Source organism: Chloroflexota bacterium, assembly GCA_018825785.1.
Classification (GTDB): domain Bacteria; phylum Chloroflexota; class Dehalococcoidia; order JACVQG01; family JAHKAY01; genus JAHKAY01.
In genome coordinates, this window is the sequence record JAHKAY010000007.1 from 1 (window position 1) to 57,671 (window position 57,671).

Here is a 57,671-nt window from a genome sequence, read left to right on the forward strand (position 1 = left end):
AATGGCGTCCCGGCTCAGCCACGCCCTCACCTCATCATCCGTCCGGTAGGGCAGGCCCCAGGCAGCGTCCACGCCTGCCTTGGCCCCGGCGAAACCAGAATGGTCATACCATCGCCAAGTCATGACCTCAAGATGGCTGGGACCCTCAAGGGCCCTGGCCCTGTCCCCCAGCTCCTTACCCTTGAAGTAGACATCGGCTACACTGTTCCCATCCGCCACAACACCCGGCAGACCAAGACCCACGCCGTAGTCAGCCAGGTAGGGCGACGGAGCCAGCGAGGCGATGGGGTTGCCCATGCCCGTGAAGTTGTTCTCGGTCACGAATATCACGGGGAGCTTGTAGTTGACGGAGCTGCGGACCGTGTTGAACCAGTGCCGCGAGTTGTTAGCGCCATCGCCGATGTAGGACACGGCAATCTGGCCGGACTTCCGGACCTTGGCGCTCCACGCCGCACCAGCAGCCAGGGGGGGGTTGGCACCCACGACAGGGTTCGCCCCCAGGAAGCCCAGGTCCACGAAGCAAAGGTGCATGGTCCCACCGTAGCCCTTGTTAGCCCCCGTCTTCCTCATGAAGAACTCGGCCGTCATCCGCTTGGCATCGGCACCCCTGCCCGCCATGTCATGGTGAGCAGCATGGGTGCCTACGGCGTAATCGTCAGCCCTCATAACTAGGGTCCCGATAGCACAGGCCTCGGCCTCCTGGCCGACCCTCATGTGCCCACCGCCATAGACGCCCGGCGCGAGCTTCTGGGCTGTCCCTGTTGCCCCTAGCGGGTAGCCCCCAAGGCTGGTGTCCTTCATCGTGGTTTCAAAGACCCGGCTTCTGCACATCCGTGTGAAGCATTCAATTTGCTGGGCCTTGGGCACCTTGGCCAGCGCATCCGACGCGGCATTGTCCAGGTACTTCGCCGGTGGCAGCCACTTAACGGTGTCGCCATACTTCCAGGTGAGCATGGCCCCGCCGTAACCGGGGGCGGCCCGCACCAGGGACTTGGGGTGTATCCAGGCCGGCCCGGTAACAGTCGGGGGACCTACCGGGGCCGCCGCTGTTGGAGCTGGGGCCGCTACAGGAGCGCACGCAGCAACGGTGACCGTGGCCCCCGCCGCCAGCATGCCCTTGATGAAGCTACGTCTGTCCAGAACATTGCGTTCTGAGACTTTCAATTCGACCTCCTCTTTTTTGTCTCTTGGGGTCTAAATTTCCCTATCACTCTAGTATGCTGTAAGACCCTTTCCTCGCGCGGCACCACCTCCTTTTTCCAGGGCCTGGAAACCGAGAGAAAACGTCACAGATAGCGCAGCCCCAGGCACCTATTATAACGACTATAGGATATACGATTTTTTTCGTCTTGTCAAGTGGGCCAGATTAGAGAGTCTATGGGGATGTTTCAGCCTCCACCCGCTCCCGGTAAGAGGCCAGGAGCCTCAGGCTCAGCTCACCGGCCTCCCCCGAGCCCACAGGCCTCCCCCCCACCCTGGTGAGGGGCATCACCTCCAGCAGGGAGCTGGTGAGGAAGGCCTCTCTGGCTTCTGCCAGTTCCTCGGGGCGGACCGCCCGCTCCCGACAGGGGATACCCCACCCCCGGGCCAGTTCCAACGCCACCCCCCGGGTTATACCCAGGAGGGGACCACTCCCCTCCTCCGGGGTAACCAGGCCCTCCCCCACCACCAGGAAGAGGTTGGCATTGCTGGCCTCCACCAGGAAGCCCTTTTCGTTAAGGAGGAGGGCCTCCTGGGCATCCGCCTGGCGCGCAAACCGCCGGGCCAGGAGGAAGGGGATATAGTTGGTGGACTTGACCCCGCTGAGAGCGGAGCGGGAGGGCACGGGAAAGGGGAACAAAACGGCGGAGTAGCCCCTCTGGTAGGCCTGGGGCGGGGGTGGGGTGAAGGGCTGGGCGGTGATGACCACGGGAGGGGAGGAGGGGAGGGGCTCGGGGGCCGCCTCCCCCTCGCCGGCGGAAACGGTGAGCCGGACCCGGGCATCCTCGAGGCCGTTGGCTTTCAGGGTCCGGTGGAGGGCGGCGGCCAGCTCCTCCCGGGGGAGGGCCAGGGCTATCCCCAGGCGCTCCAGGGAGCGGAAAAGGCGGTCCAGGTGGCTATCCAGGCGAAAGAAGCGCCCCCGGTAGCTGCGCAGGGTCTCAAAGGCTCCGTGCCCGTAGAGGAAGCCGTGGTCCAGGGCAGAGACCCGGGCCCGGGGGCGTGGCACCAGCCTGCCGTTGATGTAGATGAGCTCCACCATCCCCTCATCCCTCCGGTGGGACCAGCCCCAGGGCCAGGAAGAGGGCCCGGGCCTTGTCCAGGGTCTCCCGGTATTCGGCTTCCGGCATCGAGTCATAGACCACCGCCCCCCCCACCTGGAAGTAGGCCCGGCCCTCCTTGACCACGAAGGTGCGGATAGCCATATTGAGCTCCATATCCCCGTGAAAGGAGATATAGCCGATAGCCCCGGTGTACACGCCCCGGCGGGTGGGCTCCAGCCCATCAATGACCTCCATGGCCCTCACCTTGGGCGCCCCGGTCACCGAGCCGCCGGGGAAGGCGGCCCGGAGGAGGTCCACCACCCCTAGCCCAGGGCGGAGCCGGCCTGCCACCGTGGAGGTCAGTTGCCAGACGGTAGCGTATTTCTCCAGGGTATAGAGCCGGGGCACCCGGACGGTGCCGAAGCGGCACACCCGGCCGATGTCGTTGCGCATCAGGTCCACTATCATTACATTCTCCGCCCGGTCCTTGATGCTCCCCCGTAGGTCCCGGGCCAGGGCCCGGTCCTGCCCCGGTTCCGCTCCCCGGGGGCGGGTGCCCTTCATAGGCCTGGTCCTCACCCTGTCCCCTTCCAGCCGGAGGAAGAGCTCCGGGGAGGCGCTCACCACCTGGACACCGGGGAAGTTGAGATAGGCGGCGAAGGGCGCCGGGTTGCACTGGCGCAGTCTCCGGTAGAGCTGGTAGGGAGGGAAGGGTAAGGGCACCTCAAAGCGCTGGGAAAGGTTCACCTGAAATATGTCCCCTGCGGCGATATACTCCCGGGCCCGCTCTACTGCTCCCAAGTAGCCCTCCCGGCTGAAGTTCGCCCGGACGTCACCGACAGGGGGGCAGGGGCTCTCCTCCTGCGGTAACGCCGGCTGCTGGAGCCTGGCCAGAAGCTCCCGCAGGCGCCTTTGCGCACGGAGCTGCCTGGCTTCCGGGTCCACTTCTGGAAGCCCGGTGGAGACCAGGTAAGCCCTGCCCCGGCGGTGGTCGAAAGCCACCAGGGCATCGTAGAAGCCCAGATAGGCTTCGGGCAGCTCCAGGTCATCCCGGGCCTCAGCGGGCAGATGCTCTATGAAGTGGCACAGGTCGTATCCGAAGTAGCCAACAGCTCCCCCCACCAGGGGCAGGTCCGCCAGGCGAGCTACCCGGTAACACTCCAAGAATCCCCGCAGGACCTCAAAGGGGTCGCCCACCACTACCTCCTGCTTGCCATCCTCCCAAAGCAATAGCACCTGATTGCCTCGGCTACGGAGCACGAGGAAGGGTTTGCTTCCCATAACGGAGAACCGTCCCAGCCCGCCGGCGAGGAGGGCGCTGTCCAGGAAGAAGCCGTAAGGTTCGCTCTGTAACCGTTGAAACGCCTGGAGCGGGGTAAGGCCGGTGAACACGGGCTCCACCAGCGGAACAAACGCCCCAGGCAACCGCACCAGTCCCCCTGTCTCAGTCAATACACCCAATTATATTCTCCAGGAACAGCGGAACTCAAAGGGCCAAAATTCAAGGGGCTGTCTCGCTTGAGACAGCCCCTTGAATATTCTGCCTTACTGCTTAAATCTTCTTCCGTCCCAGTATTGGCTCATCTTCGGTCTGAGCCTTGGCCAGAGGCACGCGGAGGCTGACGACGAACAGGACTGCCCCTGTCAGGATAAACAGAATATAGGTTAGACACATATAGAGCTTTAGACTGCTCAGGGCAGAGTTGACCGCATCGCCGAGCTTGACATCGCTAAGGCTCTTGACCGTGTCCCTATAGTCTATTGCTCCCTGGTCCATGTCTGCCTTGGCCGCAACCAGGGAAGGGCTCAGGTCTGTTACCAGTTTGGTCACCGTCGCCTTTGAGGCCCCCAGGTCCCTGGAGGTAGTGCCGAGGCTGGTGGTAAGGCCTGCCAACTGGGTATTGGTTGTATTCAGGAAAGTAGTCGCCTGGCCTACCACATTGGTCACCGCCCCCTTGGTCGCCCTCACACTTCCCGCCGCTGCCGTAAGGCTGGTGTTAAGGGTGCCCAGACTTCCGGCGGTATCGTTCAGGGCACTGGTCACCTGCCCAACTACACCTGTCACCGCTGCCTTGCTCGCCTTCAAATCGTTGGCTGCCTTAGTCAGGCTCGCACCCAGGGTGCCCAGGTCTTTCCCGGTGGCATCAAGGGAGGTCCCAACCTGCCCCACCATACCCCCAACCGTGGCACTGATCGCCCTCACACTACCGGCGGCGGTCTTGAGGCTCGCATCGAGGGCACTCACCTGCTTACCTGTGTCGCCCAGTACCACCCTTATCTGCTGGACCTGGCTGTCCACCAGGCCTATATTCTGGTCCACTTGCGCTATGGTGGCGGCAGTACCCAGGTCCAACGCATAGCCCAGACTCCTATAGGCGGTCCCCTGGGCCACCAGCAGGGAAGCGTCAATCCCAAAGGTGCTCTGGACGTACTGACCGATGGCTATCAGGTCATCGCCCGTAATCCGGTTCAAAGGTATGGGTACGGCAATCCCCGGCAACTGTATGGCGCTTTGCTTCGCCGCTGCCTGGATGGTCGCTCTCAACCCACCCGTCGCCTGTTGCAGGCTGGCGACGCTTTGGTCAGCGGCCACCAGGGCCCCACCGACCGCAGCCACCGCCCCAGAGGCTGAATCCAGGCTGGCGGCTGCGCCGTTCACTATCTGAGCCACCTGCGTCTGGACCCCGGGCAGGCTGGCAGTCACCGACCCCAGCCCCGCTGCCACCTGTGTCACAGACGCGCCGGCCGCATCCAGGCTGGCAGCCGCGCTATCAACTATCTGAAGCACCTGCGTCTGTAGTGCCGGCAGGCTGGCAGTCACCGACCCCAGCCCAGTTGCCACCTGTGTCACAGACGCGGCGGCCGCATCCAGGCTGGCAGCCGCGTTATCCATTATCTGGCCCACCTGGATCTGGGCCGTGGGGAGGCTGGCACCCAGCCCGCTCAGGCCTTTCCCTACCTCGGTCAGGGACCTAGAAGCCGTGTCCAGGGTAGCAGTCGCGTCATCTATGATGAGGGATGCCTGCTTCTGGACATCGGGCAAGTCAGCATTCAACCCGCCCAGGAGAGCTGACATGTCCTCCCACGATGCGGCCTCACGGTTGAAGGAGGTGACAATGTCGGCCACCGCCTTGTCAGCATTCTCCGCCTGGGGCCCCACTGCACCAAAGGCCACCAGCGACGCCACTAACCCTACAATGCCCAGGACCATCATAACGATAGAGACTACCTTTACCAAAATCTTCATAACTTGACCTCCTGCCTTTTAGGATTGGACCCTTCCGGGGGCAAGCGTTTTCGACCTAGCCACCCTAGCATTCGCAATTCAGGCCTAATTCTAGGCCCATGTCATAAAGGTTGTCAATAGGGGAACTGAAATCTAGTTAAATTCTTCACACAGCTACGCCGGCACTGTGAGACGGCCCCGCCTGGTCCGGGCCCGGCCCTCTTGTTGAAAGCCTCAGGACGTTGTAGTACAATAGTAATAGTTCCGCGCTGAATGGGGGTGGAGGGCAAGTATGACCAAGATAATGGTTTCCACTTTTTCCAGCAGTTATCTTTTTCCAGCAACTAAAGGAGGAGTCCTATGAAGCAAGCTTCTGTTCTTGACCGCCGTTCCTTTGTAAAAGCCTTGCTGGCAGCGGGGGCTACCAGCGTTGTGGCTTCTTGCCGTTCTGCTCCTGCAGGGGACACACCGTCTGCCCCGGCCGGGGGCAAAATAGACGCGCCATCGTGGATCCATCCTGCTTCCCTCATCCGGCCTCTTCCGGGGCCGGGGGGCAACCTGGCCTGGAAAGCGGGCGACACCCTGAAGTGGCTGACCCCCGAGAAGATAGCCCCGGGGAAGCCCGCCGACCTGCTGGCCAGCCTGCCCAAGGAAAAGCTGGCCGATATGTACCACAAGCTGTGGGTCATCCGCCTCTGGGAGACCGCCGTCAAGGACCTTTCCGTCACCGGCAAGGATGGGCTCTATGGGGTGGTCCACCTCTATGTGGGCCAGGAGGCCATGGCGGTGGGGTCCATTGCGGCCCTGAACCCCGATGACTATATCACCTCCACCCACCGGGGCCATGGCCACGTGATTGCCAGGGGTACCGACATCAACAAAATGATGGCCGAGATGTTCATGAAGGCGACGGGTTCAAATAAGGCCTACGGCGGGTCCATGCACATCTGTGATGAGAGCAAGGGGGTCCTCAGCGCCAACCCCATCGTTGGTGCCGGGGCCTACATCGGCGCCGGTGCCGCCTACAATATGAAGGTCCGGGGCTCCAAACAGGTGGTGATGACTTTCCTGGGCGATGGGGCCACCAACAGCCCCTACTACTTCAGCGCCCTCCGGCAGGCCACCATGTATAAGTGCCCCCTGGTGGTGGTGGTGGAGAACAACTTCCAGAACATGTGGATATCTATGGCAACGGTCAGCCCTACCCCCTGGTGTGCCGACCTGACGGTGGGCCTGGGTATCCCCTCCGTGGTAGTGGACGGCAACGACATCGCAGCCATGTACGCGGCCACCAAAGAGGCGGCGGAGCGGGCCCGGGCGGGCGAGGGGCCCAGCGTGGTGGAGGGCATCACCTATCGCTGGCTTGACCATGACGGGTTCGCCGGGGCCAAGGAACGGGTGGACGGCGCCTTCAACCTCCCCTACCGCACAGACGACGAGGTCCGGCAGTGGATAGCCCGGGACCCCATCAAGCGGTTCCACTCCTTCCTGGTGGAGAAAAAGCTGTTCACCGACGCCGACCTGAAGGCGGCGGAGGCAGGTGCGCGCAAGGCGGTGGATGACTCTATTGACTTCGCCCGCAAGAGCCCGCTGCCTGCCCCGGAGGACGGGGTGAAGAATGTGTGGTCCCTCGGCCCGCTCCCGGCCACCCAGTTCGGAAAGGGATAGAGAGGAGGCAAGGCATGCCAAGAAAGTCTCGCATTCTTGCTCAGCTAGAGGCCGTCCAGTACTGGATGCACAAGGACCCCACCATGCAGATCTTCTGGGAATACAGCAGCCTGGCAGGAATAACCCCGGAGGGCCGGAGCATCAATCTGTCTGCCGAGTTCCCCAGACTGACCACCTGGCGGACCCCGGGCCCATGGGGTGAGCCCATAGATGAGACGTGGATCGCTAATGCCTCTATAGGTGCCGCCACCACCGGCGCCCGCGCCCTTGCCCGACTGCCGTCTATGGCTATCACCTATGCCCTGGAGTTCATCTTCAACCAGGCGGCCAAGTGGCGCCAGGGCAGCGGCGGGCAGTCAGGTCTGAGGTTTGTGGCCTGGCTCGATTTTGCCGGCCGGCGGGCGGGGATGGGTTCCCAGCACGCTGATGCGGGGCAGGAGACCTTTTACGCCAATATGCCCGGCCTCATCGTGGTAGTGCCGGGCACCGCCTACGATGCCAAGGGCCTGATGAACGCTGCCCTCGCGGGCGAGGACCCGGTGGCCTACTGCGACTACCTGGTCCTGGCCGCCCTCCCCATTGAGGACGTCCCCGATGACTACTACACCGTGCCCATCGGGAAAGCGGCTGTCCGGCAGGAGGGGAAAGACCTGACCCTGGCCTACTGGGGGGAAGTCACCCTGGATGTGGTGAGGGCCCTCCCTCTGCTCAAGTCGGCGGGGATCAGCGTGGAGGCCATTGACATCCGGACGCTGAAGCCCTTTGACGAGAAGACTGTCGTCGATTCGGTAACGAAGACAAAGCGCCTCCTGGTGGTGACCCACGGGCACTTCACCGCCGACTTTGCCTCCCATGTGGTGGCTATCGCCGCCCTGAACGTGTCGGGGGCCAAGTTTGACATCATGGCCTTCCCCGACGCACCATCCCCAGCCTCCTATGATATGATGACCTGGATGACACCAGATGCGCAAAAGATCGTGGAGCGGGTCAAGAAGCTGGTGGGCTAAGCGGCATCGGGTTCTGGTGCCTGGCTTGAGGGGCCCCGAGGGCTCGGGGCCCCTCGGCTATCCGATAGGTTTCAGGAGGACGGAAAATGGGTGTTGAGGGAGTGGGACCAGGGCCAGGGGAGCACCCGGAAGTGGAGCCGTATCAGTTCGTTGAGGAGCCGGAGGCAAAGGAGGTCCCGCTCGAGGTCTCCTGTCCGCGCTGTGGCGGGCCTACCAGGGTAGATATGGTAAGGAGCGACATCTGGCAGGGGGACCATCTGATTGTGGTGGAGGACATCCCCGCCCTTGTGTGCGATAGATGTGTAGAACAGTTCTATTCCGAGCCGGTGACCGACGCCCTGCGGAGGCTGGTGCAAGAGGGGCTGGAGTCGGCTAAGCCGAAGAGGGAGATGGTTGTCCGAGTCTATTCCCTGGCCGGGCGGGTAAAGGTGCCACAACCGCCACCTGAAATGGGCTACTGGTCCAGGGTGCCCCCGGAGGGGGCATAGAGCACCGACCAGCGCCAGGGGGTTGCTTTCCAGGCCTGCTTGCCCTCAGGGCCGGTGCCCTGCTATAATAGACCCCAAAATTAAGACTAATGTTACGGCGAGGTATTGCTATTCTAATGAGTACCGGTATTCTGTTGGGGGCGGCCTGCAGACCTGCTGCCAAGCCAACACCAGCTCCCATCCCGACACCTACTCCCCTCCCAACGCCCTCTTCAACACCAACGCCTGGCAGCCTGGCCGGGTTTTTCCCGCCGGGCCCGGGGCGGGAGGAGGTTATTTTCTACTGTGGGAACTGTCATAGCCTATCCCTTCCTCTGGTAGCGCGGAAGGCTCCAGAAGCCTGGGTGGACTTCATTAAGAGCCACCCGGGGGCAGAGTTCCTGCCCGAGGAGACACTGAAACCCCTGCTGGAATATCTCACCGCCAACTTCGGACCCGATGACCCGGTCCCGGAGATTCCCCCTGGACTATAAGAAGGAGGCGACAATCTCGCGGCGACGGGTTCTAGTCCTGGCGCTCTCCGGAGGGCTTCTGCTGGCGGCCTGCGGCCCAAAAGCCACTCCCCAACCTGCACCCACTCCCACTCCTACGCCTAGAATAACTCCTGCCCTCACTCCCACACCTACACCCGCACTCACCCTGACGCCTACACCCAACCCGACACCTGCCTCTACCCCAACGCCTACTCCCGTTCGTACCCCCACGGCTACACCTACCCCCACGCCTCCCGCAACACCCACACCAGCGCCTGCCCCCTGGTCTCCGCCTGCCGGCAGCCTCAACCTAAACGATTACCTCCCACCGGGTCCAGGAAAAGATGCAGTCATCAATGAATGCGCCAACTGTCACAATATAATACGTATCCTAATCAGCCGGAGGTCTCCAGTAGGGTGGGAGAACTTCCTCAGAGACCACCCGAACGTGGTCATCAGTGAGCAGACAATCAGACTCCTGACAGAATATCTCGCTGCCAGCTTCGGCCCCGATGACCCGATCCCTCACATACCCCCGGAGCTGTCCGCCGGAGATGGCGGCGCAGGTGAGGTCTAAACGCTATTTAGGGAGGTGTCATCGTTACTGCGAAGCCCATGGCTATGGTGAGCGCAGACGGACCTCTGGCGGCATGGCCTGGTCCGTCCAAGCGAGGAGCAGTTGAAGCCCATCTTAGAGTATGCTAGCATGTGCTTCGGTCTCGGGGCTCCGGTCCCGGATATGCTTATGGAACCGAGAGACCGGTTAGGCTGTTTGAGGAGGCGCCAATGCTACGGGGGATTTTGATACCCTTGACGCTCATTGTACTGCTGGTGGCGGCCTGTGGCCCGAAAGCCACCCCCCAGCCAACAGCTACCCCCACGCCCACCCAGGTGCCCCACCCGGGGCCTGACCCCACCCCACCCCCCGGCGCCCAGGTTGCCTCGTTCTTTGCAGACGGTCCGGGGAGGGACCTGGTCTTGGAGTGGTGCGGGACCTGCCACAGCCTGACCCGTATCCTGACCACGCGGAAGGACCCGGCGGGATGGGCCACCTACATGAAGAATCGCCGGGCCGATATAGCCTTCCTGGGGGACGAGGAAGTGAAAACCATAACAGACTATCTCGTTGCCAACTTCACCCCCGATAAGCCCATTCCGCAACTCCCCCCGGCGCTGACCCGGTGATGAGGCTATTCAAAAGATGAGACTACTTAAGGAGGTGTCAATGCTACGGCGATGGGTCCTCATCCTGGTACTCGCCAGCGCGTTGCTGCTGGCAGCCTGCACCTGTGGCGGGGGGGCCAAAACCCCAACCCCCACACCTACCCGGACTCCAACTGCCACCCTGGCGCCGACTGCCACGCCTGCGCGAACGCCTACACCTACACCAACATCTACAGCCACCCTGACACCTGCTTCCACCTCAACACCTACTCGCACCCCCACCCCTACCCCTACAGCGACGCCTACACCTGCACCTACTCCCACACTTACTCCCACACCTACCCCTACACCTACACCTACACCTACACCTACACCTACACCTACATCTACCCCTACGCCTACACCTACTCCTACTCCTACACCTACACCTACATCTACCCCTACGCCTACACCTACACCTACTCCTACTCCTACTCCTACATCAACACCCACGACTACCCCGGCTCCCACGGCAACGCCAGCATGGACGCCACCTGCCAACCCTACCAGCCTGGCCGACTTCCTCGCGCCTGGTCCAGGAAGGGCCGTGTTTCTCAATAACTGCTCGGGCTGTCATAGCGTGGCCACTACCCTGATCTCGCGGAAGGCCCCGGACGGCTGGGAGAGCTTTATTCACGACCACCGAGTCAACACCGGTATGAACGATGCCGATGCGAAGACCCTCACAGACTATGTCATTGCCAACTTCAACACCAATGTGCCTGATTTCGATATCCCCCCGCAGCTGCTTGCTGGTGAAGTTATTACACCCTTCTAGGGAGATGTCAGCGCTGTGGCCATGAGCTCTTGTCCTGGTGGTAGGCAGTCTTGGGGGGTAGGCGGCGCGCCAAGAAGGGCGCCGCCTACCCCCCGCCCCGCCCCACCCCCCAAAGCTAGCCCCGGCGGGAAAGCTTAACCTTGACCAGACCTTTCCCCAAGCTCGGGGGAGACCTGGTCATTATATATTGTGATGCCTGTCACGGTGTCCATCCGGACGTCGTCGCGGGGCCGGCAGGCACGACGCCGGAGTAGAGAGGAGGGATAGTGCGTGCCAAATATACTAACGAAGGGGCGGTAGAAGTGGGGCCTACAGGTCCAGACCGGCAGGGGCAGGGCCTGATGGCGGCAAAGGAGTAGCATGCTTCACAACTTGCTTCCCAACACCCTTCCTTTTCTGGGCTTCTTCACCGGGCTGGTTATCGTCTACTATCTGATTCCTCACAGGTTCCGCTGGCTTCTCCTGCTATTGGGCAGCCTCTTCTTCTACGGGACCTTCAACGTGGGTTATGTGGCGTTGCTGGCCGGGTTCACCCTGTTCATCTACCTGATGAGCCTGGTGACAGCGGCCCGTCAAGGTGGCCTGCGGCGGGTCCTCCTGGTGGTGGGGTTGGTGGGAGGGGTGATACCGCTGTTAGTGTTCAAGTACTACGATAACTTCTTCCTGCGCTACCTCTTGACCGCCCCCTCCATTCCACGGCTCAATTGGCTGTTGCCGGCGGGACTTTCCTTCTACACCTTCTCGTGTTTGAGTTACCTGGTGGATATATACCGAGGAAAACTCCCCGTGGAGAAGCACCTGGGGCGGATGGCGCTCTATGTGGCCTTCTTCCCGAAGCTGCTGGCAGGGCCTATTGACCGGGCCACGACCTTTCTGCCACAGCTTTTGAAGCCGGCGCGGTTCAATCGGGAGGAGGTCGCCCTGGGGCTCCAGATGGTGCTGTGGGGGCTGGTGAAAAAGGTAGTGATAGCGGACCGGCTGGCGGTCTTTGTCAACCAGGTGTACCAGTCGCCGGGGACGGCTTCACCGGTTGACCTGGTGCTGGCCTCGTATTTCTTCGCCTTCCAGATTTACTGCGACTTTTCGGGCTACACGGACATGGCCATCGGGATGGGACGGGTGCTGGGGATTAATCTCATGGAGAACTTCCGGCGGCCATACTTCTCTACCTCAATAAATGAGTTCTGGACGCAAAGGTGGCACATCTCACTCACCCGCTGGTTCCGAGACTACATGTTCATCCCGCTGGGTGGGAGCCGGGTGGCGAAGTGGAGGTTTTACCTCAACCTGATAGTCGTGTTCGCGGTCAGCGGCCTGTGGCACGGGTCCAACTTGGTCTTCTTAATCTGGGGGACGTTGCAGGGGGTATGGCAGGTGCTGGCGCTGATGACGGCCCCCGCCAGGAACTGGATAGCAAAGCTGCTACGGGTGCCGGGGAAGGTGGGGACGGTTATCAGTGCGCTAGCGGTGTTCCACATGGTGCTGACGGGCTGGGTTTTCTTCGCGGTGGGGTATGTGAGGGGCACAGCGGCCACATTGAATGACGCGCTGACAGTGTTTAGACAGGTGGGGAAGGACTTCACTGACCTGCCCAGCCAGTTCGCACATAAGTCATACAGCCCGGAACTGCTCCTCTCCTTCGGGCTGCTGGGATTTCTGATCCTGATGGAGGTCATGGAAGAAAGGTGGAACCTGTGGGCGAAGATGAGGGTGCGGCCGGTGTACCTGCGCTGGGCGGTGTACTACGCCCTCATCCTCGGCCTGTTGGCCTTTGGGGTCTGGCAGCAGACCAGATTCGTCTACATGGCATTCTGAGATGGACAAAGGGAGAGAGACAATGCAGAGTGGACAGAAGGTTCCAGAAAAAGGCCAGGGCGGCCAGCCGCCCAAGCTCCCGAAGGCAATGGGGGCCGGGGGGTTCCTGTGGCGGGGCCTCATCTTCCTGCTGGTGGGGCTGGTGCTGTACAGCGGAGTGTATGCGTGGTCCGAGAACCTCGTACACAGTAACACCGAGCTTAACCGCTTCTACAAGATAAAGACCGCCGAGAACAGCCCCTACGACTGGGTGTTCTTCGGGGCCTCCCACGCTCTGGTGATGGACCTTCAAGATATGAACGCCCAGCTTGAGGAGATCACCGGGTCCAAGATATTGAACCTCGGCGAGATGGGAGGGGGCCCTGCCGTCAGCGGGGTATTGCTCGACTACTTCCTTGCGAAGCACGAGACGCGCGGGGCGGTGTACTTCGTAGACTCATTCGTCTTCTATTCCGACTTCTGGAATGAGGGGCGTCTGGCAGACGTGGGGCTGTACCAGCGGGCGCCTTTTGACCCGGCACTGGCTAAGGTTCTGCTCCAGAACTCCGCGACGCGGTGGAAGGGGCTGGACTACCTCTTCGGATTCTCCAAGAACAACTTCTGGGTGACCGGGAAAATCAATAGCTTGCGGGAGTTCAATGAGACTACATTCAGAAGCTCGCAGGAGTTCAAGGAGGCTACTACCAAACTGGACAACAAGGCAGACTGGCCACGCATCTTCCCAGGCATCGCAGCCTGGAGGGACAACTCGCAGGCGTTCAAGTCCGATATCTCCGGCTTCCCGCAGGCGGCCTCTTTCACCAAGAGATGGGGTGGGGTGCCCCAGCTTGATAGGCAGCGGATGGACTACCTCTACGGCGTGGTCACCGGCACGCACAGGGGCGTGGCCGACGCCGTCTCGCTCACAGACACTACCAAGGACTTCTCCAACCCCAACTTGGGTGTGAAAGTCGGCGGTACACTCACCAACATCACCGACGGGTCGTCCACAACGATTACGGCCATCACCACGACCACGGAGCCCAACGACACGCTTGTGGGAGTTCTCTCCGGCGGTGCGGAGAATGACTGGGACGAGGGCGATGTCTACGTGTATGGCAATATGGAAGTGGACATGGTCTTCTACGAGCGCTACATGACGGACTTCGAAAACCAGATTGAACGCCTGAAAGAGAAGAACGCCCGCGTAGTCCTCATCCGGTCGCCGCTCCCGAACTGGGTGCGCAACATGACGCCCTCAGATGCCTGGAAGAAGATACTCTCTAACAAAGAGAACTGGTTTGACGAGCAGATAAGAGGTGTGGCGGAGAAGCACGGCGTGGAACTGTATGACTTCTCGAAGAGTGTTCCCTCACAGAGCCAGTACTGGATGGACACTGACCACTTGAACCAGGCCGGCATGCTGTACTTCGCACAGCAGGCGAAGGCCGCATCCGGGGAGCTATTTAAGGATATCCTGAAGCCCTAGCCAAACTGCACGCTTCGCGATGTCAGGAGCCTCCCTCCCCGGCCGGGGAGGGAGGCTCCCTTTGTCGCAGTCCCCACAAGCCCCTGGGCCTGTGTGTAGCCTCTTTCAATTGACACCACTTGGATGGTGGGCTATAATCCCCTGAAGAATGCCGAAGAGAACTTATCAGCCCAAACGGCTCCGCCGTAGCCGCGTCCACGGCTTCCGGGCGCGAAACAGCACCCGGACAGGTAGGCTAGTGCTCAAGAGGAGAAGGCTGAAGGGCCGCCAGCGGTTGACAGCCACCGCATAGAGAGCCCCTAGTTGCATGGAAAGGCTCAGGAAGAGGGAAGAGTTCTCGGCCCTCCTGCGCCGGGGCAAGACCTTCCGCCACCCGCTGCTCACCCTAAAGGTCCTGCCCAACGGGCTCCTCTTCAGCCGGGCTGGCTTTCTCATAAGCCGGAAGGTGGGCAAGGCCGTGGTCAGGAACACCATTCGCCGCCGCCTCCGGGAGGTCCTCAGACTTGTACCCCTGGCCGAGGAACGGGACTTATTGATTATCGCCTCCCCCGAGGCGGGGGCCGCCGGCTTCCAGGAACTGAAAGGGGCGCTAATGGAGGTCCTCTCCCGAGCCGGTCTATTGAAGGAGAAAAGGTGAAGGCCTTTGCCCTTGGACTTATCTGTCTTTATCAGCGCACCTGGTCCCGGGTGACGCCCCCTTCCTGCCGTTTTGTCCCCTCCTGCTCCCATTACGGCCATGATGCCATAGAGAAGTTCGGGCTCCTCAAGGGGGGCTGGCTCACCCTGATGAGGCTGGCCCGCTGCCACCCCTTCTCCCAGGGCGGATATGACCCGGTGCCCTGAGGGCGGAGAGGGAGTCAAGCTGTGACTTCCCGTCTCTTTCCCTTTCTCTTTTTGGCGCTGTTGCTTCTGTCCTGTACCTCGGCCCCGGCGAGGGGCGGTTCCGGGGTGGCGGTAGCCGGGGAGAGGGTGCTGGTGGCCTCGGCCAAGGGCAAGGTCTTTGCCCTGGATGTCGGTGCCCGCTCCAGAGGCCTGCCCTTCCCGGCACCCGGGGAATGGGCCTTCCCGGAGAAGGGCAGCGCAGGGGCCATCTATGCCGCCCCCCTGGCCGAGGGGGAGAGGGTCTATGTGGCCAGCTATCAGGGCCAGCTCTCCGCCCTGGACGGGGTGACGGGGAAGGCCCTGGGGGACAAGGCCCTCTTCAAAGGGGGGTCAGTAGTGGGGGCACCCGTCCTGGAGGGAGGGGTCCTTTACCTCGCCTCCGGGTCAAAGCTCTTCGCCCTCAACCCCCTCACCGGCCAGCCCCTGTGGCCGAAGCCCTTCCAGGCCGGGAACCGCATCTGGGGCTCCCCGGTGGTGGCAGGGGAAACCATCTACCTGGGCAGCCTGGACCACCATGTCTATGCCCTGAGGACAAAGGATGGCTCCGTCATCTGGGAATACAAGGCCGGTGGGGCCATCGCCTCCAGCCCCACCCTGGGGGATGGGGGGCTTTTCTTCTCGGCCTTTGACGGCCTCTATTCTCTGGAGGCGGAAACGGGGTCCCTCCGATGGCACTTTCCTTCCCGCTCCTGGTTCTGGGGCCGTCCCCTCCTCTGGCAGGGGAAGGTCTTCGCCGGCTCCCAGGAGGGGAGATTCTACGGTCTGGATGCCAGGACGGGAAAGCAACTGTGGGAGCCCGTGCCTACCGGCGGCACCTTCAATTTTGCCCCCGCCCTGAGGGAAGGGGTGCTGCTGATAGGCTCAGACAGGGTCTATGCCCTGGACCCGGAGGGGGGCCAGCTTCTCGGGACCTGGGAACTGCCGGCACCGGTGGCGGGGGACCTGGTGGTGGCAGAGGGGGTGGCCTATGTTCAGGCCAAGAACCAGACCCTTTTTGCCCTGGGGTCGAAGTGGGGGGAAGTGCTGTGGAGCTTTTCCCTGGACCGGTGAGGCGTTATGGGTGAGCTGTGGAACTTGGTCTTCCGGCCCATGCTCAATGGGCTTATCATCCTGTACAGCCTCCTCTTCCAGAATTTCGGCCTCACTATCATCGTCTTCACCGTCCTCATCCGCCTGATACTGCTGCCCCTCACCCTGCAGCAACTTCGGTCCACCAGGGCCATGACTGCTGTCCAGTCCAAAGTCCTGGAACTGCAGAAGAAGTATGCCCGGGACAAGAAGCGTCTGGCCGAAGAGCAGATGAAGCTCTACAAAGAGGCGGGGATAAGCCCCACGGGGTGCCTCTGGCCCATGCTTATCCAGATACCCATCTGGATAGCCCTCTACCAGTCCATCCTCAAGGGCCTGGCTGCCACCCCGGAGGAGCTCCAAAGCCTCTCCGCTTACCTCTACTCCTCCTCCCTTATCCAGGGGATAGTGCCTCTCAGGGGAGAGTTCCTCTGGCTGAACCTCGCCCAGCCCGACCCGACCCTTGTCCTGCCCCTCCTGGTGGGGGTGAGCATGTGGGTGCAGCAGAAGATGGTCACCACCACCGCCGGTGACCCCCGCCAGCAAAGCATGAACCGCTTTATGCTCTGGATGATGCCCATGATGTTCGCCCTGTTCACCTTCCAGTTTGCCAGCGGGCTGGCAATCTACTGGGCCGCATCCAACATCATCGGCATTGTGATTCAGTATTTTGTCACCGGATGGGGCGGGCTCCGCCGCCAAGCCACCCCTCCGGCGGGAAAGAAGGCATCCTATGGAACGGCAGGAATTCCGAGGCAAGACAGTGGAAGGAGCGATAGAGACCGCCCTGGAAAAGCTGGGGCTCAAGAGGGAAGAGGTAGAGGTAACCGTCCTCTCAAGGGGACGCCCGGGGCTCCTGGGGATAGGGACGCAGGAGGCCCGGGTGCTGGTGAGTCCCCGCCCCGGCCCTGACCCCGCTTCCTACGGAAAAGAGGTCCTGGAGGAGCTCCTGGACATAATGAAAATACCGGCCTCCATCCGCATTTCCCAGCCCCCGCCAGGGCTGGGCCCCCCACCCCCCGTAGCCCTGGATATAAAGGGGCAGGACCTTGGCATCCTCATCGGCCGCCAGGGCCAGACCCTGGCCTCCCTTCAGTACCTGGTCAATGTTATCGTGGCCCTGAAACTCAAGTCCCAGGCCCCCATCTGGGTGGATGTGGAGGGCTACAAGAAAAGGCGCTATGAGAACCTGCGCACCCTGGCCAACAGGATAGCCGAGCAGGTGGAGAAGACCGGCCAGCCGGTGACCCTGGAACCCATGCCGGCTCACGAACGGCGCATTGTGCACCTGGCCCTGGCCGACCACCCCGATATCACCACCCAGAGCACCGGCGAAGGGCCAGCCCGGAAGGTGGTCATCGCCAAGAGGCCACTGAGAGAGGGAAGGGAGGAGTAGAGAAAGCCCCCTTTCAGGGGCATAGTATCTACCCACCATGTTTGAACCGGTTTCCAGCAGGGTCTCTTTTCCAGAGATGGAGGAGAAGGTCCTCCGCTTCTGGAAGGAGAAGCGCATCTTTGAGAAGAGTGTAGAACAGCACCAGGGCTCCGAGCATCGCTTCATCCTCTACGAAGGCCCCCCCACCGCCAACGGCAACCCCGGCCTCCACCATGTCCTGGCCCGGGTCTTCAAGGACCTCTTCCCCCGCTATAAGACCATGCAGGGATTCTATGCCCCCCGCAATGCGGGCTGGGACTGCCACGGGCTCCCTGTAGAGCTGGAGGTGGAGAAGGAGCTGGGGCTCTCCTCCAAGACCCAGATCGAAGAATACGGAATAGAGGCGTTCAACGCCCGCTGCCGGAAGAGCGTCTTCCGCTACCTCAAGGACTGGGAGGCCCTCACCGAGAGGATAGGCTACTGGCTGGATATGGAGCACCCCTATATCACCCTGGACCGGGACTACATCGAGTCCTGCTGGTGGATAATAAAGAAGCTGTGGGATAAGGGCCTCATCTACCAGGGCCACCGGGTAACCCCCCACTGCCCCCGCTGCGTCACCTCCCTCTCCTCCCACGAGGTGGCCCTGGGCTACAACGAAAACGCCGAGGACCCATCGGTTTATGTCAAGTTCCGCCTCACCTACCATGCCAGGGGAGCACCCAGCCCCAAGGCCCTTCCCAACCTGGTGAGGTTCGGGCGCCCCGTCTATCTCCTGGCCTGGACCACCACCCCCTGGACCCTCCCCGCCAACACGGCCCTGGCAGTAGCCCCCGAGGCGGAATACTCCCTGGTGGAGCACCAGGGGGAGGGGCTGCTCCTGGCCACGGCCCTCCTGGGGGCCTCGGGCCTGGGGGAGGGGAAGGTCCTGCGCAGCTTCAAGGGCCGGGACCTGGTGGGGCTCTCCTATGAACCCCTCTACAACCCCCACCGCTACGCCATAGAACGGACCCGCTATACCGGGCAGGGGCTCCAGCCCCAGCACCCTGATGAAGACCTCACCTACCCCGTTATCGGGGCCGGTTTTGTCTCTCTGGATGAGGGGACGGGCATTGTCCACATTGCCCCGGCCTATGGGGAAGTGGACTATGAGGCGGGGGAGAAGGAGGGGCTAGACTTCCTCCACACCGTGGACCTCCAGGGTAAGGTCCTGGGGAAATACCCCTTCTCCGGCCTCTTCGTCAAGGACGCCGACTCCCTCATCATGGATGACCTGAAAGGGAGAGGGCTTCTCCTCAAGGCGGGCCGGATAACCCATACCTACCCCTTCTGCTGGCGCTGCAATGCCCCCCTTCTCTACTATGCCAAGAAGACCTGGTTCATCCGCACCACCGCCATGAAAGAGAAGCTCCTGGAAGGGAACCAGGAGATAAACTGGGTTCCCGGATACATCAAGGAAGGCCGCTTTGGCGACTGGCTCAGGAACAATGTTGACTGGGCCCTCTCCCGGGAGCGCTACTGGGGGACACCCCTCCCCATCTGGGTGTGTGACTCCGGGCATTATCAGGGCATCGGCAGCCTGGGGGAGCTGAAAGAGAAGGCCCACCGGGAGAAGATGGAAGAGTCGGGCTACTCCCTGGAGGAGGCCCTGAAGGACCCCCACCGCCCCTTCATTGACCGCGTCATCCTCAGGTGCCCGGAATGCCAGAGCCCCATGCATCGGGTGCCCGAGGTGATAGACTGCTGGTTCGACTCCGGGGCAATGCCCGTAGCCCAGGTCCACTACCCCTTTGAGAATGCTCAGCTTATAGATAAAGACCTCAATTTCCCCGCCGACTATATCTGCGAGGCGGTGGACCAGACCCGGGGCTGGTTCTACACCCTGCATGCCCTCTCCACCCTCCTGTTCCAGAGGCCCTGCTTCAAGAATGTCATCTGCTTGGGGCTCATCCTGGACGCCAAGGGGGAGAAGATGAGCAAGGCCCGGGGGAATGTGGTGGACCCCTGGGCGGTGATTAAGGCCTATGGAGCCGACGCCCTTCGCTGGTATATGTTCACCGCCTGCCCCCCCGGGAATGTGCGCCGCTTTGACCCGGAGCAGGTGAAAGAGGTCATGCGCCAGCCCTTCATGACCCTGTGGAACACCTACTCCTTCTTTGTGACATATGCCAACATAGACCGCTTCGACCCAAACACCCCCGCACCCCCCGTTACATCAGAGCTGGACCGCTGGATAATATCCGAGCTGAACGGGCTTATTGCCCAGGTGACCCAGCATCTGGACAGCTATGAGCCGGTGGAGGCGGGCAGGGAAATAGAGAAGTTCATAGAATCCCTCTCCAACTGGTATGTCCGCCGCAGCCGCCGCCGCTTCTGGAAAGGCGAAAACGACCAGGAGAAGCGCTCCGCCTATCACACCCTGTATAACTGCCTGGTCACCCTGGCCAAGCTTATGGCGCCCTTTGCCCCCTTTGTTGCGGAGGAGCTATACCAGAACCTGGTGAGGACCCAGGACCCCGCCGCCCCCGAGAGCGTGCACCTTTCCCGCTTCCCGGTGGCTGTTCCCTCCCTTGTCGACCAGGAGCTGATGGCCGCCACGCGCCTGGCCCAGACAATCTCCAGCCTGGGCCGGGCGGCCCGGGCCCGGGCGGGCATCAAGGTCCGCCAGCCCCTCTCTTTGGCCTATGTAGGCATTGAATCTTCCGGTAATCTGAAACTGTGGAATAGGGTGATTGACCAAGTCAGAGAAGAGATGAACGTTAAGGAGCTAAAGATAGCCATGGATGAGAATTTGGGCTATCCAGACTTTTTCAGTAAACCTGACGCCTACGCTGCTGAAATGATGCAGGCTACTGGCTACTTTGTAGCTATTGACAAGAGGATTCCTCCCGGGCTTAAGAAGGAGGGCCACGCCCGGGAAATCGTCCACCGCCTGCAGAGCATGCGCAAGGCGGCAGGCTTTGATATCGCCGACCACATCGCCACCTACTACCAGGCTGAAGGGGAGCTAGAAGAGGTGATGCGGGAATTTGCCCCCTATATCCAGCAGGAGACCCTCTCCCGGCAACTCGTAGCAGGCCCCCCACCCGACGGGGCACATCAGGAGACCCACAGTGTAGACAGAGAAAAGATAGCCCTGGCGGTGAAGAAACTCTAAGATGGGAAATCTCGGACTGGAACAGGTCATGGCAAACTCGGAAAGGAGGAAAACATGGCTGTAGCGCGCACACCGAAGGGTGTACTGCTGGACGGAGCCCAGATGACCCTTATGTCATTGCTGGCAGGCACTGCGGGGTTTCTGAAGGAGAGAGACATCTCAATTGCAGAGTGGGTCTCCTATATTGGGGAGACTTTTGCAGACTCCTGGAGTGCTCTGGAGGGCGAGGGGGCCGATGAAGTCATGAAGCACCTTCTCGCTTTGCAGCTCCTGCCACTCGGGGTGGAGGTGCTCTCCAGTGAACTCAAACCCGATAAGGCTGAAGTGGTCTTAACCGCTTTGCCCGGCAAGGCTGTCCTGGAGAAGTTTGGCACCACCACCCGGGACCTCCTCAGGGGCTTTGGCGTGGACTCGCAGGAGGTCGCCCTGATATACGGCATGTTTGAGCCCGCCGCCAAAGCCATAGGCATGCGGTGGACTCACCAGCTCAAGGGAGGCAAACAGACCCTCCGGCTGGAGTCCAAGGCCGCCAGCAGAAAGACAGGAGCTCGCCGCCCGGCAAAGAAGTCCTGATACCTGCTGTTCATCCCCCCGAGCGAGCGAGGAGCGGGCCCTATCTTTGATGGCCCCGGGCCATGGCTGACATGGCCCAACCTGTGGATTTTCCGGTCCCGGTCGGGACCGGCCTAGCGGCGGCCCTGGAGGAGCCCTACCATTTCCAGCTCCAGGTTTCGCAGTCGCGAAGCGGTGATGCTGGCGATGTCCTGCATTATCAGGAGGCCCATCCTGGGGTCTGACCGCATCAGTGCCAGAAGGGCTTCTCGCTCAACGGCACGGACCCGGGTCGGGGACAACGCCACCACAGTGGCGGTGAACTGGTAGGGCCGCACGAGGGCTGACCAGCCGAAGGCTCCACCCGCAGATACAGAGGTAATAGGGACGCGTTTCCCATTTTGGAGCTCGCACTCCACGGCTACCTGCCCCTCCTCCACCAGGTATAGCCTGTGGGCCTCAGCGCCCTGCTTGCAGATTATGGCGCCCGCCTCGTAAGTCTCGGTGCGCTCCAGGCTTTCTACCCGCTGCCTTTGCTCCTCGGTGAGGCTACCGAAGATATACACCGTGGGCAGGGCTTCCATAACAGGCACCGCTCTGGACCGGGCTTGTTGGGGCGTCCCTGCCAGTGCCTTCAGGGTGGCCCCCACAAGCAACGGGTCTATGTTCCCCTCCCCACCGCACTCAGGATGATAACAGGTGACGTTGTTGAAGAGACAGGCCTGCTGGCAGCCGGGGCAGCGCTCAGGGGGGCTGGCCGCTTGAAGGTGATAGCCGCAGTTCGTACACATCCAGTGGGCCACAGGACACCTCCTCACCGGGATTATGGAGTCAGGGATAGAATACTATAGCCAGAACCGCTAATCAACACGGCGAAGGGCTTCATCAAGGTGTTACTTCGTCATCCTGTATAATAACGGCAAGGGGGCCTGAGGCCTTGTCCCTATCCCCCTAGCCTGTTAAAATTGATGATTATGCCTCTGCCCGAATTGGCAAAGGAGAGCGGTGGCCACGGGTAAGCGGGTGGTGGTAACCGGCATGGGGGCAGTCTGCCCCCTCGGCCTCAGCCTTTTGGAGATGTGGGAAGGCCTCATCTCCGGCCGGTCGGGGGTGGGGCCCATCACCCACTTTGACCCGTCACCCTTTCGCACCCACTTTGCCGCCGAGGTGAAGGACTTTGACCCCCTGGGCTATATGGACAGGAAGCAGGCCCGGCATATGGACCGCTTCTCCCAGTTTGCTGTCGCCGCTGCCCTCCAGGCGGTGGGGATGGCCAGGCTGAAGATAGATGACGCCAACCGGCATGATATCGGTGTCATCATCGGCAGTGGCATCGGCGGCCTCACCACCCTCATTGAACAGCACCATGTCCTCCTGGAGAAGGGGGCCGAGCGCGTGAGCCCCTTTCTCGCCCCCATGATGATAGCAGATATAGCGGCGGGGGAGGTCTCCATCCTCCTGGGGGCGAGGGGGCCCAACTTCTGCACCACCTCCTCCTGCGCCTCGGGGGCCGATGCCATAGGGGTTGCCTACGAGACCGTCCGCCGGGGGGATGCCCGGGCCATGCTGGCTGGGGCGAGCGAGGCCACCATCAATACCCTGGGCTTCGCCGCCTTCAACGCCGCCCGGGCCCTCTCTACCCGGAATGATAACCCCCAGGGAGCCTCTCGCCCCTTTGATGCCCTTAGAGATGGTATGGTCATGGGGGAGGGCTCCGCTGTCCTGGTCCTGGAGGACCTGGAGTTTGCCCTGAGGCGGGAGGCCCCCATCCTGGGGGAGCTGCTGGCCTACATCGGCACCGCCGATGCCTACCATGTCACCCAGCCCGCCCCTGCCTGCGAGGGGGGGGCCAGGGCCATGGCCCTGGCCATCAAGAAGGGCGGGCTGAGGCCGGAGGACATAGACTATATCAATGCCCACGGCACCTCTACACCTATCAATGACGGGCACGAGACCGCCGCCATCAAGACGGTCTTCGGCCAGCATGCCTATAAGGTCCCCATCAGTTCCACCAAGTCCATGATGGGGCACCTTCTGGGGGCGGCGGGGGCCGTTGAGGCGGCCATCTGCCTCCTGGTATTGGAGCGGGGGGTCATCCCCCCCACCATCAACCTCAACCACCCGGACCCGGAATGCGACCTGGACTATGTCCCCAACACGGCCAGGAAGGCTGCCGTGAAGACGGCCATGTCCAACGCCTTTGGTTTTGGGGGCCACAACTCTGTCCTCATCTTCCGCCGCTACGAAAGATGAAACAGCAAAGCTGGAATCTCCTTCCCCCGGCCCCCCGGGACTTCCTTGAAGCGGAGAAACTCCCGCCCCTTATCCTTCAGGTCCTCTACAACCGGGCACTCCGGGACCCGGCCTGCTGGGAGGCCTTCCTGACTGCCGATGAGAGGCTGGGCCATGACCCCTTCCTCCTCCCAGAGATGGAGAAAGGGGTGGAGCGCCTGCGCCAGGCCATTCATAGCGGTGAGAAGGTTGGTATCTACGGCGACTATGATGCCGATGGGATTACCGCCACCGTCTTGCTCGTCCAGGGGCTTGAGGCCCTGGGGGCCCAGACCGTCCCCTTCATCCCTACCCGCCTCCACGGCCACGGCCTCCACTCCCCCGCCCTGGAGAGCCTCTTCCAGCAGGGGGTCTCCCTGGTCCTCACCGTTGACAGCGGGACCAACGGCTATGATGAGGTAGCCCAGGCCCAAAGGCGTGGGCAGGATATAATCATCACCGACCACCATGTCTGTCCCCCCCTCCTCCCCCCAGCGGTGGCCGTTGTAAACCCCAAAAGGCCCGATTCCCTTTACCCTTTCCCCGACCTGACGGGTGTGGGGGTAGCCTACAAGCTCCTCCAGGCCCTGCTGGGGGACGTCGCCCCCGGCCTGGATCTGGTGGCGCTGGGGACGGTGGCCGATGTAGCCCCCCTGCTGGGGGAGAACCGCTACCTGGTGAAGGAGGGGCTGAGGCTCCTCAACGCCCCCCGCCGCCCCGGCATCAGGGAGATGCTCCGCTTCTCCGGCCTGGCGAGAGTGGATGCGGAGAGCATCGCCTGGGTCCTGGGCCCCCGCCTCAATGCTGCCGCCCGCCTGGAACATCCCCTTGTCAGCTACCACCTCCTCCTCACCCCTTCCACCGAGGAGGCCCAGCGCCTGGCAGAGGAACTGGAGGGGATGAATGCCGAAAGACAGAGGCTCACCGGGGAGGCCCTGGTCTGGGCCCGGGAGCAGGCCCTGGCCCAGGGCGACAACCGTTTCCTTCTGGTCCAGTGCAGAGATGTCCCCCTGGGGGTGGCCGGCCTGGTAGCCAACCGGCTGGTGGAGGAGTTCTGCCGCCCGGCGCTGGTGGTGAGACTGGGCCCAGAAACCTCCAGCGGCTCGGGGCGCAGCATCGCCCAGTTCAACCTCTTCTCCGCCCTCCAGGAAAATGAAGACCTACTGCTCCGCTACGGCGGCCACCCCAGGGCCGCCGGCTTCACCATCGCCAGCGAGAACATCCCCCGCCTCCAGGAGAAACTGGTGGAGAGGGCCAACCGGGAGCTAAAGGGGCTGGACCTGAGGCCCGAGATAGTGATGGATGCCCGGATATCCCTGGCCGAACCTGATGGCCAGTTCCTCCAGTTCCTCCCCAGGCTGGCCCCCTTCGGCTTCGGCAATCCCAACCCGGTCTTCCTGAGCCAGGGGGTGAAGGTGGTGGAGGCCCACCAGGTAGGGGACAAAGGGGACCACCTAAGGCTCAAACTCAGGGCCGGGCCGGTGACCTGGGATGCTATCGCCTTTGACTGCGGGGGGGAGGAGAGAAAGCTGTCACCCTATCTGGATATAGTCTATTCCTTCAGCACCGACTGCTGGGGGCCAAGAGAGACCTTGAAGCTGGAACTCCACGACTTCAGGACATCAGTCTAATGGGCATGCAATCCATCCCGGCGAGGCAAGGGTCGGATGCCTATCTCGACATTGAGACCACGGGCCTATCCTGGCTGGACTCTAAGATAACAGTAGTTGGCTTATATCTGGTTGATGGCAGTGACAGCCGACTGGTGCAGATGGTGGGCAAAGAGATAACCAGGGACAGCCTGCTGGAAGCGCTCAGGATGGTAAAGACGATTTTCACCTACAATGGCAGCCGCTTTGACCTCCCCTTCATCAATGCTGCCCTGGGTATAGACCTCTCCGGCCTGTTCGTCCACTGCGACCTTATGTATGACTGCTGGCAGAGCAATCTATACGGCGGCTTCAAGGCGGTAGAAGCGCAGCTAGGCATTCGCCGGCAGTTGAAGGGCATCAAGGGGTGGGATGCAATAGTGCTGTGGCAGAAATACTCGCACTATGGTGACCAGAATGCTCTGGCCCTATTACTACAATACAACAAAGAAGACGTGATAAACCTGAAAGCCTTGAGGGAAAGGCTCATCCTGGCACGCAACAGGCCGGTGTAACTACCTGGAAACGGCCCTCACCCGCGGCAGAATGGCTTCCTTGCTGGAGAAGGCCCCCACAGTGATGCTCCGCACCACACCCTCCCGGTCCAGGATAAAGGTGGTGGGGAGAGTGCTGATATTGTACAGCGTTGCCACATCCCCCGTCTGATTCATGACCACAGGAATGGTGATGCCCCTTTCTTTCATGAACTGGGCCACCATCTCCGGGCCCTCCTCCCCAATATCAACAATTAGGAACGCCACACCCTCGTCCTGGACCTCCTCCCAGGCCGCCTGGAGGAAGGGCATCTCCGCCCGGCAGGCAGGGCACCAGCTGGCAAAGAAGTTCAGCAGCACCACCTTCCCCCGGAACTGGGCCAGGGAAACAGGGGACCCATCCGCCAGGGAGGGAAGGGTAAAGGCAGGGGCCGGCCGGCCGAGCTGAACTGACGTAGACCCCCGGCAGGCCCCCAGAAGGAGAAGGCCCAGGACAAAGGCCAGGAAAATCAGCCTAGAGCGCATACGAGACCTCCTGATAGACAATATATACCCCAGCCACAATCAGGACAAGGCCGGTTATCCACCTCATCCAGGGCAGCAGAGAGCGCAGGCGCCGGATGATGGCTTCTTTGGCCAGGGCGCTGGCGAGGCTGACCACCACTATCACCGACCCCATCCCCAGCCCGTAGCTTATGAACTCCCTCAGTCCCCCCACCGCTCCCTGGGAAGAGAAGGCCCAGCCCACCAGTACCAGGAAAATGGGCAGGGAGCAGCCCAGGGAGACCACCCCGTACACCAGGCCAAAGAGGAAGAAGGCCAGAGGCCCCCTCCCTTTGGGGAGCTGGAGGGGGGAGGTGAAGCCCAACAGCTTCCCCCGGAGGTGCCAAATCCCCACCCCTATAAGTCCCACCCCCGCCACCACCCCCAGCCAGGGGAAGGCCTGCGTGAGCGACTGGCCCGCGTAGTGCAGTACTATCCCCGCCACCGAGAAGAGGACGGCAAAGCCCAGCGTGGCCAGGAGGCCCAGGCCCAGGGCCCTCAGGAGCCGCCTCTCACCCCCTTCCAGATAGTAGCCCACATAGGCCACCAGCAGGGGAAATCCGCAGACGCTGACCGAAGCCAGGACCCCCGCCCCAAAAGCATACCCCACGGGCAGGTTCTGGACAAAGGTCTGCAGGAGGCCCCTCAGCGGGGAGGAAAGGTCCAAGGCTCAGCTGCCCAACGCCTCCTTCTTAACCCAGTGGGCCCGGGCCACCAGCCAGGGCACCGCCACCAGGAGGATGAGCAAGGCAATAAGCTGGGCCTGGACCAGCCCGAAAAGCCAGGGATTGTTCACCCGGGTGAAGGTGATGAAAAAACGCCCCACGGAATAGAGGGCCAGGTATAAGACAAATAGGGAGCCATCGGGCCGGAGCCTCCCCCTCAGCCGGAGGACAATCGCCAGCACAATCAGGTCCCAGACAATCTCATAGACAGGGGAGGGATGAGTGGGGACCCCCTGGGGGGCATAGGTATCGGGATTGGTATAGGTGAAGGCCCAGGGCAGGTCTGTAGGCTTGCCGGTGGCATCCCCGTTGACGATATTGGCCAGGCGGCCTATGGCCTGGGCTATGATAAGCCCCGGGGCAAACAGGTCGGCAAACTTGCGGAAGGGAATACGGTGGACCCGGGAGCCTATCCAGGCGGCCAGGGCCCCCCCCAGGATGGCCCCGTAGATGGCCTGCCCCTCCCCGCCGATGATTTTCCCCGGGTTCTCCAGGTAGTAGCTCAGCTGGTCTATAACATGGACCAGCTTGGAGCCGATTATCCCCCCCGGGATGCCCCAGAGGGCCAGGTTGGTAACGTCATCAGGTTTGAGCCCCAGCCTCTTGGCCTCCCTCCAGGAAAAATATAAGGCCGCCAGCACCGCTACGATGATAATCGAGCTGTACCAGCGCAGGCTGAAACCCCCCACCCTGAAGATGGTCGGGTCTATGTTTATCACGATACCGGCCATTTTTCTCCTTTCAGACCCTCCAGCACAAGGTCTGCCGCCACCCTCCCCAGGCGGATGCTGTAGTTCATCCCCCGGTCCTGGGGGTAAATCTGGGACGTGTTGGCCAGATACAGCCCCCGGATGGGGGTGCGGTGGGGCGGCAACCTCTGGGAATATCCAACGGTGATAACAGGCTGGGCATAGGCTTCCTTAAAGAGATGATACTCCACCACCCAGTCAGGTGTAAACCCCGGCGCTATCCTCTTGAGGGCCGGCAGGTAGTAGTCCAGCAGGGCCTCCTTCCCCAGGGCATAGATGGGGCTGGAGACAGGCAGGTAGTTGCTGAGGTAGGCTATCCTCCTCCCGCCATATTCCTCGGGGGGGACAAGATTGGTGTGCTCAACCAGGGCCACGAAAGGGACCTGGGGGTCGGCAATATTGAGCCAGTATACAGAGGTGAGAGGCCGGTCCAGCACCAGCACCAGGCACATGGCCCCCAGGTAGGATATGCCACCCCCGAAGTCAGCCGGCAGCTCCGGCGCCAGCCTCCGCAGGACCTCCAGGGAGCTGGTAACGATAGCGGCATCACAGGGCTGGGATTTACCCCCCGCCTCCACCGCCTCCACCCCGCCCCCAGCCAGTCTTATCCTGTCCACTGGGGCGGCGGTGTGGATTTCCCCCCCCTTTCCTTCAATGCTCTCCTTCAGGACGTCAACCACCCGGCCGAAACTGCCGTTGAGATACCCCAGGAACTCCCGCTGCATTGCCCTGCCCCGGGAGCCAAAGCGGAGCCTCATCTTGGACCAGAGCCAGACCATACCTATCTCCGGAGCCCTCTCCCCAAACTTACCCCGGAGCAGAGGCTCCCAGACTACCCGGTAGACCCTCTCGCCGGCGTGGCTCCTCAGCCACTCCTGGGCGGTAAGGTCCTCAAACCCCTCCCCTGAAGCGACGCGCTGGAGGCGGAGGGAGAAGAGGCCCAGGCGCAGGCGGTCGCAAATAGCCAGAGGCGAAAAACGGAGGAGGTCCAATGGTGTGCCGAAGGGATAGACCCTCCCATCATAGAAGAACCCCACCCTGGATGGTATCCAGCCCAGGTCTGCCCCCAACCCCAGCTCATGGATAAGGTCAATGATATCGACATCGCTGCGGAAGATATGGTGGTAGAAGCCCTCCAGCCTCTTCCCCTCCACGCTGAAGGTACGGACCTGCCCCCCCAGGTCCCTATCCTTTTCCCAGAGATGGACCTGCGCCCCGGCCCTCAAGAGCCGCCAGGCGGCGCTGAGGCCGGCCATCCCCCCTCCCACCACCCCCACCCTCAAGGGGTCCCCCCGGGGAACGGACGGAACGAGCCACGATACCACCAGATAAGGGCCAGGCCTATAACGGTGCTGGGGACCAGCAGGACCAGGTGGACAACCCCAATATAGGCCGTGGCCACAGCCCCTTCCACCCCAAAGAGGACAATGGTCTGCCTGCCGAAATACTCGTAGGGGCCGACACCCCCGGGGAGGGAGGGAAGGGTGATAGCCAGGTTGGCAATAGTGGAGGCCAGGAGGAGGACGTTGAAGGGGAGCTTCAGCTGGAATGCCAGGGCCATGAAGTAAAATACCCCCGCCTCCGCAAACCACACCAATAGAGAGAAGAAGATGACGAGCGCCAGGGTCCCCGGACTACGGATAGCCTTTACCCCGGAGAGGGCCAGCTCCAGATACCTCTCGCCTTTCTCCTTCCAGCGCGAGCGCAGAAAGGGCCGGGCCAGCCGGCGGGGAATTTGGGGGGAGGAGATGGCGATGAAGAAGAGGAGCAGGAAGGCCCCGTAGAGGGTCAGGGCCAGGGTGGCTATGTGGCGGGCCCATCCGGTGAGGGGGAAGAAGAGGCTGAGGCCCACAAGCAGTAGCATCAGGGCCAGCCCGTCAAAGACCTGGTCCAGTACTACCGTGGCCCCCATGGCTACATTGCTTATGCCCTCCCTCTGCCCTGCCATATAGGTCCTGGCCACCAGTCCCACCTTGCCCGGCAGGATGTTGTTGAGGGCAAAGCTTATCACCATGGGAACGAAAAGGCGCTGGGGGCTCACCCGGGCAAGGGGCAAAAGAATATACCTCCAGCGTACCGCCCGGAACCACAGCCCCCCCAGATAGGCCAGCACCGCCGGGATAGCCCAGAGGTAGTTGACCCGGCTCAGGCTTGCCACTACCTGCCTCATATCTACCCGGTAGAAAAACAGATAGAGGAAAACCAGGGCCAGAATAAGACCTATCCAGAACCGCCTTCGGAACACCTTTGGGGGGTATTATAACCCCCCTATCCCCTTGCCTACAACCGCGGCAAGAGGGCTACTCCCTCGCTGCTCCAGTAGGGGAGGACATCGCGCCGGGAGAAGTAGCCCCACCACCACCTGGCCGCCTGGGGCAGGTCCCGCAGTCCCCACCCCTTGTAGTCCTCCCGGAACCACACCAGGAGAGTGAATCTCTCCGCCCGGTAGTCATCCTTAGAGAGCTTGAGGGAGTCCGCCTGGGCGGGCCGGGCCAGGACGGCGTCACCGGGGGCGACGCCAGAGATGGAATAGAGGACGTCCTTGTTGTTCCTAAGATACCATGTCCAGGGCCAGCTCACTTCAGTCTCCACCCGCAACCTGAAATCTTGCTGGCGGGAAAGGACGTCCAGTTCCTCCTTCACCCTCACGATGTCCCAGGAGCCCTGTGCATAGACCAGCATCTGAGCCGGCTCGTCGCTACGGTTGAAGCTGGCCTGGAAGGAGGCCCTGGCCCAAAAGACGAACAGGAAAAGGAAGGCTATGGCCCCCACGGCCAGGGGGAAACCCTTTACCCTGCCCAGAAGCTCCCCCCCAAACCTCCCCGCCAGCAGTATAAGGGGCAGGGCGATGTGCAGGACCAGCCAGGGGGCCTTCTCCCCAACGAAGGTGAACATCAACAGAGCCCCCACCGCCCAGTAGAGGAGAAAGCTGGTAAAGCGCTGGCGGCGGCGGAGATAGTACACAAAACCCACCCCCCCCAGGATGAGGGGCAGGAACTCGTATATGGAAAGGAGGAGGGGATAGTAGAACCAGGGCTGGGACAGGCGGTCCCTTCCGTGCTGCACCAGCCAGTAGCCCAGGGACCCCCACGCCCCCGTCGCCAGCCCATCCGTCGTATTCTGGAAGAAGGTGGTGTAAAGGGTTATATAAATCCCGTAGAAGAGCACCGCCGAAAGGAGCCAGCGCCGGGGAGACCAGCGGAGGCCCAGGAAAAGAGAAACCCCAAAGAGGAAGATGCCAACCCCCGCCGCCACCCACATTCCCACCCCCACAGGCGACCCCTCTGGCGCCGTGGAGCTGGCCAGGGTTATCCCCAGAAGGCCCTGAAAAATACTCGCCCCCGCCGCGTAGAAAGGCAGGGCCAGGGACAAGAGGAGCAGGAACATGGCGGCCGGTGGGGAGAGGGAGGAGAAACTAAGGCCCCTCTTCAGGGCCTGAAGGAACTCCCGCCAGGTGAAGAAGAGGAGAAAGAGGAGGAAAAGGGGGAGGAACAGCATCGTGGTCTCCATGGTGACAAAGCCCATCGCCAGGGCAAAGGCCCCCAGATAAAGGTAGCCGTCCTTCCCATCCTCCCAGTAGCGCCATATTGCCGTGACCAGGAGCAGGACCCAGAAGGTCATAAAGATGTCGTCCCGGATGAAACGGCTGAAATAGAGAAAAGACGGAGAAAAAGTCAGAAAGACCGCGGTGAGGAAGGCCCCCTTCTCCCCCAGCCCCTTTCTCAGGAGGTAGGGGAGGAGAACCAGCAGGGCCCCCATGAAGGCGGGCAGGAGGCGGGCGGTGAAATCGCTGTCCCCGAGAAACTGAAAGATGGCGGAGGTGAACAGGAACTTGAAGGGGCCATGCATCATGGGGTCGTGGGCATAACCCCTCCCCATATAGAAATCCCAGCTGTAATAGGCGTGGAGGGACTCATCATAATGGTAGGGACGGGCCTCCAGGTCCCAGAGCCTCATCCCCAGGGCCACGAGGAAAAGCAAGAGATAGGGCCAGAACCTGCTATCCCACCTGATGGATGGCCGCTGCCTCATTCCCATTCCCTCGGCCCTATTCTACCTGAACTGCCCAGCGCCAGGAACCCCCTCCCCATAGACCTGATAGATAACAACCTGCTCATTCCTGAAAGCCACCGGGAAAATCGTTTCCAACTCCTCCAGGGCACCATACCGGGCCCTCTCCAGGGCCCCCACATAAATATACTTCACTTTGTAGCTTTGGAGAAGCCCCCGCACATCGGGGTCTCCCGGGTTCCTGTACATCCTGTCCACATCGCCCCGGCGTCCTACCCAGGGCCCTGCCCCCCTCCACCCTATCTCGTGGCTCACCTGGCCCATAACCGCAGGCATGCCACTTAGGGCCGATACCCGGCCTGCCAGGCTGTATTCTTCCCCCACCGCCTCCAGCACCACCCCCTGCCTCCCCCTCAGCCATTCTATGGCCTCCCTCTCCCCGGGCATGGCCCTCTCCAGAAAGGCCATGCCGTCCAGGCTCAGGGGCCGGGCCCCAGAGCGGAGGGTGGCTATCGCCGCCAGGGGATAGAAGAGGACACCCAACAAGAGCAGGACAAGACTGCCCCTCCACACCCACCACCCCCAGGACTTCAGGGAAACCAGACAGGAAAGCCCGTAAGCCGACCCCAGGGCCAGCAGTGCCCAGGCCTGGAAAGAAAACTTGAAGACAGTGTTCTGCCGGTTACCCATGTGGTCGCGCAAATAGAAGAGGTCCACCCCCATCAGGACAAGAAAGCCGGCAAAGACGAGGACGAGGGCCAGGGCCTCCTCCCTCCGCCCCTCCTCCGCCCGGCGCAGAAGGCTGGCCAGGGCCACCGCCAGGAGCAGGGAGAGGCCCAGGATGAGGGGCAGTCTCCCCACAACCAGGCCGGATTCGCCCAGGGCCAGGGCCACAAGTGTCCAGAGGACCCCGGGGAAGAGGGCAACCCCCCAGGCCATCAGCCCCTCCCCCCACCTCAGCCCACGGGCCTGCCTGAGGAGGAAGCCCAGGGAGACGAAGAGGAAAAGGCCCCACACGATGACGAAGGCCAGGGGCCTGGTGCCCGGTCCCAGCCAGGGCCAAACGCCTTGCACCGGATTCCTCAGGCCCAGGTAAAAGGGGATATAGAGAAAGAGGGCCAGGGCCAGCACCAGGGCCGCCACAAAGATGGCCCCTCTCCACCGCCCCTTCAGGGCATAGGTATGGACAGACAGCACCACCAGGAACAGGAAGCTGTAGAGCAGAAAGTCCCAGGTATTCAGAAGGCCCAGGGCCCCCAGGGAGAGGGCCAGGACCAGGAGGGAGGGGAGAAGAGTAAGAGAGAGGGCCCAGGGCCTGGGGGAGAAGAACATATTCACCAGGAGGCCCAGGCCCAGGAGGGCAAAGGGCAGGGCCATGAGGTGGGGGTGGAGGTCGCCGAAGTAGAAAGAGAAGAAGGGGAACTCGGTGATGGTGTAGTCCAGGTTCTGGCCACCTTCGTAGGTGGCTATGACCCTGGTAGCCCGCCACCACCAGACATGCTGGGTGGGATACCAGGTAGCCGCTTCATAGGGGCGCTCCAGCCCCTCTATCCCTATCCAGGACCAGAAGCCGGGGGGGCCCCAGCCCCGGGCATAGAGGGCCTCCAGCACCCCCTCCAGGTTCCCCAGAACGAGGAGAAACCCCACCCCCACCAGTCCCCACATCGCCGCCGTCCTGGGCTTGTCCCCCGCCCTCAGGTTGTAGAGAAGACCGAAGGCCCCCAGGGCCACCAGCCCGGCCAGGAGGGCCAGGGCCAGGTTATAGCCCAAGGCAGGATGAATCCCCACCAGCTTTATCACCACCCCCCACATCACATAGCCAAAGTAGTAGTAGTTCACCGGCTCCCCTGCCAGCCAGAAGTCCTCCGGCGGGAAATACCTTGCCCCCAGGACGCTGTTCAAGAAGCCGAAGTCCCCCAGCTTCTCCCCGGAATTGAGGTCGGGGTTCAGGGCCCGGAGGTAGGCCTCGCCAAGAAATACGACAACAAAGAGGCCCTCCACCAGGAGCACATAGGCCCAGCGCTGGCGGAAAAAGGCTGCCAGCTCCCCCCAGTGACGGGCGACAACCCAGACGGAAAGGAGCCCCATAAAGAGGAGGACCAGGAAAATACTGATGCGGGAGAAGGGTACGAGACGCAGGCTCCCCCCCAGCCAGAGCATATAGGCTAGAAAAAGCAGGCCCAGGGCTTTGGAGAAGGCATAGCCCCTATCCCGGAGGAAGGGGAAAAGGGCCCGGGCCAGGGGGAAGGAAATGAGGCCGATTAGCTGGAGGGCTGCCCAACCCAGGATTAAGTGGAGCAAAGGGCCTCGGCGAAGGCCCGGGGGTCAAAGGCGGCCATGTCCTCCAGCTTCTCCCCGGTGCCGATGTAAAGGATGGGTATCCTGAGCTCCTGGGCAATGGCCAGGACAATCCCCCCCTTGGCCGTGCCGTCCAGCTTGGCCAGGAAGATACCGCTTACCTCCACCGCCTCGGCAAAGTGCCTGGCCTGGATAAGGCCGTTCTGCCCGGTGGTGGCATCCAGGACCAGCAGGACCTGGTGGGGGGCGGTGGGGTCGTGGCGGGAGGCCACCCGCTTAATCTTCTTCAACTCCTCCATCAGGTTGTACTTGGTATGGAGGCGTCCAGCGGTGTCTATCAGCACCACCCCCGCCTGCCGCTTCCTGGCCGCCTCTATAGCGTCAAAGACCACCGCCCCCGGGTCTGCCCCCGGCTGGTGAGCGATCACCTCCGCCCCCGCCCTCTCCCCCCACACCCGGAGCTGGTCTATGGCCGCCGCCCGGAAGGTATCCGCCGCCGCCAGCACCACCCGCTCCCCCTGCTCCTTGTAGCTGTGGGCCAGCTTGGCGATGCTGGTAGTCTTGCCCGACCCGTTCACCCCGACAAAGAGGATGACCAGGGGGGAGACAGACGGAGGGGCTGGCCTCGTATCCACCCGGAGGAGGCCCTCTATCTCCGCCGCCAGGGCCCCCTGCACCTGGGCCCCGGCGGTCAGGCCCTCCCGGCGGGCCCTATCCTTGACCTTTTCCACCAGGAGGCGCGTGGTGGGGACCCCCACATCGGCCAGGAGCAGCAGCTCCTCCAGCTCAGCCCAGAGCTCCTCCCCAAAGCGGGGCCTCTCCAGGAGCTGGCCCAGTCTGCCGAGGACCCCCTCCCGCGTCCGCCTGAGGGCCTCTCTTGTTCTCCTCAGCAGGTCCATGCCGCTAGACCATCCCCAAAAGCCTAGATGAAAAACACCGAGTAGTTCGTCAAACTCACGGATTCCCCATCCTTCTGAGCCCAAAAATAGACTGTATAGACACCTTTCCCGCTCTTTGCCAGGATAGGACTCATGTCCACCTCAATGGAAAACGAACTTCCTGACGCATCCCAACGCTTCGCCTCTACCCACTGCACCGTCCAGAATCTGGCTACGGTTGGGTATTCTGGCTCAGTCTCCAAGAGGGCAGGCGTGGGCGGCGGAGTGTCCGGGGGAACGTCGTATGGGTCTGCGCCCTGGGTCTCCCAGGTATATGTTTCAGCGGAGGGAGGATAGTAGTTACCCGGCGGGGGTGGTGGCCTGACGAATGCCACAGGTTCTCCCAGGTCATAAGTATCTGTTTTCCCTAGCTGTCCCAGGGTCAAGGGGTGAGGGGAAGGGTCATGCCATATTTGAAGGGCATTTCGTCCTATCGCAAAGCCCTGTAGCGTCTCGCCCGACATTGACAGCACACCGCCTTCCAGTGTGGGGAGTTGGGTGAACCTTATGTAATCCCCTTCAAACTGCTGGACCAATGCCAGGGTATACTCGTTATACGCTATCCCCAGATTAACTTTCTTGTGCCACTTGTCCAGGATATTCGCCCTGTGGCCCGGACTCTCCATCAAACCAGTCTCCGCTTCGTCCAGCAATTCCCTCGGGCTGCTGGCCGCGTAGTTCACCCCTGTCACCAGTATGGCCGGCCCCGAGAGGTTTTCAGCTTCGTAGTTGAATCCACCCGCCAGGGTGTATCTCATGTATGGCTTCATGCCGTCCATACCCCAGTGAGAAATGTAGCCCTTCGCCATCTCCTCTTCGGCATGGCTCTGAGCGGCAGGATTGCTCCCCAAAGTCACAGGAGCCAGTCCGGCTTCCTGTCTATCTCTATTTATCAATCCAAATGCATACTGGTAAAGCTCCTGGAGAGTAGCAGTTAGAGCGGGTGTCGGGGTAAGAGCAGGAGTAAGGGTAGCTGTTGGGATAGGGGTAAGAGCAGGAGGGGGAGCAGGCGTTGGGGCAGACGCCGGAGCGGGCCTGCAGGCCGCCGCCAGAAGTGCGCCGGCGGTTGCCAGGATGAGCACCCAGCGCCGCAACCCTGACACCGCCTTGATAACCCTCATCACGGGTGGTTCAGGGCTGCTGGCCGAGGAAGTTCTTGAGCAGGTCGTGGCCCAGGGAGGTGAGGATGGACTCGGGATGGAACTGGACCCCCTCTACCGGGTATTCCCGGTGCCTCACCCCCATTATCTCCCCGCTATCGGTGCGGGCCGTGACCTCCAGGACCGGGGGCACGCTCTCCGGCTCAATGACCAGGGAATGGTAGCGGCCGGCCTCAAAGGGGTCGGGCAGGCCCCGGTAGATGGTCCTGCCGTCATGGTGGATGAGGGAGGTCTTGCCGTGCATGGGCTTCTTCGCCCGGACAATCCTCCCCCCGAAGACATGGCCAATGCTCTGGTGGCCGAGGCACACCCCCAGGATGGGTATCGTGCTGGCAAAATGGCCGATGATGTCATTGGACAGCCCGGCCTCCAGGGGGGTGCAGGGGCCGGGGGAGACGACGATATGGCTTGGGGAGAGGGCCTCTATCTCCTCCAGGCTGGTCTTATCGTTACGGCGGACCAGGGGCTCCCAGCCCAGCTCCCCCAGGTACTGCACCAGGTTGTAGGTGAAGGAATCGTAGTTGTCTATGACCAGGACCATGTCGGGATTATAGCACAACTCTAGCTGAAGATAAGAACACTCCTCTATTCCTCCCAGAGGTCTTTCCTGTCCTGCTCCACACCCTTGAGCTCCGGGGGCCTCTTATAGATAGAGGTGTAGTCCCGGACCCGGACCACGACAGGGACAGGCAGGGCATCTCCGAAGACGAGGGCCTGCTGGCGGGACTCCAGACGGGAGAGGACTTTCCTGAGCTCTGTTCTTTCCGAGACCCCCGCCAGGACGCTGTCAACGTCTTTCTCGTTGTCCAGGAGGCAGGTTATCTTGCTCCCCACCTGGCTCATCACCTCCTCGTCAATGCCGGAGGGGCGCTGGTCAATGACCAGGAGGGTGACATATGACTTGCGCCCCTCCCGGGCGATGGTGCCGAAGATGGTCTGGCGCGAGAGCTCAGGGCTGAGGAACCGATGGGCCTCCTCTATAGTGATGACCAGGGGACGGGGATGGGGGGCCCTCTCCCCCCGGGCCCTCTCTGCCCTCTGGACATACTGGTCATGGATGCGGCGGCTGAGGAGGTTGGCCACCAGCATATAAGGGACGATGTCCCAGTAGCGGCCGAACTCCAGCACCACCGTGAGCCCCTTCTCCAGGTAGCCCAGGATACGCTCCACGGCGCTCTCCGGGGAATGGGGCAGCAGAAAGGGCAGACGCTTTAGCTGTTCCAGGCGTCGGTGGAGGTGAAGAAGGGTAGCCTCGTGCTCCTTAAGGCTTTCTGCCAGGTCCTTCACCTGAGCGGGCGAGTAGCTGAGGAAGGACTCCAGCCAGCCTTTTCCCAGGTGGCGGGCCAGGCCATAGGGGGCCTGGGCGGCCAGGTCGGTGAGGTTCAGGGTCTCCCGGAGGAGGGCGATGTCCCCGGGCTCAATCTCATCGTAGCCGATAAGGACGTTGAAGTCGGTCTTCACCCCCCTCCTCCGCGCGCTTTCCTCGTCCAGGGTGAAGACTGCCACCCGCGAGGGGAAGAGCTGTTTGAGGCCCTTGACCACCCCCCCCTCCTCCCTCTCACCCTCCCACCCGTATTCGCTGTGCATATCAAAGACCAGGCTGGAGGCCTGGCCCCGCTGGAGGATGCCCGCCAGGAGGAGCCGGGTGAGCATGGTCTTGCCGGTGCCGGTCTTGCCGAAGATGCCCCCCGAACGCTGGACGAACCTGTCTAGGTCCAGGCAGACCTTCACCTCCAGGTCCAGGGGGCTCCCGATATAGAAGTGCCTGTCGTCCTCAGACCCGAAGACCAGCGCTATATCCTGCTCCGACGCCTCCCGCACCAGGGAGAAGGGGGCGGGGATAGTACGGGCAGGCGGGGGGGCCTCCAGCCCCACCACCCCCAAGGCGAGCTGGGGCAGGACCTTGATGGTGCCGAAGACCCCAGTGCCGGATAGGACCCGGGCAATATAGGGGTCCGAGACATCCAGCTCCAGGCCCCTTTCCAGTGCCCCCAGTTCCACATCGGTGATGAGGCCGAAGAAGCGGCTTTTCTCCCCCTCAATGGTCACATACCTTCCGACCCCCACCGCCTCCACCGATACCCCCTCCTCCAGGCGGACCCTCAGCCCCTGGACGAGACTGCCTCCCACCACCCTCCCCAGCACTTTCCCGCTCAAGACAGCCTCCGCAGCAATGACTGAAGCCGGGGCGCATCCCCCCGGAGGAGGAGGGTAAGCTCCTTCCCCGCCCGGAGCAGGAACTCCTCCCGGTCCTCCCGGGACCCGGCCAGATGGAGGAGAAAGGCAGGGATGAGCTCCTCGCGGGAAGGGAGGGGTGCCGTTGCCAGGGGCCCCAGAAAGTGAAGGGAAGACCCGAACTCGCCTATCTCGTCAGTCTTTGCCAGGTAGACAAAGCTGTGGAGCTTAGGGGGGCGGGGGGAAAGGGCCTGGACCAGCTTGCCCTCCACCCGGTGGCCCACTATCCAGGCCCTGAACTCCGTCCTTAGAAGGCGGGAAAGCTGGGGGTGGGAGCGATAGACCCCCTCCTCTTCCGTCTCCTCCCGGCCCCGGGCCACGGGACGCCTCCCTGGCTCCAGGGGGCCGGTCTCGGCGTGATAGACCACGGCGAAGATATCCGTCTCCCCCTCCCTGGTCCTCACCAGGGAAGCGAAGGGAGGGGGCTGATGGAGCTCATAGCACTGGGCCGCGAACTCCTGCGTGGAGACCTGGACCACCTCGCCGATTCTGGTCGCTTGCATTCTAGATGAAAAGGGTCACCTGGGCTTTGGAGGCATATTCCAGAAAAGCGGCGGCCCCGGCACACTCCGTCCCCTCCACCAAGTCCTCGTCTTTAATGCTCATCATCCCCATGGTGGTGGAGCAGGCGAAGAGCCGGACCCCCCACTTGCGGCAGAGGTCCAGCAGCTCGGGGACGGTGGGCATGTTCTGTTTCTTCATCATCCGCCTCATCATCCAGGTAGCCACGGCCGTCATCCCGGGGATGACCCCCAGGATGTTGGGCACGGGCAGCGGGGCGGCGGGATTGGCAAGGGAGGCTACCTTCAGCCGGTGCACCTTCCTCTTGTTCACGATGTCAAAACCATAGAAGGTAAAGAAGATGCCCACCTCCCAGCCCATGGACGCAGCGGTGCTGGCTATGATGAGCAGGGCATAAGCCATGTCCAGGGTCCCCTTGGAGGCGACAAGGGCCACCCGCTTGCGCTCTTTCTCCGCCATCTAGACCTCCCGGGCTTTCTGAATAAAAAAGGTGTAGAGGCCCTTCCCTTCTTCCTCGGCCCGGAGGAGCTTGTTCCCTGTCTCATTGCACCAGGCCGGGAAGTCCATCCTGGAGCCGGGGTCCGTGGCCAGGACTTTAGCCACCTGGCCAGGTTTCATCTCTTCAAGGGCCAGCTTGGCCTTGACCACCGGCATAGGGCAGAGAAGGCCCCTGGTATCGACTACTCTATCGGCCTTTATGGTCTCCATCATTTTCACCTCTTCCTACACCCACCGGGTGCGTTTGCTCTGGTTTTTCTGGGAGGCGGCGGAGGGGAGGTAGCCCACCACCTCTCCCACCAGGGACCAGAAGGCCTCCCGGTCCTGGGCGCTGACCACCGCCTGCTCATGGGCCTCGACCAGGGCCACCGGGTAGCCCCCTCCCCTTCTCACCTGGTCAAAGACCAAGGCATGGGCCAGGTCCACCAGCTCTTTCCTCTGGACCACCCAGGAGGGGACCTCCACCCTGGCCATCTCCTCCTCCCCCTTCAGATAGAAGAAGAAGACCTGGTGGCGGCCGTAGTGCTCCTCCACGACGGAGGAGCGGGTGAGGAAGAGGGGGGAGCGCTCACCCGCTTTCAGGAGGGGGGCAAAGAGGGCCCTGTCCTCCACCCCGGCTACCCCATTACACTCCCTGTCCTTCTTTCCCCGGCAGTGGCGGTCGCAGTCGGGGGGCTCATAGGGGCAGAGGGCCACCCTAAGGGCATTCACCACATCGGTGGAGCGGGGGAGGCTGATGTAGCTGGCCAGGGCCAGGGGGCCTTTCCGGGCCATGGCCTCCATCCCGTCCAGAATTGGGACCAGGCCCCTCTCCAGGAAGGCCTGGCGGACAAACTCGGGGCAGGCCTGCCCCGCCAGGCCCCACAGCACCAGGGAGCCGTCCAGGAGGGCCAGGACGGGAAAAGGCCCCTCCTCATTCAGGGCCTCCGCCAGGAAGGCCACCTCCTCCAGCCACCTCCTGGCCGCCAGGAGGGCCCCTTCCACAGGCTCGGCCCTCAGGCCCGAGGGGTCGGGCATAACCAGGTCCTCCTCCCGGGAGAAAAGCCTGGCCCTCCGGACAAGCCCGGCGGAGGGTTCCCGGCCGTAGTGCAGGCGGGCCAAGCCCCCGTTGATGAGGTAGCAGCGCACCGGCATATGCCGGTCAAGGGCAATTTGGGAGCCGTCCACCCCCAGGACGCTGAACTGGGAAGGAAGGGGCGGGAGGGGGTGGGACTCCCCCAGCCCCTCCACCAGCCCGGCCACCAGCCAGGTGGTCCGGGCGGACTGGCATTTCTCCCCCAGCCCCTGCCAGGCCCCCTGGTGGTGCTGGAGGGTCTCCAGGGCCAGAGCCAGACGGACTTCGGCCTCCTTCCAGCCATCCTTGAGCCGGGAGGCCATTTCCTCTATTTGGGGAACCACCTGGCCCAGGTCCAGGCCCATGTTCAGATTATATCATGGCCCCTTCCGCAGGGGCAGAGTTCATCCAGGCACCTGCGGCAGGTGGGCCAGGGCCTCTTCCACCTTCTCCTTGGGATAGGCAAAGTCTGCGAGCTTCCCGGTGAGGTATTCGTCGTAGGCCTGGAGGTCAAAGTGGCCGTGGCCTGAGTGGGCCAGGAGGATGACCTTCTTCTCCCCCGTCTGCTTGCACTTCAGGGCCTCATCTATGACCACCCGGATGGCGTGGGCAGGCTCCGGTCCGGAGAGGATGCCCTCGGTCCGGGCGAAGGTCACCGCGGCCTCAAACACCGGGTTCTGGTGCACCGCCACGGCCTCCACCAGTTTCCGGTCGTAGAGGTAGCATATGATGGGGGCCATGCCGTGATACCTCAGGCCTCCCGCGTGGATGCGGGGCGGCATGAAGGTATGGCCCAGGGTGTACATCTTCACTATGGGGGCCAGGCCAGCAGTATCACCGTAGTCAAAGCGGTAAAGTCCGCGGGTGAGGCTGGGGCAGGCCTCAGGCTCCGCGCAGATTATCCGCGGGTTCCGCTTCCCCTGGAGCTTTTCCCTGACAAAGGGCAGGAACATCCCGGCGAAGTTACTCCCCCCGCCCACGCAGCCCACAATGATGTCGGGATACTCCCCCGCCTTCTCCATCTGGAGCATGGCCTCCTGCCCGATGATGGTCTGGTGGAGGAGGACATGGTTCACCACTGAGCCAATTGAGTACTTGGTGTCGTCGTGGGTGGCGGCGTCCTCTACCGCCTCGCTGATGGCGATACCCAGGCTCCCCGGGTTGTCCGGTTCCTGGGCCAGGATAGACCTTCCGGTGTTGGTATCCTGGCTGGGGCTGGGGACCACCTGGGCACCCCATGTCTCCATCAGGATGCGGCGGTAGGGTTTCTGGTGATAGCTCACCCTGACCATATAGACCTTGAGCTTCAGGCCCATAAACTGGCAGCCCATGGCCAGGGCACTGCCCCACTGTCCCGCTCCTGTCTCGGTGGCCAGGCGCTTAACGCCTTCAACCTTGTTGTAGTAGGCCTGGGCCACGGCGGTATTGAGCTTGTGGCTCCCCGCCGGGCTCACCCCCTCATACTTGTAGTAGATGTGGGCCGGGGTGCCCAGGGCCTTCTCCAGCCTGCGGGCCCGGATGAGGGGGGTGGGCCGCCATAGCTTGTAGACCCCCAGGACCTCATCGGGGATCTCAATGAGGCGCTCCTTGCTGAACTCCTGCTCGTCACAGGCTGCAGCAAAGAGGGGCGGGGGAAGCCTGGTGGGCTCCTTGGTCCCGGGGTGGAGCATGGGTGGCATGGGGGTGGGCAGGTCGGGGAGAACATTGTACCAGTGGCTGGGCATCTCCTTCTCAGTGAGGATAATCTTGGTTGCCTCCATGTTACCTCCTTTTCTTACCTATATTGCTGAGTCCAGTGCCTCTCTCAGGCCCCGGACGAATTCCCCCAGCTTTCCCAGGCCCGGGTCATCTTTGATAAGCTGGACTATCCGGCTGCCAACGATGACCCCGTCGGCCACACGGGCCACTCTCTTTGCCTGCTCCGGGCCGGCGATGCCGAATCCAACGGCCAGGGGGAGCGAGGTTTCCCTTCTCACCCGTTTCACAAAGGCTTCCAGCCCTTTGGGCAGGGCCTCCCGGGGGCCGGTGACCCCAGTGAGGGAGACCAGATAGATGAAGCCCCGGGACCTCCCCGCAACCAGCTTTATCCGGCTTTCCCCCGAGTTGGGGGCCAGGAGATAGACCAGGTCCAGGCCGTTTTTCTCACAGGCCCTCCCCAGGTCCACTCCCTCCTCGGGGGGGAGGTCGGGGACAATCAACCCATCCACTCCACTTTCGGCACAGGCCCGGCAGAAAGCAGAGAGGCCGAAGTGAAAGACGGGATTGTAGTAGGTCATGAAGACAAGGGGCAGGGCTACTTTCCTACTGAGCCGTGAAGCTATCTCCAGGGCCAGCCTCGGGTTCATCCCCCGGGAGAGGGCCTGAAGGCTCGCCTCCTGGATGGTAACGCCATCGGCAAGGGGGTCGGAGAAAGGGATGCCCAGCTCCACCATGTCCGCCCCCCACTCCTCCAGACGCGGTACCACCTCCAGCGCTGTCTCCGGGGAGGGATAGCCCAGGGTGATGTAGGGGATGAGGGCCTTGCGGGAGGCAAAGGCCCTTTCAATACGGCTCATGGTGTCCTGCCGTCGGATACCTCACCCCCTGGCCCCCTCTCCACAGCCTGCTACTCTTGCCCCGACGGCATGCCGCCCAGGGCCTCGGCCACGATGTGGATGTCCTTGTCCCCCCGGCCCGAGAGGCAGACAAGGATGAGCCTGTCCGGGGAGAGCCTTTTGGCTATCCGGCAGGCATGGAAGAGGGCGTGGGCGGGCTCCAGGGCGGGGAGGATGCCCTCGGTCCGGCAGAGGAGCTGGAAGGCATCCAGCGCCTGGGCATCGCCCACGGCCACATACTTCACCCTGCCAGTGTCCTTGAGATAGCTGTGCTCAGGCCCCACCCCCGGGTAGTCCAGGCCAGGGGCGATGGAATGGGTGGATGAGACCTGGCCGTATTCATCCTGGAGTAGATAGGAGCGCGCTCCGTGGAGGGTCCCCACCTCCCCCTTGACCAGGGAGGCGGCGTGCCCCCCGCTCCTCAGGCCCTTCCCCGCCGCCTCCACCCCGATGAGGTTCACATCGTTGTCCTCAAGAAAGGGATAGAAGATGCCGATGGAGTTGGAGCCACCCCCCACACAGGCCACGATGTAGTCCGGCAGGCGGCCGTATTCTTTCTGCACCTGCTCGCGGCTCTCGCGGCCGATGACGCTCTGGAAGTCCCGGACCATCGTGGGGTAGGGGTGGGGCCCCACCACCGAGCCCAGGAGATAGTAGGCCTCCTGGACATGGGTCACCCAGTAGCGGATGGCCTCGTTGATGGCATCCTTGAGGGTCTTTGTGCCCGAGGCCACAGGTCGCACCTCCGCCCCAAGGAGCCTCATTCGGAAGACGTTGGCCGACTGGCGTTCTATGTCGTCCTCGCCCATGAAGACGAGGCACTTCAGGCCCATCTGGGCGCAGACGGCGGCGGTGGCCACCCCGTGCTGGCCGGCCCCTGTCTCGGCCACCACCAGTCTCTTGCCCAGCCGCCGGGCCAGGAGCGCCTGGCCCAGGGCGTTGTTTATCTTATGGGCGCCGGTATGGCAGAGGTCCTCCCGCTTGAGGAGGATTCTGCCCCCTCCCAGCCTTTCGGTGAGGGAGCGGGCAAAATAGAGGGGCGTGGGCCGGCCTGCATAGTCCCGGAGCAGGCCCTCCAGCTCCTGCCAGAAGGCGGGTTCCCTACGGGCCCGCGAGTACTCCCGCTCCAGCTCCTGGAGTGCGGGGATAAGCGTTTCGGGGACATAGCGGCCCCCATAGGGGCCAAAATAGCCCCTCCGGTCAGGTAAGGACACCCTCAGCCTCCATTACTGCCTTGAAGAAGGCTTTGAGCTTCTCCGGGTCCTTCTTCCCGGGCCGGGCCTCCACCCCGCTGGAGACATCCACCCCGTAGGGCCTGACCAGCTCTATGGCCCGGCGTACATTCTCAGGGTTGAGGCCCCCGGACAGGATGATAGGCCCGTACTTCCTGGCCTGGAGGGCTATTTCCCAGTCAAAAGTCCGGCCCGAGCCCCCCGCCACACCCGGGACATAGCTGTCCAGCAGGTAGGCCGCCAGCTGGTAGCGGGGGAGCTGAGAAAGGACCCCGTCATCCCGCACCCGGAAGGCCTTGACGACACGCGGAGAAAGCTCCTGACAGTATTCCGGGCTTTCCTCGCCGTGGAGCTGGGCCAGGTCCAGGTGACACCCTGCCATCACCTCTCTTACCCGGGCCAGGGGGGCATCCACAAAGACCCCCACCTTGGTCACCAGGGGGGGAAGGCGGGAGATGATGCGGGATGCCGTTTCCGGGTCTATCTGCCGGGGGCTGGAGGCGAAGACAAAGCCCAGGGCATACGCCCCGGCCTCCAGGGCCACAAGGGCGTCCTCCAGGCTGGTGATGCCGCAGATCTTAACCCTGACCACAAAGCTCCCTGAGCTTTTTTTCAGGGTCGGGGGCCAGGACCAGGGCCTCCCCCACCAGGAAGGCCCTCACCCCCGATTTCTTCAGGACTTCAATGTCCTTTTGACTCTTGATCCCGCTCTCGCTCACCACCAGGACCCCCTTCGGTATAAGGGGCAGGAGCCTGAGGGTCGTATTTATGTCAACCAAGAAGGTGTCCAGGTCCCGGTTGTTTATCCCTATAAGCCGGGCCCCCGCATTGAGGGCTGTCCTTACCTCCTCCCTCCGGTGCATCTCCACCAGGGAGGCCATTCCCAGGTTGTGGGCAAGGGCCATCAGCTCCGCGAGTAATCTTTCCCCCAGGGCTCCCGCGATGAAAAGGACAGCATCCGCCCCGCTGCCCCTGGCCTGGTAGAGCTGGTAGGGGTCCAAAAAGAAGCCCTTGGCCAGCACCGGGAGGGGGGTGGCCTCCCGGGCCCTGGCCAGGTCCTCAAAGCTACCCTTAAAGAACTCCGGCTCGGTGATGACGGAGAGGGCGACCGCCCCCGCCTGCCAGTAGGACCGGGCCAGGAGTGCGGGGTCCAGATGAGAACACAGGTCCCCCCGGGAAGGTGAAGCCCTCTTGATTTCAGCGATGATGGCTGTGCCTCCCCCCTTCAAAGCGGCGGCAAAGTCGCGGGGCGGCGAGGCCTTGAGAGCCAGGGCCTCCAGTTCCTTCTGGGGAAGATGGCTCTTTGCCTCCGCCAGCCTCCGCCGGGTGGAGCGGAGGATATCCTCCAGAATCATTTCCCCAGCCCCTTGGTAAAAGCCACCAGCTCCTCCAGCTTCTTCCTGGCAGCCCCGCTGTCTACGGCCCAGGCTGCCAGGCCCAGGCTATGTCTGAGGTCGGGCGCCTTCCCCGCCGCGTATAGCACCGCCCCCGCGTTGAGCAGGACCACATCCCTTCTCGGCCCCTTTTCCCCCCCCAGCACCGCCAGGGTAATGCGGCAGTTCTCCTCCACACCCCCCCCAACTAAATCCTGAATGCGGGCCCGCGGCAGGCCCAGTTCCTGCGGGTCCTGGGTATAGGTCCTCACCCTGCCCCCCTCCAGCTCGCTAATCTGGTTCGGGCCGGTGGTGGAGAGCTCATCCAGGCCATCTCCGCTATTGACCACCAGGGCCCTGCGGGTGCCCAGTTGAGAGAGCACCTGGGCCAGGGGGGCAGTGAGCTCCGCGCTGAAGACCCCCAGGAGCTGAACGGAAGGGGAAGCAGGATTTACCAGAGGCCCCAGGATGTTGAAGATGGTGCGCACCCCAAGTTCCTTTCTCACCGGGGCAGCATATCTCATGGCGGGGTGGAAGTGAGGGGCAAAGAGGAAGCCTATCCCCACCTCCTCTATACAGCGGGCCACCTGCTGGGGGCCCAGGTCTATCTTCACCCCCAGTGCCTCCATGAGGTCCGCCGAGCCGCAGCGGGAGGACGCGGAGCGGTTGCCGTGCTTGGCCACCGGAAGGCCCGCCCCGGCCACTACCAGGGCGGCGGCGGTGGAGATGTTGAAGGTGTGGGCCCCGTCCCCGCCTGTCCCACAGGTATCCACAAGGCCCTCACGCCCCACCTCCACCCTGACGGCATGGGCCTTCATAGCCCGGGCGGAGCCGGCAATCTCCTCTACCGTCTCCCCCTTCATCCTGAGGGCGGTGAGGTAGCCCGCTATCTGCGCAGGGGTGGCCTCCCCGTGCATAATCTCCCCCATCACCCCCTCCGCCTCCTCCGCGCTGAGGGACTGCCTTTCTACCAGGCGGGCAATGGCGTCCTTTATCATATGCCGGCCTCCGCCATCTCCACCGCTCTGGCCAGGGCCTCCATCTTCTTCATGCTCTCGTCATACTCCCCTTCAGGGCGGGAGTCGGCCACAATGCCTGCCCCTCCCTGGAGGTAGACCGTATCGCCCTTTTTCACGATGGTGCGGATGGTGATACAGGTATCCATACTGCCGTCAAAGCCGAAATAGCCCACCGCCCCGCCGTAGGGGCCCCGGCGGGTCCCTTCCATCTCGGTGATTATCTCCATGGCCCTTATTTTGGGGGCCCCGGTAAGGGTCCCGGCGGGGAAGCAGGAGCGGAGTAGGCTGAAGGCATCCTCCCCCTCCCTCAGCTCCCCCTGGACCGAGGAGACTATGTGGATAACATGGGAATACTTCTCCAGGCCCATATAGAGGGGCACCCCCACCGTGCCGAAGCGGCAGACCCGCCCCAGGTCATTGCGTCCCAGGTCCACCAGCATCACATGCTCCGCCCTCTCCTTGTGGTCGGCGAGGAGCTCCCGTCCCGTGGCCTCGTCCTCCTCGAGGGTCCTGCCCCTGGGCCGGGTGCCGGCGATGGGACGGGTCTCCGCCTGTACGCCCTCCAGCCTTGCCAGCATCTCCGGAGAAGAGCCGATGAGCTGAAAGGGGCCGAAGTCCATGTAGAACATGTAAGGGGAGGGGTTGAGCCTTCTCAAGGCCCGGTAGATGGCGAAGGGATGGGCCTGTGTCTGACGCCTCAGCCTGTGGGAGAGGACCACCTGGAAAACGTCCCCGGCGAGGATATACTCCTTGGCCCTCCTCACCCTCTCCATGTACTCCTGAGGGGTAACATCGGATTTCAGGCCACCCCCTTTCCCCAAGGAGGGGAGCCCTTCCGGGAGCAGTGGTGAGGCCAGGGCCTCCATCACCTCCTCTATCTTCTCCACCCCCTCCTGGTGGGAGTGACAGCAGGAGAGGACCTTCATCTGCTGCTTCACATGGTCAAAGATGACCAGGGTATCCACGAACATGAAGACGGCATCGGGGAGGCCCAGCTCGTCCCGGGGGCAGGGAGGGAGGTCCTCAAAATAGCGGACCGTGTCATACCCCAGGTAGCCCACCGCCCCGCCCATGAACCGGGGCATCCCCGCTACCCTCACTACCTGGTGGCCCTGGAGAAGGTCCCTGAGGAGGTGGAGGGGGTCAAAGCTCGCGGAAAGGGACACCTTCTCCACCTGCGCCCCCCTGCGGACCACCGCCTCCTCCCCCCTCACCTCCAGGACCAGAGATGGGGCATTTCCGATAAAGGAGTAGCGGCCCACCTGCTCCCCCTTTTCCACACTCTCCAGGAGGAAGGAGGGGGCCTGGCGGCAGAGCTTGAGGAAAACGGAGACGGGCGTCTCCAGGTCTGCCCGCAGCTCCCGGAAAACCGGGAAGAGGCGGCCATCATAGGCCTTCTGAAAAGTGGCCAGGTCCGGTATGTACATCAAGACCCCTCAAAAACTAAAGCCCCACGCCCGAAGGGGCGAGGGGCTCTCGCGGTGCCACCCTTCATTCTACTCTTCTCGGGTACCTCAGGATACCCTGGGCCTTTAACGGTGCCCCTCCGGCAAGGCCTACTCAGTCTCCCTTTCGGTTTGCGGCTCCCCGGTCCATTCAGCCCCCGCCCTGGCGCCGGCTCACACCTTCCCCGGCTCTCTGGGCCAGGGCCCCTGGGGCCTACTAGTCCGGTTCCCAGCCTTTACGATATTGACTTGTCCGCATCTTAAAGCCTGGCCTCCCCTTTGTCAAGTTTCTCCCTAGGACAGGCTGACACGGTTGGGGTATAATATGGCCTCAAGAGACACCAGAAGATAGCTCATTAGGAGGCCGACGTGCTAGATGACCTGGCTTTGGAAGCTGCCAACCTGAAGCAACATCTGGAGCGGATGAAGGCTGAAATTCAGGAAGAGACGCTTGACCGCTTCAAGGTTGGTGGTATCTTGTCGGACATTTTTCTTTCGTATGAAAAGATGAAGGTTTCCTTGGTCCTGGCGTGGGACTCTTATATCCGAAGCCTCCCAAGCCAGGACTTACTGGCTGTGTTCGTAGGCATCTTGGGCAACGCCCTGGGCCGCGACCCCCTGGACGCTGACCTCACCGCCAGGCTCCACAAGATTACTGATGCCCGCTACTACATTGCTAAGCCAGAGCATTACAACGACCGAGCAATGAAGAGAGTTCTGCGCGACCTGATAGATGCCACCGATAGATGGCTGGTGGTCCTGGACAAGGCGATTCCTCGGCCCCGGTCCGAGCCCCCGGCTCAGGAGCAGGCCCCCGGACCCGGATAAAGCTGGCCTGTAGCCAGGGGGCATATAGCCCTAGCGCAGGCGGATGAGGGTGGTATCCCGGCCGAAGATGAGGGCCAGGAGCCAGTCCAGCAGGACTCGGGTGCGCACATAAACGCTGGGGACCAGCAACAGGTAGCTCACCAGCCACAGAAAGCGGGCGGGCAGGCCAAAGAGGCGAAGGCCCAGGAGTTCCATCCCCGCCCCCCGACTGCCCAGGGAGACCGTCTCTGCCATCCAGGGGACAGGGCAGGGGCGCTTCCTGCCCCCGAAGAGGTCGGCCAGGATATTACGCGCCACAACCCGGGGCTGGCGGACGGCGATGTGGGCCCGGGTGGGGAGGGGAGAACCTGTGGCCGGGTTAATAAAAGAGGCATTATCCCCCAGGGCATAGACACCGGGGAAACCCGGCACCTCCAGGTAGCGGTTGACCTTCACCCGCCCCAGAGAGTCTTTCTCCACAGGCAGGGCCTCCACCACCGGGCTGGCCCGGACCCCCGCCGTCCACACCAGGGTGCGGGTGGATATTATCTCCTCGCCATTTATCTCCACAGCCCCAGGCAGGACCCGGGTGACCTTTGAGCCCAGCCAGACTTCAATCCCCTTCTTCCTCAGCACCTGGAGGGCGTAGGCAGCCAGGCTGGGATGCATGTCCTCCAGAAGGCGGTCCTGGTTCTGGACAAGAAGGAGACGGACCTTCTTCGGGTCCACCCTGGGGTAATTTTTCAGGAGAAAACGGAAGATGAAGTCCCTCATCTCGGCGATGAACTGGACCCCGGTGGCCCCACCCCCGGCCACGGCAAAGGTCAAGAGTCCCCCCCCTCCCGGATTAGCATCCGCCTCCTCAAAAAGGGAGATGAGATGGTTCCTGATGACCATGCCGTCGTTGAGAGTCTTGAGGGTGAAGACATGGGGGGCGGTGGCGGGGAGCTGGCGGGTATCGGTAACGCTCCCCAGGGCCAGAACCAGGTAGTCATATGGCAAAAGCCCCCGGTCGGTGCGGACCATCTTCTTCTCCAGGTCCACGGCCTCCACCTCCGCCCGGATGAAGGAGAAACGTCTCTTGCCCCGCAGGCTGCGGATGGGGTAGGCGATGTGACGGGTCTCAATGCCCCCCGTAGCTACCTCATGGAGAAGTGGGGTGAAGAGGAAAAAGTTCTCCCGGCTCACCAGAGTAATGTCCACGGGCTGTTTTCCCAAGGCCCCTTCCAGGTGGAGGGCAGTATATACCCCACCGAAGCCTCCCCCCAGGATGAGGACCCGGCAAGGGCCCAGCCTTCTCCCCCGGAGCTTCTCCCTCAAGGCCTGAAGGCTGAGACGGGGGATAAAGGAGGGCCTCAAGGTGGTCCCCAGGATTTCCCTGTAGCTATAGCTCCCGGTGAACATCCCCCACATCACCCGGTGGTAGGGCCTGGGACCGGGGCGGGGGCTCCCCTCCCCCACCAGCCGGGCGTGGGCCATGAAAAAGCTACGGGAGTCCTTGAGCCGGGAGTGGAGGGAGAAAAGGAGACGGCCATAGCTATTGTCCCGCTGGATGGCCTGGATGAAAGGCAGGTAGTGCCGGGCAAAGGCCCAGGCCGTGGTGCCATAGTGGACGGCAGTATGGGCCGCCTGGCGAGCGGTGAGGAGGGCAGAGCCGATACCGTCTTTGTAGAGCCGGGTGGCGGCGGCATCCCCTACCGCCACAAAGCCTTCCCCCACCGGGTTACGGGCCAGGCCCACCGAGATAAGGGGGCGGCAACCGCAGGCCTGCTCATAGGGGAAGGGCAGGGCCTCCTTCACCAGAGGGTGCGAGAGGAACTCCTTCACCGAGGGGGGGCCCTTCCTGCCCAGGAGGGAGACATTGATGAAGGGGCCCTTGGGGACGAGGGTGCCGAAGACCAGGTCGGAGTGGGGGAAGAGAAAGACCCTCACCCTGCCCTCAAAGGCTTCCTGGACATCCTCCTTTCGGGCCCGCAGCTCATCCTGGGCCATGCGATGGGTTCGGGGGGGCTGGTAGGCCAGTCCTTCCCCGGAGAGGGGCAAAGAGTTAACCCCGGTGGCCAGGACCACCAGGTCATATTCTACCCACTCCCCTAACACCTCCGCTGCCGGGCGGGGATGAAGGCGCAGGGCCCCAACCCGATAGGGCAACACCCAGGCACCCCAGCTTTTCGCCACCCCCAGGAGATAGCTATCAAAGCTGACACTGGGATGGAGGGGAAAGCGCAGGGGCCCCGAACCCCGATAGACACTGTATATCTCCCCCCCCGGAGAAGGGGTTTGAATCTCCATGTAATCATAGGGGCTTTGAAGGGCATAGGTAGAAATGCGGGCCTGGATAACCTCCGGGGGGACCTCCAGGCCCAGTTCCCCAATATTCCGCAGGAGGGAGAGGGAGAGGATGCCGGCACAGCGGTTGCACCCCCTGGGCCCGGCCAGGCCGAAGTCCCGGGGCTCATAAATATGGACCTCCGGGGTCAGGCCCCGCTCCCGGGCAAAGTGGATGAGGTAGAGGGCGAAGAAGCTCCCCGCCGGCCCCCCACCGATAACCGCCACCCGAGAAAGCTGACCGGCCATGCGAACAATTCAAGTTTAGGGCTTCCCAGGCCTCGCCACAAGTCGCCTAGAGGCGCTGGACAGTGCCGGCCTTTATCTGGTAGATGATGGCACGGGAGAGAAGGTCCGGGGGCAGGCGGTCAAGGTCGGTGGTGGTGATGAAGACCTGCTGGTAGGAGACCAGGGCCTGGAGGAGCCGCCCCCGGCGGGGGGCATCCAGCTCCGAGAAGACATCATCCAGGAGGAGGACCGGGCTCTCCCCCCGCTTCTGCCACAGAAGGCCCCCCTCCCCCAGCCTCAGGGAAAGGGCAATGGTGCGCTGCTGGCCCCGGGAGGCGAAGGCCCCCGCCTCCACCCCACCCACCTCCAGGAGGATGTCGTCCCGGTGGGGTCCCACCAGGGTCATCCCCGCCCCTATCTCCCTCCCCCGGCCCTCCTCCAGGGCCCGGGCAAAGGCGCCCTCGTCCACAAAAGGCTGGTATCTGATGCTCAGGTCTTCCTCGGCAAGGGCGCGGTGGGCCTCCTGGGCACGGGGCGAGAGGGCGTCCACCAGCCGGCGGCGGGCCTGGATGATGAAACTCCCCGAGGCCACCAACTCCCTGTCCCAGAAGACAAGTTCACCCTCCCCCGCCTTCCCTTCTCCCGTAAGGCGTAGGAGGTGGTTGCGCTGGGCCAGCACCTTCTGGTAGCGCCGGAGGGAAACGAGATAGCGGCCCTCCATCTGAGAGCCCAGGATGTCCAGGAAGCGCCGTCGGAGGGCCGGAGCCCCCCCCACAAGGTCGATGTCCTCCGGAGAGAAGAGGGCCTGGGCCAGAAGTCCCACCGAGGCACTGGCCGACCGGGGCACCCCGTTCACCCGAAGGCGCTTCTTCACTCCAGAGGGGGAGGTCTCCTGGATGACCATCTCCAGGAGAAGGCGTCCCTGGGAGGTTCGCGCCTCGGCCGTGAGCCTGGCCCAGTGCTCCTGGGCCCCCAGGGAGATGAGCTCCCGTTCGTTTTCCGCCCGGTGGCTGCGGATGGTGGCCAGGAGATAAGGGGCCTCCAGGAGATTGGTCTTCCCCTGGGCATTGTCCCCCTGAAATACCAGGACCCCCTGGGGCAGGTCCAGCTCCAGGGCCCGGTAGTTGCGGAACTGGCTCAGGCTAAGATGGGTGATGACCAATCTTCTCCAAGGATAGCAGGTATAAAGGATATGTTCCAGAGGCCAGGTACTCCTCGGCTCTTGCCTCGGCAAGTTTGTACAGCCAGCGGCTACCCCATAAGCTCTTGTCCTTTGACCCTGGCTCCCCGTTCGCCCTGGTTAAGAAGACCAGCGCCCGCGTCTACCTCGATGTGACGCACCTGTCCTGTGAAGACCTCCACCGCGTCTATAAGGCTGTTACAGCATGCAGGGAAGCTCTCGGGATTTCTCGGGGCAAGGGCAGGCCTAAGAGCAAGGATCTCACAAAGGCCATGCGGGCTGCCTTTATGGTGGATGAGATGGGGATGAGCCACGTCCAAGTAGGGGAAAAACCGGGATTCCCCGTGTACCGCGACGCGATAAGGTCGGCTTCGCCCCTGGTCAAAGGTGGAGGGTGTGGACTTCGTCCGGGGCACCGTCGCCATAACGCACCTGAAGGCCCGGATGAGGCTCCACCGCCTGAAATGCGGTGCCGGGCTGGGCAGGTGTGAGCTCAACAGAGTCGAGTTCGCCTACATCAAGTCCCAGCTTCAGCAGTCCCCTTCACTCAGGCGCAGATTGGATTTCCGCCCTTCGGCGAGAAGGCTGTCCCAGGACCACATCCGGGCCGTGGCGACGCACGGTCTCTCAGGCGCTGGGAGGGGGGTTTCAGCTTCGGCTGCGAGAGACAAGCGGTGTGGCTTGATGAAAGACACCAGGGCGGGCTGAGGCCTGGGCCATCAGGTGGGAAATCGCCGCATCGAGGCGACGGATGGCAATAAAGCCCGGGACGTGGGACCAGGGGTTCCTCCTGTGGCATAGGGCACAGGCATGGCTAGGAGCCGGGCTCAAACAGCGGGTCAGGATCGATTCGCAGGCAACGCTTCTTGTTTCAAGATGATGCTTGACACCACACAGTCTTGGCTCTTGGCTGAAGTGGACAGAATGGTTTGCTGTTCTGGAGAAGCCTAGTTGTTCATTTCTCTGCGTTTACTGCTGCGCCTCCGAGCTGCTCTTCCTGTCGGCGATATTGACAACTGGCGCACAGGTCTTCGTTAGAAGATACCAGGCAGCATGTCCCCTCCTCTTTCCAGCAGAGTCTTGAACAGCCAGCATATTTAGAGCGGTGCATGCAAACTGGACAATCGTCTATGTGCCAACAGGGATAAAGCTGAAGAAAGTGGGAGATGGCTGGTAACTTCAGCCCTTTCTTCTGCAACCTCTGAATGAACTGCAATCGCTTCAGGTCGTTATCAGAATAGAACCGTTTGCCCTTTCTCCTCTGTGGCCGAATTATCCCGTGCCTTTCCCATACGCGGAGGGTCTCCCGATGCGCGTTCAGCAACTCTGAAACTATACCTATCGGATAAACCGGCCGATTCTGCATGACCTCAAACTCTTCTCAATTATTGTAAAGAGACAATCTCAATTTGTCAATTGAAGTATCCGCGAGGCTCGAACAGGCCGTGCGGGGTACGAAGTCAGCCCCTGAGCGGCAACTGGCTAGGAGAGGGGGTAGGAGTGGACCTCGCAGTATCGTCTCCCTCCTCTGCGGGAATTCCATATTCAAGCATCAGTACATTTGCCAGCCTGCCAAAAGCCTCGCTGGGATGGGGGGCGGAGGCGGCTTGTCCGGCCCAAAGTGCTCAATGAGATACTCCCATAGGAGGTCCTGTTCCGCCCGCCTGCTGCCTACCCACGGGGTCGTCGCCCATCCCACGAAGCCCGTGTCGTGGCGGGCGCGGGCACTCTCCCAGCTACTCCGGTCCTTCGCCGGCCCCGTCAGGATAAATAGCTGTACGCCGTGACAGGAGGTGCATATCAAGAACAGGTCATCCCGCCCGGGGCCCGGCGGAAAGACCTGGGCGATATAAGCCTTCGCCTCTTCCTCAGGGCTTTGGGCCGGAGCCGGGGTAAGAGTTGAAACAGGGGTAGGAGTCGGCGTCCGGGTAGGTGTAGCTGTTGGGATAGGCGTGGGGGTTGGACTGGCAGTAGGTGCTGGCCTTGGGGTTGGGGTTGGGGTTTTGGCCCCCTTGCCACAGGCAGCCAGCAGCATCCCGCTGGTAAGCACCGCAACTAGAAACCACCGCCAATTCACTCTTAGACCTCCGTGTCAAGCATCAAATGTAACTTTGCCAACCTGCCAAAAGCCTCTGTGGCGGGGGCGGGGGAGGCGGCTTGTCGGGCCCAAAGTGCTGGATGAGATACTCCCATATGGGGTCATATTCCGCCTGCCTGCCAAGCGACTGGGCCCCCTGCAGGCCGCCCGTGTCGTGGCGGTAACGGGTCATCTCCCACGCACTCCGGTCCTTCAGCGGTCCCGCCAGGATAATTACCTGTATCCCGTGACAGACGGTGCACTTCAGGAACGCATCATCCCGCCCGGGGCCAGGCGGAAAGACCCCGGCAAGATAGTCACGAACCTCCTGGTCAGAGCCTTGGGTAGGAGCAGTGGTAGGCGAAGCTGTCCCAGCGGGGGAAGGGGAAGGCTCCGCCACGGGCGAGGGACTAGGAGAAGGCCTCACGACGGGGGCTGGGCTGGCAGTTGGGGCCTTCACGCCTTTCGGACTGCATGCCCCCACCAGGACCCCGCTGGCGAGCCCTGCAGCCAGAAACCATCTCCACCACACTCCACTCCCCCCTTTAGCCCAATACTCTTCTTCTGGTTCTTCCTGCTCCGGCACCCCTGGAGCTGGCTCAGGTATCCGCCCTTCCATCGAGCAAACGGGGACCCCCATCACCCTCTTCGGCTTCACCGACTCCACGTCCTCCCGTATCCCCTTTGATGCGTTTCACTACCATCATAGCTTGGTATCGCCCGCATGTCAATATCCCGTGTTAGGTCAGCTAAAAGGTATTATTCAGCCATCCCTTCAAGCCTTCTCTTTTACCGGTGTAGACCGTCAGCGGGGAGTGTTGCCGAACTCGACCTAGGGTGTGATAGGTGATATGACTAAGCGGTGGCTACCGCCGGGGCCAAGGCGAATGATCACCTTCTAGGCGAGATGCTCCGGCACCATAGTAGGCTCAGTGGACTACTGGTGAGAGAAGTAGGGCTGATGCCAAGTATGGCACCATAGCCAATTATGTGTTTCTTCACCATGCTGGCATGGCAGCCTTTATTCCACTATTGTCATAGGGCTTGTTTCCTGTGAGCTTTCTGGAGCTGTCTTGGAGATTGCAGGAGAAGCGGAGGCTATGTCTGGTCCCGGGCGATGGGGGAAGCAGGCTAGTTTCTATTCAAAACCTTCCAGGAATGCTTTTACATTCTTGCCCAGGACCTGCTGGTTGTAGCCCCCTTCCAGGACGGCAAACCTCTTGCCCCCCGAGTTTCTCTCGGCAGCCTCTTTAAGCAGCCTGCCAATTGTTGTGAAATCTTCAGTTTCCAATACTCCTGCTCCGCCCTCTTCCTTTGCCCCATCAAAGCCGGCCGATACGGCCAAGATATCGTAATCAGTTTTCCCTTTGAGAAAGTCTTCCAGGCTTTCCAGTTGTTGAGTTCTATCCTCTAACTCACTTGGCAAATCATAGAAGGTAACCCTTCCATCATCGCGAAATATGGCTTCTGTCCCATCTCCAGGATGCACATCAAAGTCCACAATCAAGGCCCTCTCTATTTTCTTCTCATCAAGCAGTTTCGCGACCGCAATGGCGATATTATTGAGGTAGCAATGGCCATAAGAGGAATCAGCACTGGCATGACTGCCTGGTGGCCTGATCAGAGCAAAAGTGACCTGTCCCTGCACCGCTAGCTCGGCAGCCAAGATTGCTCCCCCGGCTGCCAGGGGAGCAATCCTATAAAGCTCGCCCGTAAAGGGAGAAGCACCTCCAGCCGCACCGTGTGCGAGAACCTCGCCAGGGTCCAGAAAAGTGCGACCAATAAGCGACTGTGTATGAACTGCTCTAATATCTTCTTCTTTGGCTGGTTCGGGTTTAACGAATTCATAGAAGCCTTGAAGTTCCTGCAAGATGGCTTGAATTCGCCCTGCCTCGGCAGCCGGGTCGAAAGAATAGACCAGCAGATAATCTGGGTGAAAAATTACCTTGATTCCGGTTGCTGAAGGTGTCAAACCACCGGAGGCCCCGGCCTTTGGTGTCGGGGCAGGGGCTGCCTTTGCACTACAGGCGGCGGGCAAACTCAGGGCCAGCATCAAGGCCATTGCCCACAATAATCTATTCATAACTATACTTCGTTGATAAGCCAGCGGATGTTGTCCCATCCTCCTCCAGGAGGTGGGTGGTATCCGTGTAGATGACGGTGATATCCCCCCCTTTGTCGCCCATGAACACCCTTACCTCCCTCTGGTGGCCCCCAGCAGCATCATAGCTCAGTATCGCCCGTGTGTCAATACCTTGTGCCAGGTTAGTTAAAAAGTATTCTTGAGCACACCCCTTGCTTTCGTTGTCACGGAGAGATATAATGTAATCGGTGGACAAAGATGGTGGCGTCTATCATCGGGCGGGAACGCCTTGGCCCAGGAGGCCGCACATGAAGAGTCTAGCGAAGTGGGCAGGTTTCACCTCTATTGGCCTGCTCTTTCTGCTCCTGATTTACTCAGTTGTTCACACGGGTGCTCCAACGAGCCCTTCGAGCCCTCCCGGGCTTGCCGAAGCCGAAGTGCCCGCGCCGGTTCCAGGAGACGAAGCGCCTACGCCGGTTATATCTGACGTTTCTGAACGGCGCTCCTTTATGTATCCAGAGGGCGTAACTACATCGGCTGGTGGCGCAATTTGGATTACCGCTACCAATAATGAAGTTGTCAGGTTGCGCTCAGATAACCCTGACGTAGAGCTAAGGTTCGGCTCTCAGGGCTCGGGTGATGGCCAGTTCAACAGCCCGTTTGGCATTGTCGTTGATTCTTCGGGCGATGTCTACGTTGCAGACACTTCCAATCATCGCATCCAGAAGTTCACCAGTTCAGGGGGGTTCATCACCAAG

Annotated in this window: 53 protein-coding genes (1 of these 53 running past the window's edge); 21 read left to right on the forward strand and 32 right to left on the reverse strand. The window is 62.1% G+C overall.

Translation table 11 applies throughout. The features are described from left to right. The 4 genes from KJ624_01590 to KJ624_01605 form a co-directional block, all read right to left on the reverse strand. A partial coding sequence (locus KJ624_01590) for a thiamine pyrophosphate-dependent dehydrogenase E1 component subunit alpha (GenBank protein ID MBU2008535.1) occupies window positions 1–1,164 on the reverse strand: 1,164 nt, incomplete at its 3' end. Between the two features lie 211 nt (window positions 1,165–1,375). Continuing rightward, window positions 1,376–2,239: an aminotransferase class IV gene (locus tag KJ624_01595; protein MBU2008536.1), complete on the reverse strand. Its 864-nt coding sequence runs from the start codon at window positions 2,237–2,239 to the stop codon at window positions 1,376–1,378. A 4-nt stretch (window positions 2,240–2,243) separates the two neighbouring features. Continuing rightward, window positions 2,244–3,644, reverse strand: a complete 1,401-nt coding sequence (pabB, locus tag KJ624_01600) for an aminodeoxychorismate synthase component I (protein ID MBU2008537.1) — start codon at window positions 3,642–3,644, stop codon at window positions 2,244–2,246. A gap of 148 nt (window positions 3,645–3,792) precedes the next feature. Further along, complete coding sequence (locus KJ624_01605; protein MBU2008538.1) at window positions 3,793–5,487, reverse strand: hypothetical protein; 1,695 nt, start codon at window positions 5,485–5,487, stop codon at window positions 3,793–3,795. Window positions 5,488–5,826: 339 nt separating this feature from the next. On the opposite strand from KJ624_01605, the gene KJ624_01610 reads away from it, so the two are divergent. From KJ624_01610 to KJ624_01680, 15 genes are all read left to right on the forward strand, one after another. Then, window positions 5,827–7,134, forward strand: a complete 1,308-nt coding sequence (locus KJ624_01610; protein MBU2008539.1) for a thiamine pyrophosphate-dependent dehydrogenase E1 component subunit alpha — start codon at window positions 5,827–5,829, stop codon at window positions 7,132–7,134. A 14-nt stretch (window positions 7,135–7,148) separates the two neighbouring features. Next, a complete protein-coding gene (locus KJ624_01615; GenBank protein MBU2008540.1) occupies window positions 7,149–8,141 on the forward strand; it encodes a transketolase in 993 nt (330 codons plus the stop codon). A gap of 86 nt (window positions 8,142–8,227) precedes the next feature. After that, complete coding sequence (locus tag KJ624_01620; GenBank protein ID MBU2008541.1) at window positions 8,228–8,629, forward strand: YgiT-type zinc finger protein; 402 nt, start codon at window positions 8,228–8,230, stop codon at window positions 8,627–8,629. A gap of 1,259 nt (window positions 8,630–9,888) precedes the next feature. Continuing rightward, entirely contained in the window at window positions 9,889–10,287 is a 399-nt protein-coding gene (locus KJ624_01625) for a hypothetical protein (GenBank protein MBU2008542.1), read from the forward strand. 51 nt (window positions 10,288–10,338) lie between these two features. Continuing rightward, a complete protein-coding gene (locus KJ624_01630) occupies window positions 10,339–10,866 on the forward strand; it encodes a hypothetical protein (GenBank protein ID MBU2008543.1) in 528 nt (175 codons plus the stop codon). Next, entirely contained in the window at window positions 10,853–11,083 is a 231-nt protein-coding gene (locus KJ624_01635) for a hypothetical protein (GenBank protein MBU2008544.1), read from the forward strand. Before KJ624_01630 ends, KJ624_01635 begins: the two co-directional genes overlap by 14 nt. A 360-nt stretch (window positions 11,084–11,443) precedes the next feature. Beyond that, window positions 11,444–12,898 carry an MBOAT family protein gene (locus KJ624_01640; GenBank protein MBU2008545.1) on the forward strand — a complete coding sequence of 485 codons (1,455 nt, stop codon included), beginning with the start codon at window positions 11,444–11,446 and terminating at the stop codon, window positions 12,896–12,898. Between the two features lies 1 nt (window position 12,899). After that, the gene (locus KJ624_01645) at window positions 12,900–14,366 is read left to right on the forward strand and encodes a hypothetical protein (protein ID MBU2008546.1); all 1,467 of its coding nucleotides are present in this window, start codon (window positions 12,900–12,902) and stop codon (window positions 14,364–14,366) included. Between the two features lie 148 nt (window positions 14,367–14,514). Continuing rightward, the gene (rpmH, locus tag KJ624_01650; protein ID MBU2008547.1) at window positions 14,515–14,658 is read left to right on the forward strand and encodes a 50S ribosomal protein L34; all 144 of its coding nucleotides are present in this window, start codon (window positions 14,515–14,517) and stop codon (window positions 14,656–14,658) included. A gap of 15 nt (window positions 14,659–14,673) precedes the next feature. Then, window positions 14,674–15,003, forward strand: coding sequence for a ribonuclease P protein component (gene rnpA, locus KJ624_01655; protein MBU2008548.1), 330 nt, complete (start codon window positions 14,674–14,676; stop codon window positions 15,001–15,003). After that, entirely contained in the window at window positions 15,000–15,209 is a 210-nt protein-coding gene (gene yidD, locus KJ624_01660; protein MBU2008549.1) for a membrane protein insertion efficiency factor YidD, read from the forward strand. Before rnpA ends, yidD begins: the two co-directional genes overlap by 4 nt. A gap of 21 nt (window positions 15,210–15,230) precedes the next feature. Continuing rightward, complete coding sequence (locus tag KJ624_01665) at window positions 15,231–16,298, forward strand: PQQ-binding-like beta-propeller repeat protein (protein MBU2008550.1); 1,068 nt, start codon at window positions 15,231–15,233, stop codon at window positions 16,296–16,298. 781 nt (window positions 16,299–17,079) lie between these two features. After that, window positions 17,080–17,712, forward strand: a complete 633-nt coding sequence (locus KJ624_01670) for a protein jag (GenBank protein MBU2008551.1) — start codon at window positions 17,080–17,082, stop codon at window positions 17,710–17,712. 37 nt (window positions 17,713–17,749) lie between these two features. Continuing rightward, window positions 17,750–20,848 carry an isoleucine--tRNA ligase gene (ileS, locus tag KJ624_01675; GenBank protein MBU2008552.1) on the forward strand — a complete coding sequence of 1,033 codons (3,099 nt, stop codon included), beginning with the start codon at window positions 17,750–17,752 and terminating at the stop codon, window positions 20,846–20,848. Between the two features lie 54 nt (window positions 20,849–20,902). After that, a complete protein-coding gene (locus KJ624_01680; protein ID MBU2008553.1) occupies window positions 20,903–21,421 on the forward strand; it encodes a hypothetical protein in 519 nt (172 codons plus the stop codon). A gap of 113 nt (window positions 21,422–21,534) precedes the next feature. Here the strand turns inward: KJ624_01680 and KJ624_01685 are convergent, their stop codons facing one another. Continuing rightward, window positions 21,535–22,203 (reverse strand): cyclic nucleotide-binding domain-containing protein, encoded by a 669-nt coding sequence (locus KJ624_01685; GenBank protein MBU2008554.1) that lies wholly within the window; start codon window positions 22,201–22,203, stop codon window positions 21,535–21,537. Window positions 22,204–22,438: 235 nt separating this feature from the next. On the opposite strand from KJ624_01685, the gene fabF reads away from it, so the two are divergent. Genes fabF through KJ624_01700 form a run of 3 tightly spaced genes read left to right on the forward strand, consistent with a single transcriptional unit; the run spans window position 22,439 to window position 25,835 of the window. Further along, a complete protein-coding gene (gene fabF / locus KJ624_01690; protein ID MBU2008555.1) occupies window positions 22,439–23,653 on the forward strand; it encodes a beta-ketoacyl-ACP synthase II in 1,215 nt (404 codons plus the stop codon). Next, the gene (recJ, locus tag KJ624_01695) at window positions 23,650–25,302 is read left to right on the forward strand and encodes a single-stranded-DNA-specific exonuclease RecJ (GenBank protein MBU2008556.1); all 1,653 of its coding nucleotides are present in this window, start codon (window positions 23,650–23,652) and stop codon (window positions 25,300–25,302) included. Before fabF ends, recJ begins: the two co-directional genes overlap by 4 nt. Before the next feature lie 5 nt (window positions 25,303–25,307). After that, window positions 25,308–25,835 (forward strand): ribonuclease H-like domain-containing protein, encoded by a 528-nt coding sequence (locus KJ624_01700; GenBank protein ID MBU2008557.1) that lies wholly within the window; start codon window positions 25,308–25,310, stop codon window positions 25,833–25,835. Here the strand turns inward: KJ624_01700 and KJ624_01705 are convergent, their stop codons facing one another. Genes KJ624_01705 through trpE form a run of 22 tightly spaced genes read right to left on the reverse strand, consistent with a single transcriptional unit; the run spans window position 25,836 to window position 48,192 of the window. After that, window positions 25,836–26,339, reverse strand: coding sequence for a TlpA family protein disulfide reductase (locus KJ624_01705; protein ID MBU2008558.1), 504 nt, complete (start codon window positions 26,337–26,339; stop codon window positions 25,836–25,838). It abuts the gene before it with no gap. Next, a complete protein-coding gene (locus KJ624_01710; GenBank protein ID MBU2008559.1) occupies window positions 26,329–27,024 on the reverse strand; it encodes a cytochrome c biogenesis CcdA family protein in 696 nt (231 codons plus the stop codon). The genes KJ624_01705 and KJ624_01710 overlap by 11 nt, the downstream gene beginning before the upstream one ends. A 3-nt stretch (window positions 27,025–27,027) precedes the next feature. Further along, the gene (gene lgt / locus KJ624_01715) at window positions 27,028–27,813 is read right to left on the reverse strand and encodes a prolipoprotein diacylglyceryl transferase (GenBank protein MBU2008560.1); all 786 of its coding nucleotides are present in this window, start codon (window positions 27,811–27,813) and stop codon (window positions 27,028–27,030) included. Continuing rightward, complete coding sequence (locus KJ624_01720; GenBank protein MBU2008561.1) at window positions 27,798–29,114, reverse strand: NAD(P)/FAD-dependent oxidoreductase; 1,317 nt, start codon at window positions 29,112–29,114, stop codon at window positions 27,798–27,800. Before KJ624_01720 ends, lgt begins: the two co-directional genes overlap by 16 nt. Further along, the gene (locus tag KJ624_01725; protein ID MBU2008562.1) at window positions 29,111–30,076 is read right to left on the reverse strand and encodes a flippase-like domain-containing protein; all 966 of its coding nucleotides are present in this window, start codon (window positions 30,074–30,076) and stop codon (window positions 29,111–29,113) included. Before KJ624_01725 ends, KJ624_01720 begins: the two co-directional genes overlap by 4 nt. 35 nt (window positions 30,077–30,111) lie before the next feature. Next, window positions 30,112–31,863 carry a TIGR03663 family protein gene (locus KJ624_01730; protein ID MBU2008563.1) on the reverse strand — a complete coding sequence of 584 codons (1,752 nt, stop codon included), beginning with the start codon at window positions 31,861–31,863 and terminating at the stop codon, window positions 30,112–30,114. Between the two features lie 21 nt (window positions 31,864–31,884). After that, complete coding sequence (locus KJ624_01735; GenBank protein MBU2008564.1) at window positions 31,885–34,143, reverse strand: hypothetical protein; 2,259 nt, start codon at window positions 34,141–34,143, stop codon at window positions 31,885–31,887. Continuing rightward, window positions 34,131–35,039: a signal recognition particle-docking protein FtsY gene (gene ftsY, locus KJ624_01740; GenBank protein ID MBU2008565.1), complete on the reverse strand. Its 909-nt coding sequence runs from the start codon at window positions 35,037–35,039 to the stop codon at window positions 34,131–34,133. Before ftsY ends, KJ624_01735 begins: the two co-directional genes overlap by 13 nt. A gap of 23 nt (window positions 35,040–35,062) precedes the next feature. Then, window positions 35,063–36,202 (reverse strand): CAP domain-containing protein, encoded by a 1,140-nt coding sequence (locus tag KJ624_01745; protein ID MBU2008566.1) that lies wholly within the window; start codon window positions 36,200–36,202, stop codon window positions 35,063–35,065. Between the two features lie 7 nt (window positions 36,203–36,209). Continuing rightward, window positions 36,210–36,779 (reverse strand): aminodeoxychorismate/anthranilate synthase component II, encoded by a 570-nt coding sequence (locus KJ624_01750; protein MBU2008567.1) that lies wholly within the window; start codon window positions 36,777–36,779, stop codon window positions 36,210–36,212. Between the two features lie 44 nt (window positions 36,780–36,823). Next, window positions 36,824–38,395, reverse strand: a complete 1,572-nt coding sequence (locus KJ624_01755) for an ATP-binding protein (GenBank protein MBU2008568.1) — start codon at window positions 38,393–38,395, stop codon at window positions 36,824–36,826. Beyond that, window positions 38,392–38,952 carry a hypothetical protein gene (locus KJ624_01760; GenBank protein MBU2008569.1) on the reverse strand — a complete coding sequence of 187 codons (561 nt, stop codon included), beginning with the start codon at window positions 38,950–38,952 and terminating at the stop codon, window positions 38,392–38,394. The genes KJ624_01755 and KJ624_01760 overlap by 4 nt, the downstream gene beginning before the upstream one ends. 25 nt (window positions 38,953–38,977) lie before the next feature. Continuing rightward, complete coding sequence (locus KJ624_01765; GenBank protein ID MBU2008570.1) at window positions 38,978–39,454, reverse strand: DsrE/DsrF/DrsH-like family protein; 477 nt, start codon at window positions 39,452–39,454, stop codon at window positions 38,978–38,980. Beyond that, window positions 39,455–39,703, reverse strand: coding sequence for a sulfurtransferase TusA family protein (locus tag KJ624_01770; protein ID MBU2008571.1), 249 nt, complete (start codon window positions 39,701–39,703; stop codon window positions 39,455–39,457). Window positions 39,704–39,718: 15 nt separating this feature from the next. Next, window positions 39,719–40,912 (reverse strand): DNA double-strand break repair nuclease NurA, encoded by a 1,194-nt coding sequence (locus KJ624_01775; protein MBU2008572.1) that lies wholly within the window; start codon window positions 40,910–40,912, stop codon window positions 39,719–39,721. 39 nt (window positions 40,913–40,951) lie between these two features. Further along, a complete protein-coding gene (locus KJ624_01780) occupies window positions 40,952–42,307 on the reverse strand; it encodes a TrpB-like pyridoxal phosphate-dependent enzyme (protein MBU2008573.1) in 1,356 nt (451 codons plus the stop codon). Between the two features lie 18 nt (window positions 42,308–42,325). Beyond that, complete coding sequence (trpA, locus tag KJ624_01785) at window positions 42,326–43,102, reverse strand: tryptophan synthase subunit alpha (protein MBU2008574.1); 777 nt, start codon at window positions 43,100–43,102, stop codon at window positions 42,326–42,328. A gap of 50 nt (window positions 43,103–43,152) precedes the next feature. Beyond that, window positions 43,153–44,355, reverse strand: coding sequence for a tryptophan synthase subunit beta (gene trpB / locus KJ624_01790; GenBank protein MBU2008575.1), 1,203 nt, complete (start codon window positions 44,353–44,355; stop codon window positions 43,153–43,155). Beyond that, window positions 44,342–44,965 carry a phosphoribosylanthranilate isomerase gene (locus tag KJ624_01795; protein MBU2008576.1) on the reverse strand — a complete coding sequence of 208 codons (624 nt, stop codon included), beginning with the start codon at window positions 44,963–44,965 and terminating at the stop codon, window positions 44,342–44,344. Before KJ624_01795 ends, trpB begins: the two co-directional genes overlap by 14 nt. Next, on the reverse strand, window positions 44,952–45,728 hold the full coding sequence (trpC, locus tag KJ624_01800) for an indole-3-glycerol phosphate synthase TrpC (GenBank protein ID MBU2008577.1): 777 nt from the start codon (window positions 45,726–45,728) through the stop codon (window positions 44,952–44,954). The genes KJ624_01795 and trpC overlap by 14 nt, the downstream gene beginning before the upstream one ends. Further along, window positions 45,725–46,744: an anthranilate phosphoribosyltransferase gene (trpD, locus tag KJ624_01805; protein ID MBU2008578.1), complete on the reverse strand. Its 1,020-nt coding sequence runs from the start codon at window positions 46,742–46,744 to the stop codon at window positions 45,725–45,727. Before trpD ends, trpC begins: the two co-directional genes overlap by 4 nt. Further along, window positions 46,741–48,192: an anthranilate synthase component I gene (gene trpE / locus KJ624_01810; GenBank protein MBU2008579.1), complete on the reverse strand. Its 1,452-nt coding sequence runs from the start codon at window positions 48,190–48,192 to the stop codon at window positions 46,741–46,743. Before trpE ends, trpD begins: the two co-directional genes overlap by 4 nt. 387 nt (window positions 48,193–48,579) lie before the next feature. Between trpE and KJ624_01815 the strand changes: the two genes are divergently transcribed. Next, on the forward strand, window positions 48,580–49,038 hold the full coding sequence (locus KJ624_01815; protein ID MBU2008580.1) for a hypothetical protein: 459 nt from the start codon (window positions 48,580–48,582) through the stop codon (window positions 49,036–49,038). 30 nt (window positions 49,039–49,068) lie between these two features. On the opposite strand, the gene KJ624_01820 is transcribed toward KJ624_01815, so the two are convergent. Then, window positions 49,069–51,594, reverse strand: coding sequence for an FAD-dependent oxidoreductase (locus tag KJ624_01820; GenBank protein MBU2008581.1), 2,526 nt, complete (start codon window positions 51,592–51,594; stop codon window positions 49,069–49,071). Between the two features lie 46 nt (window positions 51,595–51,640). After that, complete coding sequence (recF, locus tag KJ624_01825) at window positions 51,641–52,735, reverse strand: DNA replication/repair protein RecF (GenBank protein ID MBU2008582.1); 1,095 nt, start codon at window positions 52,733–52,735, stop codon at window positions 51,641–51,643. Between the two features lie 414 nt (window positions 52,736–53,149). Between recF and KJ624_01830 the strand changes: the two genes are divergently transcribed. After that, on the forward strand, window positions 53,150–53,461 hold the full coding sequence (locus KJ624_01830) for a hypothetical protein (protein MBU2008583.1): 312 nt from the start codon (window positions 53,150–53,152) through the stop codon (window positions 53,459–53,461). 247 nt (window positions 53,462–53,708) lie between these two features. Here the strand turns inward: KJ624_01830 and KJ624_01835 are convergent, their stop codons facing one another. From KJ624_01835 to KJ624_01845, 3 genes are all read right to left on the reverse strand, one after another. Beyond that, on the reverse strand, window positions 53,709–54,119 hold the full coding sequence (locus KJ624_01835) for a MerR family transcriptional regulator (protein MBU2008584.1): 411 nt from the start codon (window positions 54,117–54,119) through the stop codon (window positions 53,709–53,711). A gap of 502 nt (window positions 54,120–54,621) precedes the next feature. Beyond that, complete coding sequence (locus KJ624_01840) at window positions 54,622–54,819, reverse strand: hypothetical protein (GenBank protein MBU2008585.1); 198 nt, start codon at window positions 54,817–54,819, stop codon at window positions 54,622–54,624. A 1,149-nt stretch (window positions 54,820–55,968) separates the two neighbouring features. After that, window positions 55,969–56,781, reverse strand: coding sequence for a histone deacetylase family protein (locus KJ624_01845; protein MBU2008586.1), 813 nt, complete (start codon window positions 56,779–56,781; stop codon window positions 55,969–55,971). 440 nt (window positions 56,782–57,221) lie between these two features. Between KJ624_01845 and KJ624_01850 the strand changes: the two genes are divergently transcribed. Continuing rightward, on the forward strand, window positions 57,222–57,671 hold the beginning of the coding sequence (locus KJ624_01850; protein ID MBU2008587.1) for an SMP-30/gluconolactonase/LRE family protein. It continues 1,329 nt past the right edge of the window; only the first 450 of its 1,779 coding nucleotides appear in the window; it begins with the start codon at window positions 57,222–57,224; its stop codon lies beyond the right edge, outside the window.

Bases quoted from the DNA above. Each gene is read 5' to 3' on its own strand.
- KJ624_01605 (MBU2008538.1), bottom strand. From the start codon at position 5,487: ATGAAGATTTTGGTAAAGGTAGTCTCTATCGTTATGATGGTCCTGGGC.
- KJ624_01765 (MBU2008570.1), bottom strand. From the start codon at position 39,454: ATGGCGGAGAAAGAGCGCAAGCGGGTGGCCCTTGTCGCCTCCAAGGGG.
- trpA (MBU2008574.1), bottom strand. From the start codon at position 43,102: ATGAGCCGTATTGAAAGGGCCTTTGCCTCCCGCAAGGCCCTCATCCCC.
- KJ624_01700 (MBU2008557.1), top strand. From the start codon at position 25,308: ATGCAATCCATCCCGGCGAGGCAAGGGTCGGATGCCTATCTCGACATT.
- KJ624_01780 (MBU2008573.1), bottom strand. From the start codon at position 42,307: ATGGAGGCAACCAAGATTATCCTCACTGAGAAGGAGATGCCCAGCCAC.
- lgt (MBU2008560.1), bottom strand. From the start codon at position 27,813: ATGGCCGGTATCGTGATAAACATAGACCCGACCATCTTCAGGGTGGGG.
- KJ624_01640 (MBU2008545.1), top strand. From the start codon at position 11,444: ATGCTTCACAACTTGCTTCCCAACACCCTTCCTTTTCTGGGCTTCTTC.
- KJ624_01620 (MBU2008541.1), top strand. From the start codon at position 8,228: ATGGGTGTTGAGGGAGTGGGACCAGGGCCAGGGGAGCACCCGGAAGTG.
- KJ624_01630 (MBU2008543.1), top strand. From the start codon at position 10,339: ATGGGTCCTCATCCTGGTACTCGCCAGCGCGTTGCTGCTGGCAGCCTG.
- KJ624_01615 (MBU2008540.1), top strand. From the start codon at position 7,149: ATGCCAAGAAAGTCTCGCATTCTTGCTCAGCTAGAGGCCGTCCAGTAC.
- rnpA (MBU2008548.1), top strand. From the start codon at position 14,674: ATGGAAAGGCTCAGGAAGAGGGAAGAGTTCTCGGCCCTCCTGCGCCGG.
- KJ624_01625 (MBU2008542.1), top strand. From the start codon at position 9,889: ATGCTACGGGGGATTTTGATACCCTTGACGCTCATTGTACTGCTGGTG.
- ftsY (MBU2008565.1), bottom strand. From the start codon at position 35,039: ATGGACCTGCTGAGGAGAACAAGAGAGGCCCTCAGGCGGACGCGGGAG.
- KJ624_01595 (MBU2008536.1), bottom strand. From the start codon at position 2,239: ATGGTGGAGCTCATCTACATCAACGGCAGGCTGGTGCCACGCCCCCGG.
- KJ624_01770 (MBU2008571.1), bottom strand. From the start codon at position 39,703: ATGGAGACCATAAAGGCCGATAGAGTAGTCGATACCAGGGGCCTTCTC.
- rpmH (MBU2008547.1), top strand. From the start codon at position 14,515: ATGCCGAAGAGAACTTATCAGCCCAAACGGCTCCGCCGTAGCCGCGTC.
- KJ624_01730 (MBU2008563.1), bottom strand. From the start codon at position 31,863: ATGAGGCAGCGGCCATCCATCAGGTGGGATAGCAGGTTCTGGCCCTAT.
- KJ624_01820 (MBU2008581.1), bottom strand. From the start codon at position 51,594: ATGGCCGGTCAGCTTTCTCGGGTGGCGGTTATCGGTGGGGGGCCGGCG.
- KJ624_01645 (MBU2008546.1), top strand. From the start codon at position 12,900: ATGGACAAAGGGAGAGAGACAATGCAGAGTGGACAGAAGGTTCCAGAA.
- KJ624_01835 (MBU2008584.1), bottom strand. From the start codon at position 54,119: ATGCAGAATCGGCCGGTTTATCCGATAGGTATAGTTTCAGAGTTGCTG.
- KJ624_01775 (MBU2008572.1), bottom strand. From the start codon at position 40,912: ATGGGCCTGGACCTGGGCCAGGTGGTTCCCCAAATAGAGGAAATGGCC.
- trpC (MBU2008577.1), bottom strand. From the start codon at position 45,728: ATGATTCTGGAGGATATCCTCCGCTCCACCCGGCGGAGGCTGGCGGAG.
- fabF (MBU2008555.1), top strand. From the start codon at position 22,439: ATGGGGGCAGTCTGCCCCCTCGGCCTCAGCCTTTTGGAGATGTGGGAA.
- KJ624_01705 (MBU2008558.1), bottom strand. From the start codon at position 26,339: ATGCGCTCTAGGCTGATTTTCCTGGCCTTTGTCCTGGGCCTTCTCCTT.
- ileS (MBU2008552.1), top strand. From the start codon at position 17,750: ATGTTTGAACCGGTTTCCAGCAGGGTCTCTTTTCCAGAGATGGAGGAG.
- KJ624_01750 (MBU2008567.1), bottom strand. From the start codon at position 36,779: ATGGTCCTGGTCATAGACAACTACGATTCCTTCACCTACAACCTGGTG.
- trpD (MBU2008578.1), bottom strand. From the start codon at position 46,744: ATGATAAAGGACGCCATTGCCCGCCTGGTAGAAAGGCAGTCCCTCAGC.
- trpE (MBU2008579.1), bottom strand. From the start codon at position 48,192: ATGTACATACCGGACCTGGCCACTTTTCAGAAGGCCTATGATGGCCGC.
- recJ (MBU2008556.1), top strand. From the start codon at position 23,650: ATGAAACAGCAAAGCTGGAATCTCCTTCCCCCGGCCCCCCGGGACTTC.
- KJ624_01680 (MBU2008553.1), top strand. From the start codon at position 20,903: ATGGCTGTAGCGCGCACACCGAAGGGTGTACTGCTGGACGGAGCCCAG.
- KJ624_01610 (MBU2008539.1), top strand. From the start codon at position 5,827: ATGAAGCAAGCTTCTGTTCTTGACCGCCGTTCCTTTGTAAAAGCCTTG.